The organism is Pseudomonas sp. SJZ074, from assembly GCF_007828215.1.
Taxonomy (GTDB): Bacteria; Pseudomonadota; Gammaproteobacteria; order Pseudomonadales; family Pseudomonadaceae; genus Aquipseudomonas.
The window spans coordinates 430,030-485,800 of record NZ_VIUE01000001.1; the positions used below are offsets into that span (position 1 = coordinate 430,030).

The following is a 55,771-nucleotide window of genomic DNA, read 5'->3' on the forward strand; positions in this document are numbered from 1 at the left end:
TCCCACAAGAATCTGAGGTGGGTACAAGCTTTGTGTTTACTGAAAATCTCTGTGGGAGCGGGCTTGCTCGCGAAGGCGGTGGGTCAGCAATACTTATGGCGACTGGCACGGCCTCTTCGCGAGCAAGCCCGCTCCCACAGTTGGATTGTAGTTACGACCGGGAGACAGGTCGGCTATAAGACCGCCTCGCTTTGGCTTTGGCTTTGGCTTTGGCTTTGGCTTTGGCTTTGGCTTTTGATCTTGAACGCCCCGTTAACCACAAGGGCCGAACGCAGGCGTTGCGTAGTGGGCAACCCGGCATGGATGCCGGGTTAGCCGCGCTGGGCCATGGATGGCCCTTCGCGGCGGGCCCACGGAGCAATGCCGGAGTGAGGGAACACCTCGCCTTGGCGAGGTGCCCAGTGGTGGGGCACAGACCTTTTGGTTACTTTGGGCTGGGCCGGCATTCCGGCGTTTGCCAAAAGTAACCCGCCGTCAGGGCGGAACCGTAAGCAGCCGTTACCGCAGGAATGGATATGTACCTCAAGCCCTACTTCACCACCTTAAGACTAGGCCGCCCACTAGGCCGCGGCGGCTCATCATCCGGTGGCGGCAGATCATCATCCACCTCGTACTCTTCCTCGCCATCCAGTGGCGCTTCCAGCTCAAACACCATGCCCTGGCCATTCTCCCGGGCATAAATCCCCAGGATCGACGCGATAGGCACATACAGCGTATGCGGCACACCGCCGAAGCGGCCTTCGAAGCTCACGGCATCGTTGTCCATGTGCAGATGGCGCACCGCAGCCGGCGAAACATTCAGGACAATTTGCCCGTCATTGGCAAACCCCTGCGGCACCTGTACCGATGGATACTCGGCATTGACCAGCATGTGCGGGGTGCAATCGTTGTCCACAATCCACTCGTAGAGCGCGCGGACCAGATAAGGTCGACTGGAGTTCATAGCGGCTCCCTAAGCCTTAGCGCATGTCGCGTTCGACGCCAGACAGACTCGCCTGGAAAGTCTCACGCGCAAATTGGCGCTCCATATAATCAAGCAGCGGCTTGGCGGGCCGCGGCAGTTCGATACCCAGAATCGGCAAACGCCAGAGTATGGGCAATAGGCAGCAATCCACCAGACTTTGTTCCTCACTGAGGAAAAACGGCTTGTCGGTGAACAGCGGCGACACGCCCGTCAGGCTTTCACGCAACTCCTTGCGCGCCACGACCCGTGCCGGTTCCTTGGTCCGCGGATCCAGGATCAGATCCACCAACCCGCACCAGTCACGCTGGATGCGATGGATCAGCAAGCGGCTGTTGGCACGCGCCACAGGGTATACCGGCAGCAAGGGCGGATGCGGATAACGCTCATCCAGGTATTCCATCACCACCGTCGACTCCCACAATGCCAGGTCACGATCGACCAGCGTGGGCAGGCTGCCGTAGGGGTTCACCTCGATCAGCTTCGGCGGCTGGCGACCAGCCTCGACGTAGATGATCTCGGCGCTGACACCCTTTTCTGCCAGTACGATACGTACCCGGTGGGAATAGTGGTCGGCGGGGTCGGAGTAACAGGCCAACCGATTGGTCACGCCCATGGCGATCCTCCTCGCTTGTTGAAATTTTAGAAAAGAAAAACGAGCGCGCCCAGAGGGCGTCTCCCGTAACACCTGGCTGACCAGGTTCGTTACACCTTCAGAGACGCCCTTGGGCGCGCACGATTAACAACAACGGCTTACAGCTTTATCAATGTACGTCTTTCCAGTATTCACGCTTGAGCAGATAAGCGAATACGAAGAAGAACGCCAGGTACAGCAATACATACGTACCGATGCGCTGATGTTGCAGCTTCACCGGGTTGGCCGAGTAGGCCAGGAAGGTCACCAGATTCTTGACCTTCTCGTCGAACTGCTCAGGGGTCAAGGTGCCGCTGTTCGGTACGATGGTCAACTGATCACAGGCTTCGTGAGTCAACGCGGTACCGGTCAACGGATCGTATTGCTTCTTGCCGTGCTCGACGACCTGCACCTGTTTGCAGCCTACCACCTGACGCCCCTGCAGGCCGACCAGGACGTTCGGCATGCCGACGTTCGGGAAGACCTTGTTGTTCACGCCCCATGGACGCGCAGGATCCTCATAGAACGAACGCAGGTAGCCATAGAGCCAGTCGGTACCGCGCACACGGGCCACCAGGGTCAGGTCGGGCGGCGCAGCGCCGAACCAGGTCTTGGCGTCCGCCGGCTGCATGCCGATGGTCATGTGGTCGCCCAGCTTGGCGCCGGTGAACACCAGTTTCTCGAGCATCAGCTCATGGGGAATACCCAGGTCATCGGCCACGCGCTCGTAACGCTGGAACTTGGCACTGTGGCAACCCATGCAGTAGTTGGCGAACGTACGAGCGCCGTCCTGCATGGCGGCTTTGTCGGAAACGTCAATGTCGACTTTTTCCAACTCCGGACCACCGTGTTCGGCCGCGAAGGACAAGACCGGCATGGCAGCAAGAATCAGTACAGCAAATAGTTTTTTCATCAGCCAGTCACCCTTTCCGGAACCGGTTTTGTCTTCTCGAGCCGGGTATAGAACGGCATCAGAATGAAGTAGGCGAAGTACAGGAAGGTGCACACCTGCGAGAGCAGCGTACGCTCCGGTGTCGGCGCCAATACGCCCAGCACACCGAGGATCATGAACGAGATGCAGAACACCACCAGCCAGATCTTACTCAGCCAGCCCTTGTAGCGCATCGACTTGACGGGACTGCGGTCCAGCCACGGCAGGACGAACAACACGGCGATGGCCGCGCCCATGGCGATAACGCCCATCAACTTGTCCGGGATCGCCCGCAAAATGGCGTAGAACGGCGTGAAGTACCAGACCGGGGCAATGTGCTCAGGCGTCTTGAAGGCGTTCGCCTGTTCGAAGTTCGGCTTCTCGAGGAAGTAGCCGCCCATCTCAGGGAAGAAAAACACGATGGAGCAGAAGATGAACAGGAACACCACCACGCCGACGATATCTTTCACGGTGTAGTACGGATGGAAGGCGATGCCATCCAGCGGTACACCGTTTTCGTCCTTGTGCTTCTTGATGTCCACACCATCGGGGTTGTTCGAACCGACTTCGTGCAGCGCCAGGATGTGCAGCACCACCAGGCCGAGGATCACGATCGGCAGGGCTACCACATGCAGGGCGAAGAAGCGGTTCAGGGTGATGCCCGAGATCAGGTAGTCACCACGGATCCACTGGGTCAGGTCGTTGCCGATGACCGGGATCGCACCGAACAGCGAGATGATCACCTGGGCGCCCCAGTAGGACATCTGGCCCCAAGGCAGCAGGTAACCCATGAAGGCTTCGGCCATCAGCGCCAGGTAGATCAGCATGCCGAATACCCACACCAGCTCACGGGGTTTCTGGTACGAACCGTAGAGCAGGCCACGGAACATGTGCAGGTAGACCACGATGAAGAACGCCGACGCGCCAGTGGAGTGCAGCAGGCGCAGGATCGACCCGTACTCGACGTCGCGCATGATGTATTCGACGGAAGCGAATGCTTCTTCCGCCGACGGGGTGTAGCTCATGGTCAGCCAGACACCGGTGACGATCTGGTTGACCAGAACGAGCAGCGCCAGGGAGCCAAAGAAGTAGAAGAAGTTGAAGTTTTTCGGAGCGTAATATTTGCTGAGATGGTCTTCCCACATCTTGGTCGCGGGGAAGCGCGCATCAACCCAATCCATGAATTTGCTCATCACGCTTTCTCCGTGTCGACGCCAATGATAATAAGCTCATCGGTCTCATAGGAATGCGGGGGAACTGGCAGGTTCAGAGGTGCAGGTTGCGATTTGTAGACGCGACCGGCCAGGTCGTAATGGGAGCCGTGACAAGGGCAGAAGTAGCCACCGACCCAGTCCTTGCCCAGATCGGCAGGGGCCACTTCGGGACGGAACGTGGGCGAGCAACCCAGGTGCGTGCAGATCCCGATCAGCAGCAGGATTTCCGGCTTGATCGAACGCGTTTCTGGATTGACATATTCCGGTTGGACCGAGTTCTTGGAAGAGGGATCGGACAGCTGGCCCTCGATCTTTTTCAGATTCCCCAGGATTTCCTCTGTACGGCGGACGATGAACACCGGCTGGCCGCGCCATTCAGCAATCATCTGCTGGCCTGGCTCGATCTTGCTGATATTCACTTTCACCGGTGCACCTGCAGCTTTCGCCTTGGCACTGGGAAACCATGACCCCACGAACGGGACCGCAGCCCCCACCGCTCCTGCAGCACCCACCACGGATGTGGCTGCTACCAGGAAGCGACGCCGGCCTGCATTCACGCCGTCATTGCTCATTCAGTCCTCTCCCATCAGCTTTGTGGCCTGTTAGATCAGGCGTCTACTAAGTAAAAATCTGAACTTATAAAAATTTTGCCGAATGGTAATGAAAACCCCCAATTCTGACAAGGTAATTACCAAGCGGCTGTACCGCCAAGCCTTGTAGTATAGGGGCTCTACGAATGTGGCAAGTTGTCACAGAGCATTTATTTCGCACATAAAAAAACGCCCAGCTCCGTGAGGAAACTGGGCGCCTTTTGAAAGCGGAAGCGAAATTAACGCTTCGAGTACTGCGGACGCTTACGCGCTTTACGCAGACCGACTTTCTTACGTTCAACTTCGCGAGCGTCGCGAGTCACGAAGCCAGCTTTGCGCAGGGCGCTACGCAGGGTTTCGTCGTAGTCCATCAGGGCGCGAGTGATACCGTGGCGGATTGCGCCAGCCTGGCCACTTACACCACCACCGATAACGGTGACGTAGATGTCGAATTTTTCGACGGTCTCGGTCAGTTCCAGCGGCTGACGAACTACCATGCGGGCAGTTTCGCGGCCGAAGAAGTTATCCAGGGAGCGGTTGTTGATGGAGATGTTACCAGTGCCCGGACGCAGGAAAACGCGTGCGGTTGCAGTCTTGCGACGGCCAGTGCCGTAATTTTGAGTCGCCGACATAATGAACTATTCCGTTAAAACTTCAGTTCTTGGGGCTGCTGAGCAGTATGAGGGTGAGCAGCGCCCGCATAAACCTTCAGCTTACGATACATGTCGCGACCCAGCGGGTTCTTAGGCAGCATGCCTTTAACCGCGGTCTCGATCACGCGCTCAGGGGCCTTGGCGATCAGCTTTTCAAAGTTGATCGACTTGATGCCGCCCGGAAAACCGGAGTGGGAGTAGTACATTTTGTCAGTGGTTTTAGCGCCAGTAACACGTACTTGCTCAGCGTTGATCACGACGATGTAGTCACCGGTGTCAACATGAGGGGTGTACTCAGGCTTGTGCTTGCCACGCAGACGGCTCGCGATTTCGGTGGCCAGACGACCCAGGGTCTGACCAGCAGCGTCGACGACGAACCAGTCGCGCTGTACTGTTTCCGGTTTAGCAGTAAAAGTTTTCATTCTTTATAGCCTCAGGGGCCGCCCTGTAAATTAGACGGCGGATCTTACTGAATAGTGCGTACTTTGACAAGTCAAAGGCAGCCGGATACAGACGCTTTCGGGGGCTCGGGTCGGCGCGTCCGTTCAACGGCAAGATTCTTCGGCGGCGGGGCATCACTTCCACTGCAGAAAGAGGTGCGCAATTATGCAGATTGCGAAAAATATTTCAACCTGCTTTTATGATTGTTTTGCCCAAGGAGCCCCCCGATGGACTATCGCCAGCTAGGCCGTACCGATCTGAACGTGAGCGCCCTGTGCCTCGGAACCATGACCTGGGGCGAGCAGAACAGTGAGGCCGAGGCTTTCGCCCAGATCGAGCGCGCCAAGGGCGCCGGCATCAATTTCCTCGACACCGCCGAGATGTATCCGGTCCCACCCAAGGCCGAGACTTATGCCACCACCGAGCGCTACATCGGCAACTATTTCAAGAGCCGTGGCGACCGTGCCGACTGGATCCTGGCGAGCAAGATCGCTGGCCCCGGCAACACCATCGACTACATCCGCGACAAGCAGCTCAAGCACAACCGCCGGCACATCGTCGAAGCCCTGGACGCCAGCCTCAAGCGCCTGCAGACCGACTGGATCGATCTCTACCAGTTGCACTGGCCGGAACGCAGCACCAATTTCTTCGGGCAACTGGGCTACAAGCACAAGACCGATGAAGCGTTCACCCCACTGGAAGAAACCCTCGAGGCCCTCGACGAACAGGTCCGGGCCGGCAAGATCCGCCATATCGGCCTGTCCAACGAGACGCCGTGGGGCACCATGAAATTCCTCGCCCTGGCCGAGGCCCGGGGCTGGCCGCGAGCGGTGTCGATCCAGAACCCGTACAACCTGCTCAACCGCAGCTTCGAGATCGGCCTGGCGGAAGTCGCCCTTCGCGAACAGTGCGGGCTGCTGGCCTACTCACCGCTGGCGTTCGGCTTCCTGTCGGGTAAATATGAAGACGGCGCACGGCCGGCCAAGGGCCGCCTGACGCTCTATAGCCGCTTCATGCGCTACTTCAATCCACAGTCGGAAGCGGCGTGCAGCCGTTATGTGGCGCTGGCCCGCGAACATGGCCTGGACCCGGCGCAGATGGCCCTGGCGTTCGTCACACAACAACCGTTCGTGACCAGTAACATCATCGGCGCCACGACGCTGGAGCAACTGGACAGCAACATTGCCAGCTTCGACCTGAAGCTGTCGGACGAAGTGCTGGCGGGGATCGAGGCGATTCACAAGGATCATCCGAACCCTGCGCCTTGATCGGCCGGTAAAAAGTCTTCGCGAGCAAGCCCGCTCCCACAGGGAATTTGCGTCTGAACACTCTTTTTGTGATCGACACGGATTCCTGTGGGAGCGGGCTTGCTCACGAAGACGATCTTGAATTCACCCTGGATCAAAGCGACCGCGCAATGATCTCCTTCATGATTTCATTGGTCCCCGCATAGATCCGCTGCACCCGGGCATCCGCCCATGCCCGGGCAATCGGATACTCCCACATGAAGCCGTAGCCGCCATGCAACTGCACGCATTCGTCGAGCACCTTGCATTGCAGGTCCGTGCCCCAGTACTTGGCCATCGCCGCCGTCGGCACGTCGAGCTTGCCTTGCAGGTGGAGCTCCAGGCAGCGGTCGACGAAAACCCGGCCGATCTGGATCTCGGTTGCCATCTCCGCCAGCTTGAAGCGAGTGTTCTGGAAATCCGCGATGGATTTGCCGAACGCCTTGCGGTCGCGGGTGTAGTCCAAGGTCCATTGCAACGCCGCTTCGGCCGAGGCCAGGCCGCCAATCGCGACGGTCAGGCGTTCCTGGGGTAGCTCCTGCATCAGGTAGGCGAAACCCGCCCCAGCCTGCCCAAGCAGATTTCCCTTGGGCACGCGGACATCCTGGAAAAACAACTCCGACGTGTCCTGGGCCTTCATTCCGACTTTTTCCAGGCGCTTGCCCTTTTCAAAACCAGGCGTGCCCGCCTCCACCAGGAACAGGCTGGTGCCCTTGGCGCCGGCTTTCGGATCGGTCTTGGCGACCACGATCACCAGGTCGGCGAGAAAACCATTGGTGATGAAGGTCTTCGAACCGTTGATGACGTATTCATCGCCGTCCAGTACCGCGGTGGTTTTCACCCCTTGCAGGTCAGAACCGGCGCCGGGTTCGGTCATGGCGATGGCCGTGACCATTTCGCCGGAGACCAGTTTCGGCAGGTACTTATGCTTCAACACTTCGCTGCCATAATGCAGGATGTACGGCGCAACGATATCCGAATGCAGTGAGAAGCCGATGCCCGTCAGCCCCAGGCGGCCGATCTCCTCGATTACCACCGTACTGTAGAGGAAATCCGCATCGAGCCCGCCATAGGCTTGCGGCAGATGCGAACACAGCATCCCCGCCTCCCCCGCCTTGTTCCAGAGCCGGCGATCGACATGCCCCTGTTTTTCCCACTGACTGTGGTACGGCACGGCCTCCTTTTCCAGGAACGTTCGCACGCTGTCGCGAAACAATTCGTGCTCGGGACTGAACAGGGTTCTCGGGATCATGGCGCACCTTTGCTTATTGTTGGGCGGGGTCATCCGAGAGCCTAAGCCCGGGAGGTACCATCGGACACTGGACACATCCGACAAAAAATAAGACGATCCAGCCGTCTGGTGACCACTTTCCCCTATAAAAACAAGATGAAATCATGTCTATGCATTCCTCCACGCCCTTGCGGCGCGTCAGCATCCTGGCAGTCGACCGGGTTTTCGCTTTCACCCTCATGCAGGCCAAGGACTTCTTCCACCTGGCCAGCCTGCGCTACGGCAAGCAACTGGGCCAAGGCCTGACACCGGCGTTCGAAATCCGCCTGGTCAGCCCCGACGGCAAACCGGTGAACAGCTTCAGCGAAGTGATCATGCCGGTGGATGGCGGCCTGGAAAATACCGATGTGATTATCCTGCCGGCCTTCTGGGATGACTTCCCCACCCTCTGCCAACGCTATCCCCAGGTCCTGCCCTGGCTGCGGGAACAGCACGCTCGCGGCGCCGTGCTGTGCGGCGAAGCCACGGGCGTGTTCTGGCTGGCCGAAGCCGGGTTGCTCGATGGCAAGGAAGCCACCACCTACTGGCGCTTTTTCAACGCCTTCAGGGAGCGCTTTCCCCAGGTACACCTTAATCAGGACAAGCACCTGACCGACGCCGACAATCTGTTCTGCGCCGGCGGCACGACCTCGGTGTGCGACCTCTACATTTACCTCATCGAACGCTTCTGCGGCGCCAACATCGCCCAGGGCGTGGCACGGGATATCCTGTATGAAGTGCAGCGCAATTATTCGCCGGGCAGGATCGGTTTCGGCGGGCAGAAACTCCATCAGGACGTGATCATCCTGCAGATCCAGCACTGGCTCGAAGAACATTTCGCCGACAAATTCCGTTTCGAAGACGTCGCCCGGGAACACGGCATGAGCATTCGCAATTTCATGCGCCGCTTCCAAACCGCCACCGGTGACAAACCACTGCATTACCTGCAGCGACTGCGCATCGAAACCGCCAAGGGCCTGCTGTCCGGCAGCCGCAAGAGCATCAAGACCATCAGCTACGAAGTGGGCTACGACGATGCGAGCTTCTTTGCACGGCTGTTCCGGCAGCACACCGACCTGTCGCCGAACCAGTATCGGCAGCAATTTCAGCAGGCGGCGTGAAAGGAGCTGAACGCAACCCTCTGTGGGAGCGGGCTTGCTCGCGAAAGCGGTGTATCAGCCACACATGTATTGCCTGACAAACCGCTTTCGCGAGCAAGCCCGCTCCCACAAACATAAAGGCCTGCATATGCAGGCCTTTATGTTTAGAAACGCTTACGGCTTATGCGCCCGCGACAGGAACTCGTGGGACTGCATTTCCAACAGACGACTCAGCGTGCGCTGGAATTCGAACGTCAGGCGACCACCGGTGTAGAGGTCCTTGAGTTCGACTTCGGCCGAGATGATCAGCTTCACGTTACGGTCGTAGAACTCGTCCACCATGTTGATGAAGCGACGGGCGATGTCGTCGGTGGTGACGCTCATTTGCTCAACGCCGCTGAGCAGCACGGCATGAAAAATCTTGCCCAGCTCGATGTAGTCGTTCTGGCTGCGAGGGCCGTCGCACAGCTCACGGAAATCGAACCAGGCCACATCGTCGCAGGTGCGGATGGCGCGAATCTCGCGATTCTCGATCATCAGCACATCGTTTTCGACCGCCTGGGTGCATTCCGGGGTCAGGGCGCGGAAGCTCTTGCGCAGGCTTTCCTCGGCAGCGGCATCCAGAGGGTAATGGAACAGCTCCGCCTGTTCGAGATGGCGCAGACGATAGTCGACGCCGCTGTCGACGTTGACGATTTCGGTGTGTTCCTTGATCAACGCAATGGCCGGCAGGAAGCGCGCCCGTTGCAGGCCATCCTTGTACAAGCCGTCCGGTACGATGTTCGACGTGGCGACCAGGGTCACGCCGTTCTTGAACAGCTCTTCCATCAAGGTGCCAAGGATCATGGCGTCGGTGATGTCGGACACGAAAAATTCATCGAAGCAGATCACCCGCGTTTCATTGGCGAAACGCTTGGCGATGATGGTCAATGGGTTCTTCTCGCCCCCCAGGGTCTTCATCTCTTCGTGCACGCGCTTCATGAAGCGGTGGAAGTGCGTGCGGGTCTTTTCCTTGAACGGCAGCGCCTCGAAGAAGGTATCCACCAGGTAGGTCTTGCCACGGCCGACGCCACCCCAGAAGTACAGGCCCTTGACCGGGGCCAGTTCCTTCTTGCCGAACAGTTTTCCCAACAAGCCCGGCTTGTTGTTCGACGCGGCGATCAGGTCGTCGTACAGGCGCTGCAAATGCCGCACTGCCGTTTCCTGGGCTGCGTCGTGGAAGAACTCCGGGCGTTTCAGATCAGCTTGATATCGTTCTAGGGGGGTCATATTCGTTAGCAAGGCAACAAAAACGGGCCGTCACTGTAGCGACGGCCCGCAGGAATGGCAATCGGCCCTTATCCGAGTCGTGCCGCTGATTTATTCCTGGGCTGGCTTCAGCGCAGTGTGCAGCGCCTCAATAGCAGCGTCCCTTGCCGCACTGTCGGCGAATACCGGGCTTTCACCTATATACTCACCGAGCATCCAGACACGAAAGCCACGTTCTTCACTGTGTACTTCATACACTTCGCCAAGTTGCAGGACTTTGGTCACTCGACCAGCCGTCTTGCCATCTTCAAAACGACTCGACAAGAGCAGTTCTTCTCCATCCGCTGACAATAGCCGGAAGCGGAAACTGCCGTCCTCTTCGCGAAAGCTGACGAAGCGCGCAGCCTTGGCAGCTTTCTTCTTCGTGCTGGCCGCCACCTGGACCTGGCTGACGAACGAACGCAGGCCAACGGCTTCACGCAGTTCGTTGAGGAACGGCGTCGCCACCGCGCGGGCTTTTTTCGCGCCCAACTGCAGGATGTCTTCGAGGTCCGACGGACGCTCGATCAACTGGTGATAACGCTCGCGGGCTTCACCCAGCTCGCTGTCGAGCAACTGGAACAGACGATTCTTCGCTTCGCCCCAACCCAGGCCCTGCAACAGCTCGCTGCGGAATTCGGCTGACTGGGCCGGGGTGGCGAAGGCCTGGAACAGCGTGAACAGGTGCGAGTTATCCGGATCCTTCGCTTCGCCCGGGGCACGGGAGTCGGTGACGATCCGCGAAATCGCGTCCTTCATGTCCTTGGCGCTGCTGAACAACGGAATGGTGTTGTCGTAGCTCTTGGACATCTTGCGGCCATCGAGCCCCGGCAGCGTGGCGACGCTTTCTTCGATCAGCGCTTCGGGCATGGTGAAAAACTCCTTGCCCTGGCCAAACAGGTGGTTGAAGCGCTGGCCGATATCCCGGGCCATTTCCACGTGCTGGATCTGGTCGCGACCGACCGGCACCTTGTGGGCATTGAACATCAGGATGTCAGCGGCCATCAGTACCGGGTAGCTGTACAGGCCCATGGTGATGCCGGCATCCGGGTCTTCGCCGGTCTCGACGTTCTTGTCCACCGACGCCTTGTAGGCATGGGCGCGATTGAGCAGGCCCTTGGCGGCGACGCAGGTCAGCAGCCAGGTCAGTTCCGGGATCTCGGGGATATCGGACTGGCGATAAAAGGTCACGCGGTCCACGTCCAGGCCGCCGGCCAGCCAGGTCGCGGCGATTTCCAGGCGCGAACGCTGGATGCGTAGCGGGTCATCGCATTTGATCAGGGCGTGGTAGTCGGCCAGGAAGTAGAACGAATCGGCATTGCTGTCGCGGCTGGCGAGAATCGCCGGGCGGATGGCGCCGGCGTAGTTGCCCAGGTGCGGTGTGCCAGTGGTGGTGATACCGGTCAGGATACGGGTACGAGTCGTCATGGATTATCGCTTGTCAGACTGCTGTCAATTCGAAAGACGCGGCAGGAGCAGATCCTTGAGATCGGTCAGCTTGCCATGAAAAAAGTGCCCGCATTCTGCCACTTTCAGCAGCTCATGGGGACGTTGGAGCGCATCGGACCAATCGTAGACCAGTTGGGGATCGACGACTTCATCATTTTCCGGTTGGATCACCGTCAATTCGCCACGCATCGCCAAAGGCGACTGATCGTCCAGGCGCATCACCGCCGGGGCCACCATGAACAGGTGCTTGAGCGATTGCTCCTGGGCTTCGAGCCGCCCACCCAGGCTGGCAGCGACGAAACCGCCGAAGGAAAACCCGAAGAGGCTCAAGGGCAGTTGCGGGTGTTTTTCCCGCAGCCACGCTGCGGCAGCCTCGGCGTCGTCTACTTCACCAGTCCCCATGTCATGGCTACCGGCACTCGCGCCTACACCACGATAATTGAAACGCAATGTGACCAGGCCGGCATCCCGGGCTGTGCGTTGCAGGGTCGAGACCACCTTATTGAGCATGGTCCCGCCCTGCACCGGGTTCGGGTGGCAGATCAGCGCCAGGCCACGGGGCGCCTCGCTGTCCAGGTACAAGGCTTCCAGTTGGCCCACCGGGCCTTCGATGACTACAGGGGTTTCGCGCATAAGCAAGGGAAAGAACTCCGTGACCCCGAATAGGGTCGACTCGTCTAGCTAAAAGTCTGTGCCTGGCATGATTGCGATGTTCTTCGCGGTATACAGCGCAGGTCCGAGCCGTTAACGTAAAGCAAAGCCGTTTATAGAGGAAGGACTCGTGGAACACTCGCTCTTAGTTTGGTTGTTGCCGACTCTTGCCCTGGTTGCCGGTGTCGCCATTGGATTCCTGCTTGCCCGACTGCTGCCCAACGCGGTGCCCAACAGCACGCAACGTCAGCTGGACGACATTCAGGAACGTTTCGACAGTTATCAGAATGAGGTGGTCACCCACTTCAACGCCACCGCTTCTCTGGTGAAGAAACTCACCCAGAGCTACCAGGATGTTCAGGATCATTTGTCCGAGGGCGCCAATCGCCTGGCCCTGGACGAACAGACTCGCCAGCGCCTGCTGGCCGCCCTGCACGCCGACTCGGCGCAGGCTCCACGGGAACGCCTGACCCCACCAAGGGACCAGGAGCCACCTCGGGACTACGCGCCCAAGACCCCGAATTCGCCCGGCATGCTCGATGAGCATTACGGTTTGAAAAAGTAAGCTGCAAGCCACACCTGAAGCCCGCCCGATCCTGTGATCGGGCGGGCTTTTTCATGGGCACAGGTTTTCCGTCGGTGAGGCCTGTCCGTTGAGGTCAGAACGCCAATTGAAGGCTCTGCTGACCTTCGAGGCTAAGCAGCAATTGCTTGGCTGCCAGCCCGCCGGCGAAACCGGTGAGGTTGCCGGAAGTACCGATGACGCGGTGGCACGGAGCAATGATCGAAATGGGATTCCGGCCGTTGGCTGCGCCCACCGCCCGAACAGCGGTCGGCTGGCCGATCTGGATGGCAATGTCGCGGTAACTGCGGGTCTCGCCGAAGGGAATGGTCAGCAATGCCTGCCAGACCCGTTTCTGGAAATCAGTGCCGGCGAAGTCCAGTTCCAGCTCGAAACGGCGCCGCTGGCCGGCGAAATATTCCATCAGTTGACGCTCGGTTTCCTGGAGCACCGGATGATGGATGTCTTCCTCCAAGGGCCCCAGGCGCACACGGTTGAGTCGCTCGTTTTCCCACAGGATGGCGGCGAGTCTTGCGTCCCGGGCGACGAGGATCAGTTGGCCGACCGGAGATTGGATGGTTTTGTACCGGGGTAACATCGAGTCCTTCCTTTACGGGCTGGCTTTTGTGGCGGATGGTTCTGCAGCGCTGGACGCTCAGCCCAACAACCCCAGCTCCTTCGCCCTCGCCACGGCCTGGGTGCGACGCTCCACGCCAAGCTTGCTGTTGATATGGCTGGCGTGGGTCTTGACGGTGTGCAGCGAGATGAACAGCTGCTCGCTGATTTCCTGGTTGGAACAGCCCTGAGCAATCAGTTGCAGCACCGCCCGTTCGCGGCTGCTGAGGCTTTCGACAGGTGCCGGGGAGTCGGCCGGTTGCGTCGACGTCGGCAGGCGTTCGAGCAGATTCTGGCACAAGGCGCTGGGGGGTGCGTGCAGCAATTGCTCGCGCAGCCATTCACGATGTTCGTCGCCCAGCAGCCATTCGAACGGTTGCAGCACTCCGCCGTCAGCGGCTTCGAAAGCCTGGGCCAGGGTACTGCGGGCCGCCGGCTCGCGGCCAAGGCTCAGCAACAAGGCGACTTTCTGGTTGAGGGCCATCACGCTGAGCATTTGCCGGCCGGTTTGCTGGCCGTGTTCAAGCAGGGCATTGAGCCGCCCTTCCGCCAGCATCGGTTGGCCCAGGATGGATTCCAGCAGCGCCTGTTGCAACTCGACATGCAGCGGCAGTTGCGGGTGGAACTCCGGCGGAGCAGCGGCCTGTTCGCCGGTGTAGGTTCGCCCCAGCCGCGCCAACCAGGCTTCAGCCAGTTCGGTGCGGCCCTGGGCCAGCCAGAGCTCGCATTTGACCAGGGTGATCATCGCCAGGTAATAGATCGGCGGAACATCCCAGATGTGCATCAGGCGCTCGGCTTCGGCCAGTTCGGCAAAGGCTCGGGCGAACTCGCCATGGCTGCCTTCGATACGGGCGATCACGCAATGCCCCAGCAGCACGCTGATGTCGCGGCAGGCACGTGCTTCGGTAAGGCCGGCCTGCAACCGCGCCAACCCGGCCTGGGGTTGCATGCGCAGGGTCAGCAGGAAACCCTCGTACAGGGTCAAGCGTGCCCGTACCGCATAAAGCCGCTGGGGCGAGAGCCCGTGCAAACGTTGCAAGCCCTGGCGCACTTCATCCAGCGCCCGCAGGATCTCTCCCCGCGCCTGCAGGACCCGGGCGCGATCGTAGTGGGCCAGGGCTTCGAACAAGGGGTTGCCGACCCGCTGCGCCAGTTCCAGGGAGTCGCGGTTCAAGCCACGGGCGCGCCACAGGTCACCGTCGGCAATCGCCAGGTTCGACAGCGTGGACAGGCACATCAAGCGTTGGCCGTAGCGTTTTTGCGGCAGGCTTTCCAGGGCTTCGGTGCAATAACGTACCGTGGCTTCACGGTCCCCACGGCCACGGGCGACGATCCCGCTCAGGGCCAGCCATTGGGCAAGCATGGATTTCTGCGCGGTGGCCGACGGTGCCGGCAGGAAGCGGCTCAGGTGGGCGGCCAGTTCTTCGGCGGCATCCAGCTGACAGGCCAGACCCAGCGCCCAGCTGTAGAGCACGATCAACCTTGGGGTGCTGATGAGCAGGCTGTCGGGCAAGTCCATCTTCCAGCGCAGCAACATGCCGACGTTCTGCTCGGCCAGCAGTTGCTCTTCCGAAAGGGTCTGCACCAGGTTCGCCGCCACATCCAGGTGCCCGGCCCGCAACGCCTGCTCCACGGCTTCATCGATCAGGCCCTGGGCGTTGAACCAGCGGCAGGCGCGCAAGTGCAGGGTCGCGGCCGGCACCATGGCCGGTGCGCTGGGGCGGCTGCGCAACAGATCGGAGAACAAGTGGTGATAGCGATACCAGTGACCGTGTTCGTCCAGGGGCACCAGGAATACCTGATGGGCCGCCAGGTATTGCAGGATTTCGGCGCTGTCATGGGCTTCGCGCACCGCATCGCACAGTTCGCTGCAAAAACGATCCTGTGGCGCGGTGTCGTAGAGAAAGGCCTGCACCTCGGCAGGCAGGCAATCGATGACTTCTTCGAGCAGATAATCGCGGATCAACCCTTCCCCACCGTGCAGCGCCTGGGGCAGCCGGCCCTCGGAACCGGCTTCGGAGGCGGCCAGCAACCAGAAACGCAGCCCGGCGACCCAGCCTTCGCTGCGCTGGATGAGGTTTTCCAGCGCTTCACCACGCAACGAGCTGCTGTGGTGCTCGAGCAGTGTCAGGGCTTCGCCATGGGTCAGGCGCAGGTCCTGTTCATTCAGCTCGAGCAATTGCCGCGACAGGCGCAGGCGCGCCAGATGCCAGTTCGGCCGCTGGCGACTGGTGACCAGCACCAGCAAGCCGTCGGGCAGGTGGTTGAGGAAAAACTGCAGGCAACGATCCAGTACGGGGCCTTGGGCCAGGTGGTAATCGTCGAGCACCAGCAGCAAGGGGTTGCGCAGCGTCAGGTGGCTGGTCAACTCATCCAGCAGGCCGTCGAGCCACTCTTCGAACGCGAAGGGTTGGTGACGCTGACGCATCTTCAGCAGCCCCGCTGCCCGGCCGCCCAACTGTGGAAAGAGCGCCTGGAGCCCTTCGAGCAGCCGCTCCAGGAAACGTCCCGGATCATTGTCCCGGGCGTTGAGTCCCAACCAGAGGTTTTGCCAATGGACCGGCAGGCTCTGGCAGAACTCCACTGCCAGGGAGCTTTTGCCGAACCCCGCCGGCGCACTGACCAACAGCAGTCGACCGCCAAGCCCCGCACTCAAACGCTCGCACAACCGCGGTCGCACGACATGCCCGTCGGGCAGCGGCGGTCGGTAGAAGCGCCCGTCCTGTACTGCGATGGCTGCGCGGGCAGAATCCGGTAGTGAAGACAGATCGGTCATGGCCGGCTCTTGTTTAAATGCAGATGGCGGCGTTGCAGATGTCCGCAGACTAGCTGTAAACGAAGAGGTATTGAAGGGAGTGCTACAAATGGCTACAAAAAGACTACAAATCGACTGAGTCTGCAAACTCCGCTTTGTGGCGAGGGGCAGTGTTCGCAGCACAAAAACAAACGCCCCGAACCAGTCGGGGCGTTTATTCGAGGATGCGGCCTCGGGGTAAAGCGGTTTTAGCGGATACCGTCCTGGCGCAGCGCGTTCGGCGTGAAATCTGCCGTGGTAGCGGTGAAGCCGAAATCGTAGGCCGATTTCTCTTCGTTTTTCATGCCCAGGGCCAGGTAGCGGCCGGACTGCAGGTCGTAGAGGGTTTCCAGGGCGTACCACGGCACTTGCTTGTCGTAGTAGTTCTCGGCATGGGCCTCGGCAACGCGCCACAGCTGGCCACGACCGTCGTAATGGTCGATCACCGCCGCCTGCCAGGTGTCTTCGTCGATGAAGAAATCGCGCTTGGCGTAGATGTGGCGCTGGCCTTCCTTCAGGGTCGCGGTCACATGCCAGACCCGGCGCAACTCATAGCGCGCCAGGTCCTGGTTGATGTGGCCGGCCTTGAGGATGTCGGCGTACTTGAGTTGCGGCGAATCGATCTTGTAGCTGTTGGCGGCAATGTACAGCTCTTTCTTGCCTTCCAGCTTCCAGTCGTAGCGATCCGGCGCACCGTTGTACATGTCCAGGTTGTCGGAGGTACGCAGGCCGTCGGCAGCGGTACCCGGACCGTCATAGGAGACCTGTGGCGCACGACGCACCCGACGCTGGCCGGCGTTGTAGACCCAGGCCGAACGCGGTTCCTTCACCTGGTCGAGGGTTTCGTGCACCAGCAGCACACCACCGGCCAGGCGTGCCGGCGCGGTCACTTGCTGCTTGAAGTAGAACAGGATGTTGCCGGGGTTGGCCGGATCGAAATCCTTCATCTTGTCGCGGAACACGAACTGGTCACGGAAGTACACCAGGCTGTAGGAGCCGTTGGGTTGCGGCGTGGCCTGGGTCACCAGGCGCGTCACGCTGCCGCCACGATAGCGGGTGATGTGGTTCCAGATCACTTCGACGCCGCTCTGGGGGATCGGGAACGGTATGGCCGTCTCGAAATTCTCCAGGCCGTTGCCGCCGGAGACCAGCTTGGTGTTGACCGCGTTCTTCTTGATGGAGGCGAATACCTCGTCCGGCACGGTGGCGCCACGATGGGTCGGATAGACCGGCATCTTGAAGGTTTCCGGGTAGCGCTTGAACATCGCGTACTGGCCCGGCGCGAGCTTGTCCTTGTACTGCTCGACGTTCTGCGCGGTGATGGTGAACAGCGGTTTCTCGCTGGCATAGGGGTCGGCGAGGAATCCCTTGCTGTCCACGCTACCGGCGTTCTTCGCCATGGGCTTCCAGGCGGAAATCGAACCGTCGGCATTACCGGCCATCTCGGCGCCCATCGGCGTCAGGCTCTTGCCCAGTTTGTCGGCCTCGCCCGCAGGCACCGCGGCCATGACGCTGGCCGCCAGCAGGGACAATCCCAGTGCGCCGACCTGCAACAGACTCTTGGTTATTTTCATTGTGTGTCGTCCTGAAATACGGTGCTTAGAAGGTCACGCCGACGCTGAGCGCCAGGAAGTCGCGATCGTCCACGGTGCTGAAGTCGCCACCAAAGAAGTTGGTGTAGGCCAGGCTCGCGTTGTAGGTGTTCTGGTACTCGGCATCCAGCCCGAGGCTGACGGCCTTGCGGCCTTCCTCGAAGTTGCCGCCAGGACCCGGCGAGTAGCCTTTGACGTCATGGGACCAGGCCACGTTGGGCTTGAGGTTCACGCCGGCGAAGACATCCGGGTATTCCCAGATGGCCCGCGCACGGTAGCCCCAGGAGGTGGAGGTGGTGAAGCCGTCGTTGTTGCAGTTGCTGTTGACGTTGCCGGCAGTCTGGCCGCCGCCTGCGGCGGTCGAGGCGTTGAGCGCTTCGCAGGTGCCGTTTGGCAATTGACCCGGCCCGAACACGGGATCACGACCGTAGCGGGCTTCAGATTTGCTTTCCAAGCCGCCGACATGCGTCACACCAATTTCACCCACCAGGGTCAAACGACTGGCGCCCATGACCTGATCGAGGAAATGGGTAAAGGTAGTCTGGAATTGAGTGATCTCTTTGCGACGATAGCCATGCAGATCCTGGCCTGGCACCCCCGTAAGCACCGAGGCGTTAGCCAACGGCCCTCCGATCGGACGGACACCAGCGAAAAGAATGTCAGTGGTGCTCAATTGCACCGGCGCATTCGGGCGATAGCTCAGTTCGCCGCTCCACGCGGTGCCGGTAGGCAGGGTCGTGGAGAAACTCAGGCCGTAAAGGCGGATATCTTCTGGGTACTCAACGAAGTAATTGGAGTTCCCTGCGACGATCAGAGGCCGTAGCGCCGCCAATGGTCCCAGAGGAGTCGTGTAGAACTGTGAAGGCGCTCCTGTGGCACTGAAAATCGGTGCCCGGCTGTGGTAGTTCATGAAGTACGCACCGAACTCGGTATCCAGTGGTTCGAACATATACTTCATGGACGCGCCCCATTGGCCGCTATCACGAGCGTCCCGATCAGGACCACGGCGGACCAGGACGCCCTCTTCGTTGACATCCACGCCGAACGCGCCCAGTGCCGGCAAGGCAGCACCCGGAATCGTGGAGCGCTTGTTCAACACCCGCAGATTATCCGTACACCCATCGGCAATCACATCCGGCTGGGAAAAGAACGTCCCGCAGTTATCGACAACCGTCTGGTCCCACTCCAGCTGATAGAACGCTTCGGCCGACAGGTTATCGGTCAGGCTCTGGGACACATAGAACATGTTGACCGGGATCAGGCCTTCCTTGATCTCGGCACCGGGACGACGGAACGCGGACACGTCGACCGGGTTGATGGAGTTGATGCCGCCCTGGATGAAGGTACTTTCACCCCAGCTGACCACCTGCTTGCCCAAGCGAACGGAGCCCGGCTGATCGGCAATGGCATAGTTGTGGTAGACAAAGGCATCGAGAATCTGCCCGCCGGAGGACTTGGCGCCTTCCTTACGGTTGCTGTCGCTGATGTCCTTGTACAGGCGATTCTCATCCTTGAGTTCGAAGTCGTACCAATACTTGCCCCGCACGAACACACCGGTATCGCCGTACTTCAGTTCAAGGTCATGAATGCCCTTGAAGATCTTCGAGAAGGTTTCCCCGCGCTTGAAATTCAAGTGACCGTCATCGGAGGTCTGGGACAGGCCCCTGCCACCATTGTTGACACCGATCAGGTCCTTGTTGGCATTGGCCGTGGACCAGCTCGCCCCCACCGACAGGGAGGAATCGAACTGGCCCTCGATTTCACCGATGTTGAAACTGACGCCGAATGCAGGCCCGGCGAGCGAAGAGGCGAGGCTGACCGCCAGAGGCAATTTTGCCCGGCGCCAGAACGTGTTTGCAGAGGTCATTCGACGCTACTCCATGTTCTTTATTGTTATGGCAGGGGGTATTTTCAAGGAACGTCTTCGACGGCCAGCGGCAGGGTTGCGGCACTCATTCAAAGTCGCATCGCCCGTTCGTGCAGGTGCCCTATTCCTGAAAATCCTTGAGCGGACTATAGCCAGCAGGTAGTACGGCTTGATCCCTCTAAAGTGTGATTTGCAGCCCCCGACCACTCTGGAACAGTCCCTTGCCAGGCCGACACCTGTCGGCACGGCAAGGATGGCTGAAATTTGCGGTTTGACAAGGCAAGCGCTTGCTCGGTGGGGCTGCCGCGCCCTTTCGGGCACGGCAGGACCACCTCAAAGCGTGGACAGGAAGGCGCTGTTGTTGCTCTGCCATTCGGCGATGTCGACGCGGATGCGTTTCTTGTCGAGCTTGCCGACGCTGGTCTTGGGAATTTCCGTAACAAGGGCGATCTGGCTCGGGATCGCCCACTTGCTCAGGTGTCCCTGTTCGACAAAAGGCTTGAGATGTTCCTTGAGCTCGCGAGCCCCGACCTGATGCCCGTCGTGAATCACCAGCAGGGCAAACGGGCGCTCGCCCCACTGCGGATCGGGAATGCCCACCACTGCTACTTCGCGTACCGCCACGTGACGGCTGATGAGGTCTTCCAGGTCCAGGGACGAGACCCACTCGCCCCCCGTCTTGATCACGTCCTTGATACGGTCGCGGATGTCGATAAAGCCCATGCTGTCCAGCGTGGCGACATCGCCGGTATGCAGCCAGCCGCCGGCCCAGAGCTCGGCACCCTTCTGCGGTTCGTTGAAATAGCCTTCGGTGAGCCAAGGCGCGCGCAGCACCAATTCGCCCTGGGTCTCGCCATCGGCAGGCAGGAACCGGCCTTCGGCATCGACGATAGCCGCCTCCACCAAGGGGCCCGGCACACCGGCCTTGATCCGATAGCTGATGCGTTCGTCCTCGCTACCGGCCATCAATTCCTCGTTGAGGTGAGCGCAGGACACCAACGGGCCGGTTTCCGACATGCCATAGGCGGCGGTGAGCTGGATCCCCCTGGCCTTGGCCGCTTCGTACAGGCTGCGATTCAGGGCGCTGCCGCCGATGACGATTTTCCAGCCGCCGAAATCGGTGTCCTGGGCACCCTTGGCGTTGAGCACCATCTGCAGGATGGTCGGTACGCAATGGGAAAAACTGACCTTCTCCTTGCGCCACAACTGAACCAGAAGCTCGGGGTCGTAGCGGCCCGGATAGACCTGCTTGAGACCGAGCATGGTTGCCACGTACGGCAGGCCCCAGGCATGGACATGAAACATCGGTGTGATCGGCATGTACACATCATTGGTGCCCAGCAAGCGCACGCTGTCGACAGCGCCCATGATGGTCGCCTCTCCAAGGGAGTGCAGCACCAGTTGCCGGTGCGTGAAGTAGACGCCCTTGGGATTGCCCGTGGTACCGGTGGTATAGAAGGTCGTGGCGACGGAGTTCTCGTCGAAGTCCTGGAAGTCGTAGACCGGGCTGGCAGCCGCCAGCAACTGCTCGTATTCGCCCACCAGGTTGGGCAGCTCGGCGGTTTTCTCCGGCAGGTCGGTCAGCAGCAGGGTCTTCTCCACCGTGGTCAGGTGTCCGGCAATGGCCTGGTACAACCCGACGAACTCGCTGTTGACCAGCACGAAGCGGTCCTCGGCGTGATTCATGGTGTAGACAATCTGCTCGGGTGAGAGCCGCACGTTGATGGTGTGGATCACTGCGCCGATCATCGGAATTGCGAACATGCATTCCAGATAGCGATGGCTGTCCCAGTCCATCACCGCCACGGTATCGCCCGCCTTGACCCCGGCCTCGGTCAGCACGTTGGCCAACCGCGCCACCCGTTCTATCAATGTCGGATAGCTGTAGCGCAACTGGTCACGGTAGACGATCTCGCGGGTTTTCTCGTAACGCACACCGGACATCAGCAGCCGCTTGATCAGCAGTGGATATTGATAAGCGCCTTCGGCGGGAGGAATAACGCGAGTCTGCAACATAAGAATCCTTTTCTGACTGCATGGTCGTGACTGGAGGTAAGCACTCTAGAGGGCTTATACACGGTTCAAATCAGCCAAAGGAATGATTTATTCATCGCACCAATAGTAGCCTTGAGCCACTCCAGATGGGATTTATCGCAATGCCATACCAAGCCTTGCCAGGACTGGATCCAAAGGCGAGCATAAGTGTCAGTCCTGTTACAAACAACGGTGGCGGATGAACCTGAAAGGGCCATCTAGATGCTGCCCTTCAGTTGCGAATCCCAATGAATACTGAACCGCCTGCGCAGCAAGCCCCTGAAGCGTCGACACCGCCGCTGGTGTCGATCGTGGCCCCTTGCTACAACGCCGAAAAATACCTGGAAGAAGCGATGCATAGTCTCTTTGCAGGAACAACAGCGAGAGCATGTCCAGGTATATACCTTCGATGACATCCTGCGCTGCCGTGATCGGCGCGCCGACGGCGCTGTATCGGATGAGCGCACTGCGTGAGGCCGGATTCTATGATCCCCGGTTGCGGGTCCAGGATTTCCAGATCACCCTGCGGATCGCCCATCGGGGTTACGAAATCCATGAACTTCCCATCTGTGTTACGTGGTATCGACGTCACCCCAATAACCTGTCGAGAAAGTACCGGTTGATGCTCGAAGCAGACCTGCAAGCCATCGAACCCTATCGAGACTATCCCGCCTACGAGTCGGCCCGCACGGTGCTGGTGCACAAGGCGCTGAAATACGCGGTGATCGAAGACCGGAAGGAGGCCTGGCAATTGCTGCGCAGTATTCCATGGCGCCACCTGAACAAAACCAGCTTCAAGCGATTCAAGAGGCTGCTCCTGCCACGCTTCACGATAAGGTCCCGGCCATGAAACTTCTGCAAAAACTCAAGGAGCGCAAGGTCCGCAAGCACCTCAAGCGTTTGGAAAAGCTGGAACGATCACCCGAAAAGATTCGCCTGCGCTATCCGAAATACCAGATCGGAGTGGGCACCTATGGCATTCCCGAAGTGACCGAGTTCGGTGACGACACGGTGCTCAAGGTCGGCTCCTACACATCGATTGCCCAAGGCGTGAAAATCCTGCTGGGGGGTGGGCATCGCATGGACTGGGTCAGCACGTTCCCGTTCCCGTTGATGATCGACGAGGCCAGGCATATTTCCGGCAGCAACCCGACCAAGGGCGACGTGATGATAGGCAGCGATTGCTGGATCTGCGCCGAGGCGATGATCCTATCCGGCGTGACCATCGGCCACGGGGCCGTGGTCGCCGCCGGAGCGGTAGTCACCCGCGATGTCGAGCCTTACGCCGTTGTCGGCGGCAACCCGTGTCGATTCATTCGCTGGCGCTTCGAAGAACCGGTACGGCGGGCGCTATTGGAATCGGCCTGGTGGGAATGGCCGGTGGAGGAGGTCAAGGCAGTGTCAGCGTTGCTGTGCAGCGATAACATCGAGGCCTTCCTGGACTATGCCCGCCAACGTCCCTGATCGTTACCCTTTCAGGCGTAACGATCAGGATAGAACCGACGGTCAATGCGCTTCGGTAAACGCTAGCTTCACACCGATGGCAACCAGTACCGCGCCCATGGTCCGATCGAACCAGTGCCCCATGCGGGCGAAACCGGCGCGCACTCGCTGCTGGCTGAACAACATGGCCACCAGGCAGAACCAGGCAGCCGTTGCGGCCGCCAGGTACACACCGTAACCGGCCTGAATCGCCAGCGGCGTATGGGGGTTGATCACCACGGTGAACAGCGACAGGAAGAACAGCGTCGCCTTGGGGTTCAGGCCATTGGTGACGAAGCCCGAGGTGAATGCGCCGCGAGCGGTCCGTTCACCGGCTTCCTTGTGCAGCTTTTCTTCGCTCGGCTTGGCCGGTTGCGCACGCAACGCCTTGAAGCCGATATACAGCAGGTACGCGGCGGCGGCCCATTTCAGCGCGTTGAACAACACGATGGACTGCGACACGATCAGCCCAATGCCCAACAGCGAATAGCCTACGTGCAGGAAAATCGCCGTGCCGACGCCCAGCGCTGTCCAGGTCCCGGCGCGGCGGCCATGGGTCACGCTTTCGCGCACCACCACGGCAAAATCCGGCCCGGGGCTGGCAACCGCCAGCAGGTGGATCAGGGCGACAGTGAGGAATTCAGCGAGGTACATGGCGGGCTCCTTCTTATTCAATCTCGAACGTGTGGCGAGGGGATTTATCCCCTCGCCACACGGCTGCAATTCATCTGGTAGGCTCGCCACCTTACGCCTTCGGCTTCTGACACAAAAGGTACAGTTGATGACAAACCACGTCCGCGCCGTTTTTCTCGACCATCCTTCCCTGGACCTCGGCGACCTGGATCTGACCCCGCTGCGCAATGGCTTCGATGAACTGCAACTGTTTGCCCGAACCACCCCGGACCAGGTGATCGAACGACTCAAGGGCGCCACCGTGGCGATCACCAACAAGATCGTGATCGATGCCGCCACTATGGCCGCCAGCCCCGAATTGAAGTTGATCCTGATCAGCGCCACCGGCACCAACAACGTCGACCTTGCGGCCGCTCGCCATCACGGCATCACGGTGTGCAACTGCCAGGGCTACGGTACGCCATCGGTCGCCCAGCATACGATCATGCTGTTGCTGAACCTGGCGACGCGGCTGGCCGATTATCAGAAGGCGGTGAGCGACGGGCGTTGGCAACAGGCTTCACAATTCTGTCTGCTGGACTACCCCATCGTCGAACTGCAAGGCAAGACCCTGGGCCTGCTGGGCCACGGCGAACTGGGCAGTGCCGTCGGGCGGCTGGCGGAAGCCTTCGGCATGCGCGTGCTGTTGGGGCAGATCCCCGGACGTCCTGCTCGCCCTGACCGCTTGCCGCTGGATCAGCTGTTGTCGCAAGTCGATGCCCTGACCCTGCACTGCCCCCTCAATGAGCACACCCGCCACTTCATCGGCATGCGTGAACTGGCGCTGCTCAAGCCCGGCGCTTTCGTGGTCAACACTGCCCGTGGCGGCCTGATCGATGAACAGGCCCTGGCTGATGCCCTGCGCAGCGGTCATCTGGGTGGCGCGGCCACCGACGTGCTGAGCGTGGAGCCGCCGACCCAGGGCAATCCGCTGCTGGACGGCGATATTCCCCGCCTGATCATCACGCCTCACAACGCCTGGGGCAGTCGCGAGGCGCGACAACGGATCGTTGGCCAACTGACGGAAAACGCCCTCGGTTTTTTCAGCGGTACAGCGCGACGGGTCGTCAGTTGATAAACTGCCGCACTTTTTTTCAAGGAGCAGCCCATGGATCCGCGCAGTGAAGTACTGCTTCGTCAGCCCGAACTATTCCAGGGCCCGGTCCTGCTGGCCGGCCTGCCCGCCGACGACCTGCTCGGCCGCTTGCCCGACGCCCATGGCTGGTGCTGGCACGCCGGCGATCAGGCCGCACTGGACGCCCGCTTCCCCGAGCGCAGCCACTTTGGCGTAGACGTCCCCTCCCGTGGGTTCGACAGCGCAGTGGTGTTCCTGCCCAAGGCCAAGGACCTGACGGACTACATCCTCAATGCCGTGGCTTCACGCCTGGCCGGTCGCGAGGTGTATCTGGTAGGGGAAAAGCGCAGCGGCATCGAAGGTGCTTCCAAGCAGCTCAACCCGTTCGGTAAACCGCGCAAACTCGACAGCGCGCGGCATTGCCAACTGTGGCAGGTCACCGTCGCCAACGCGCCAGAGGCCAAGCCCCTGGAAAGCCTGGCCCAGACCTACGAGCTGCCCCTGGAGGAAGGCCTTCTGAAGGTCATCAGCCTGCCAGGAGTGTTCAGCCACGGTCGCCTGGATCGTGGCAGTGCACTGCTGCTGGAACATTTGGACAAACTGCCCAGCGGCCATCTGCTGGACTTCGGTTGCGGTGCCGGTGTACTCGGGGCGGCCGTCAAGCGTCGTTATCCGCACAACACCGTCACCCTGCTGGATGTGGACGCTTTCGCCGCCGCCAGCAGTCGCCTGACCCTGGCCGCCAACGGCCTCGAGGCCGAGGTGCTGACCGGTGACGGTATCGATGCCGCGCCGATGGGCCTGAATGCGATCCTGAGCAATCCTCCGTTCCATGTCGGCGTCCATACCGATTACTACGCGACGGAAAACCTGCTGCGAAAAGCGGCCAAACATCTGAAAAATGGTGGGGAGTTGCGCCTGGTTGCGAACAGTTTCCTCAAATACCAACCGCTGATCGAAGAGCATCTGGGCGCGTGCACCATCAAGGCCGAGGGCCAGGGCTTTCGCATCTACCGGGCCAAGCGCGGTTGAAAGCTTTTTAAGGCGCAGCACTTGCCCAATCGGATTTGCCTAGGCAGAATCCGCAGCGTCCTAGGGGAGTAGTCTCCCGCGAGCGCCCTGCTCGCCCGGCATACGTCAACATACTTGGTCGGCAGACCATGGCGTATGCGGCCCAAGCGTCCGGAACCGGTCGCAGGGTTTGACAAGACCTATGACACGCACACCTTACCCGGGGCGGGGAGGCTGTACGTGTCATAGCCGTGTCGACCCGCCCCTCTAGGAATCACCTGATGCTGGACTCTTTCCTCGTACCCACCACCATCGTTGCGCTGGCCGAAATCGGCGACAAGACCCAATTGCTCGCGCTCGTCCTTGCGGCTCGCTTTCGCAAACCCTGGCCGATCATCGCCGGCATTGTCGCCGCGACCCTGGCCAACCATGCGGCAGCAGGAGCCGTGGGGGCCTGGGTGGGCAGTATTTTCTCGGATGCGGTGTTGCACTGGATCCTGGCAGCGAGCTTCGCCGCCACGGCGCTGTGGACCCTGGTTCCCGACAAGCTGGATGACGAAGAAGCCAGTACCGCGCGCAAGTTCGGCCCCTTCCTGACCACGCTGATCGCATTCTTCCTGGCGGAAATCGGCGACAAGACCCAGATCGCCACTGTGATGCTCGCCGCGCAGTACCCGGAGTTGTGGCTCGTGATCATCGGTACCACCGTAGGCATGCTGATTGCCAACGTGCCAGTGGTATTGGCCGGCAATTTCGCCGCCGACAAGCTGCCCCTGACTCTGATCCGCCGCCTGGCCGCCTCGGCATTCTTCATCCTGGCGATTGTGGCGGTGTACAAGGCGCTTTGCGCCTAGCTGCAAGCTGCAAGCTGCAAGCCTCAAGTAAAAGCAGTTCTGCTTCGCTTGTAGCTTGTAGCTTGTAGCTTGTAGTTGCCAGCCCAGCTGGCTCTACTTCCTGGCTTGCTGGTAAAGCGGCATCACCTTTGGAATCGCCGCCTGCAACGAAGCGATCCGGCTGCTGGACGCAGGGTGAGTGCTCATGAACTCCGGTGGCGCACCTTCCGAGGCCTTGCTCATCTTGTTCCACAAGGTGATGGCGGCGTTCGGGTTGTAGCCGGCGCGGGCAGCCAGTTCGAGGCCGATAAGGTCGGCTTCGTTCTCGTTGGCACGGCTGTTGGGCAAGGTCATGCCATAGTTGGCCACGGTGTCGGCCAGCGCCAGGCTGTCCTGACCCAGGCCGAACAAGGCACCGGCGCCCTGCTTGGCCATCTCGATGCCGTAGGCCTTGGACATCGCTTCACGGCCGTGCTCGCGCAGGGCGTGGGCGATTTCATGACCCATGACCGCGGCGATCTCATCGTCGGTCAGCTTCAGCGAGTCGATCAGCCCGGTGTAGAAAATGATCTTGCCGCCGGGGCCGCAGTTGGCATTGAGCTCGTCACTCTTGATCAGGTTCACTTCCCACTTCCACTGCGCCGAGTCCGGGCGGAACACCGGGGCCTGGGCAATCAATCGGTCGGCAATGGCCTGGACGCGCCTGGCTTCGCTGCTGGTCTTGTCCAGCACACCCTGGGTGCTCGCCTCGCCTACGGTCTTCTGATAGGACTGGGCGTACATCTGGTTGACCTCATCGGTCGACAACATGCTGAACATGTACTGCTTGCGCTCCACGCCCACGGCGCCGCCGCTGGTGGTATTCACCGATTGGCAACCGGCAAGCAACAGGCTCGTGCCGAGGACACTCACCATCAACGTCTTGTGCATATAAAAGCTCCCTGGAAACGTGGTCGTATCCTATGCGGTGATTTGTATCGGCGCCAGATAAACAACGATGGATTACAGGTATTTCGGATAGACCCTACCCCACACCATTAGCGACTCTCACGATTCCAAAACAGTCACCCGACGAACAGCGCCTCATGCAGGGCCCTATGAACGCCGATACAAACTTCAGACGTCATTTCCGCGTCCGGAGCCTTTATGAAATTCAAGTCGATCCAGTTTTCCGTGGCCGCCCTGGCCGGCGCCATCGTGCTCAGCGTGGTCGGGGCCCTGGTCTTGTACGCGCTGTTCGCCGGGGCCCGCACCCAGGACATGGTGCAGCAACGGACCAAGGCGCAGTTCGAACAGCTCATCGAACAGCGCCTCAGCGCCCTGGCCCGCACCCAGGCCAGCCTGATCCAACGGGAACTGGAAGCCCCGCTGCAGCTCGCCAAGGGGCTGGCCACCACGAACGCGCTGATGGGCATGAAGGGCACGGACGGCAGCCCACAGCTGAAGATTGCCCGCGAACAGATGATCAGCCTGCTGCGTGAAACCGTGGTGCGTAATCCGAAGGTCCTTGGCGCCTACATCGCCTGGGAACCGAATGCCATCGACCACGATGACGCCAGCTACGTGAACAGCCCCGTGGTGGGCATGGAAACCAACGGGCGTTTCCTGCCATGGTGGTTCCGCAATCAGGACGGCACCCTGGGCCTGGAAAAACTCGCCGACGTGACGGATCAGAAGTTGCTGTCCACCGGTATCCGCGCCAGCGAGTACTACCTGTGCTCTCAGGACAGCAGAAAAGCCTGCGTCATCGACCCGGCGCCCTACCGCGTCGGCGATACCATGACCATGCTCGCCTCGTTCATCGAGCCGATCCTTATCGACGGCAAGTTTCAGGGCATCGTCGGGGCGGATCTGTCGGTGAACTTCATCCAGGACATGCTCGTGGCCGCCGATGCCAAGCTGTACAACGGCGCCGGGGAGATGGCCCTGCTGTCCAGCAATAACCGGCTGGTGGCCTTCACCAAGGATCCGAGCAAACTCGGGGAGAAGGCCAGCGATCTGCTGGACGCCAGTGAACTGGACAACCTGGCCCGGCTCGGTGTCGGCGAGGTGCGCTACGACATCGATGAAGAGCATGGGCACATCGAGGTGTATATGCCGTTCGGCATCGGTGAGACCAACGCCCGCTGGACGCTGATGCTGCAATTGCCACTGAACGCGGTGATGGCCGACCTGCAAGCACTGCAGAAAGACCTGAACGATCGGCGCCAGTCCGACGTTTTCGGCATGGCGATGGTGGGCCTGGCGATTGCAGGTATCGGTTTGCTGGTGATCTGGCTGGTGGGCCATGGCATTGCCCGGCCACTCAAGCAAATGGTGGCAATGCTCGATGACATCGCCCAGGGTGAAGGCGACCTGACCCGTCGCCTGGTGAGTGACCGCGCCGACGAACTCGGCGCGATTGCCAGAGGCTTCAACACCTTCCTGAGCAAGCTGCAGGGGATGATCACCCAGGTGGTGACCTCGGTGCAGAGCGTCAGCGATTCGTCGGAGCACACCGCTGACATCGCGATCCGCACCAACCAGGGCGTGCACAAGCAAATGTCAGAGATCGATCAGGTCGCCACCGCCGTGCACGAGATGACCGCTACGGCCCAGGACGTGGCCCGCAACGCGACGCAGGCTGCCCAGGCCGCCAGTCACGCCGACCAGGCCGCCAGCCAGGGCATGCAGATCGTACGGGATACGTCCAAGTCCATCGGCGCCCTTGCCGTGGAAATCGGCAAGGCGGTAGGCGTGGTGCAGACCCTGGCCAAGGACAGCGAAAACATCAACGCGATTCTCACCGCCATCCGTGGCATCGCCGAACAGACCAATCTGCTGGCCCTCAACGCCGCCATCGAAGCCGCCCGAGCTGGTGAACAGGGTCGCGGATTCGCCGTGGTGGCTGACGAAGTGCGCAACCTGGCGCAAAAGACGCAGCAGGCCACGGAAGAAATCCAGTCGATGATCCAGCAATTGCAGCAGGGTACCCGGGACGTGGTGAGGGTGATGGAAGACAGCCAGCACCGCACCGATGAAAGCGTGCACCATGCGGCAAAAGCGGCCCAGGCCCTGGAAACCATCACCCAGGCGGTGTCGGTGATCAACGACATGAACACCCAGATCGCCAGCGCCGCCGAGGAACAGAGCGCCGTGGCCGATGACATCAACCGCAACGTCATCAACATCGGACAAGTGGCGAACGAAGTGGCGGGCGGCGCGGATGAGTCCAGCGCGGCCAGCGCCAGTTTGACCAAACTGGCGGAGCAGCAGCGGCGGTTGATCAATCAGTTCAGAGTCTAAACAGAGAAACCTTGTGGGAGCGGGCTTGCTCGCGAAGGCGATGTGTCAGGCAATGTGATTTTGTCTGGTCTATTGCATTCGCGAGCAAGCCCGCTCCCACAGGGGGACTGTGGAGGTTCACAGAGTCGGCATTCACCACCGATCCACTGTATAGCGGCAGTAAAGACACCACAGCCCTCAAGCCGGCGTCAGACACTCCGGCCCATTGAGCTTCGGGTCGTTGACCATATTGGCCAACACCCGCTCACGCAATTGCGCCGGTTCGCTTGCCAGCAACCCTTGCAAGATGTGCAGCGGTGTTTCGGGATCGAGCCACAGGCGTTGGCCCTCTTCGTCCAGGATCAGCGGCCTGCGCTGCCCCGCCGCCGGCTGGGTGATGACCGCCGTGCTCAGCCACACCTGTTCCTGCACGGGATACGCTTCCCAGATCGCGGCAAAGCACAACGACGCCCCCTCTCCCGGCGTCAGCCAGTAGGGCCGCTTGCGAGTGCCGCCGCGCCATTCGTAAAAGCCGTTGGCCGGCAGCAGGCAGCGACGCAGGCGCAGTGCTTCACGGAACATCGGCTGCTCGGCCACGGTTTCGGCGCGGGCATGGGCCGGAGTCCGGGACAGGTCGGTCAGCCACGCAGGCGTCAACCCCCAGCGCGCCCGGGCCAGCTCACGCTGCCCCTCGGCACCGGCCCGCAGCATCAGCACCGAATCGTTAGGCGAAATATTCCATTGGGCCTTCTGGTCGGCAGGAAAGCCGGGCAAGGCCGCGAAAGCGGGGTTCCAGCGAAACAGGGCATAACGTCCACACATGGGGCAACACAACTCTTGATCGAACGGTCGTCAGCCTAACAGACCAGCGTGCCAGGAAAGCCCTCCGGTTCATCCCCCGGCACTGGCATCGCGGCATTGTACGCGGCGATGAGCTCCCGCGCGTATTGCGCCTGGTCATCGTCTACCACCAGCCCCAACAGGCCCTGCATCGGCAGTTCTCCAATGCCGCCCACTAGATCGCGCCCCACCAGATGTGCCGTGATGCCCTCGCTGGCGAGCATGCCTTGCAGCAGTTCGCCCTCCATCAGGTTTTCCAGCTCGTAGATTCGTTGCATGGGCGCCCCCCATCAATCGTTTTCGCTGAAGACCTCGAGATGCCACTCCTCGCCATGCACTTGCAGGTTGAAAGTGATCGGTCGACAGCACACCTGACAGTCCTCGATATAGACCTGATCTCCACCCAACAGATCCACAGTCGTCTCGACCTCTTCCCCACAATACGGACAATCATAAAGAGCGGTTTCCAGCATCGCGGTCTCCCAGGTGACTTGTGCGTATAATCGCCGGTCTATTTGCAGGGCTATTTTCGTCTGGCTATCTTCCAGGCCGTGCCCCGTCGTTTTTTTCGAGCGAACCTTTAACTTACCCTAGCCGTTTCCAACAAGAGAGCATGATGGGCGAATTCGATGCCATCCGACCTTACGACGACAGCGAAGTCCCAGCAGTGCTGGCCCGGCTGCTTGGCGACAAGGCGTTTCTAGATATCCTCACCCACTTCCGCTTCCCGCGCCTGGCCGGCGCCTTCGGCTGGATGCTCAAACCTCTTATAGCGCAAAGATTGCGTCGTGAGTTCGCCGGTGTGACGTCGGTCGCCACTTTGCAGGACAAAGTGGAATTCTACGTCGACCATACCATCGAGCGTGCCACCGACGGCGTGACCTATACCGGGGTGGAGCAGTTCAAGTCCGGCAGTGCGTACCTGTTCATCGCCAACCACCGCGACATCGTGATGGACCCGGCCTTCGTCAACTATGCGGTGTACCACGCCGGCCTGCCGACCCCACGTATCGCCATTGGCGACAATCTGCTGCAAAAACCTTTCGTCAGCGACCTGATGCGCCTGAACAAGAGCTTCATCGTGCACCGCTCCATCACCGGACGACGGGAGAAGATGGCGGCCTATCAGCTGCTGTCAGCGTATATCAACCACTCGATCCGCCACGACTGCGCCTCGATCTGGATCGCCCAGGCCGAAGGACGGGCCAAGGATGGCGATGACCGTACCGAATCGGCCATCCTCAAGATGTTCCACATGAGCCGCAAGGACGAGCCGTTCGGCGAGGTCATCCAGTCGCTGAATCTCACACCCGTGTCGATCAGCTACGAATACGACCCATGCGACCAGGCCAAGGCCCGCGAGCTGTACATCCGCGCCACCACCGGCACCTACACCAAGGCACCGGGCGAGGATGACGTGAGCATCGCCAAGGGCATCACCGGCTACAAGGGCCGGGTGCACGTGAACTTCGCCGCGCCGATCACCGAGCTGTTCGAAGACACCAAGCAATTGGCCCAGGAGATGGATCGGCAGATTCTCGGCGGCTACCGCCTGTTCCCGGTGCATTACCTGGCTTACGCCCAATGGACCGATGCCGATCCGCAGTTGCAGGTTCCGCAGGCGGCCGAGGTATTCGACGCCGATGAACTGGCCAAGGCCCAGGAAGAATGGCAACGCCGGTTGGATGCGTGCCCGGCGGAACACCGGCCGTTCCTGATACTGCAATATGCGACGCCGGTGCGTAATCAGTATCGGGTCAAGGCGGGGTTGGCGTTGTAAGCCAACGCAGGGTCCTGTGGCGAGGGGATTTATCCCCTCGCCACAAAAAGCTTCTTTGTCGCCGGTAATCTCAGCTGATCTGCGTGCTGATCCACGACACCAGCAAGGCCAACGCCAGACAGCCAAAACCGAACCGGTAGAAGAACCGGTTCATGCGCTGGGTCGCCAGGTCCAGCAACGCTTCGAAGCGCTCCTCGCCATTACCGCTGCGCGTTTGCAAACTTGCACGCGCCCGCAGTTCGCGGCGGCGCGTCGCATGCAGCACCCAGCCGCCCGGGCAGGCAAACAATAGCGCGAGCAAGTTGATCAATTTGGCGGGGTGGGTAGCGAACAACGAAAGCAGATGCAGCGACATCACAAACCTCAAGCAAAACAGGCGGGACCTTCGGACAGGGCGCGGATTCTACCGAAAGCCCACCGCCCTGCCCCGTTTTTTCCGACCTGTGGGGCTGAGCTAGGGACTACTTTCCCCGTCACGGTTTCGTCATCTGGATAAGCCACCCTGTCGCCCTCCAAACCTGCACGGACCCCGTCATGCTTCACGCCGAAAACCAGGATCGCCTCTATCTCATCACGCCGAGCGACGAACAACAGAACCTCGTCGGCAGCCTGTCTTTCAACGTACAGGACCCACATTGGCTGGTGTATTGCGCCCTCGGTGGTCATCAACATGCCGACCTGCCGGAGACTGACCTGTTGACGGGCATCAGTGTGCTGGAATTGTATTCACAGGCTGCCTGAAACCAATGTGGGAGCGAGCCTGCTCGCGATGAGAGGGTGTCAGTCGACGTCAATGTCGCTGACCCGCCGCTGTCGCGAGCAGGCTCGCTCCCACAGGGGGGTGACTTCCTGGCAGGAACGAAACCTTACTCGGCCAACACCTGCCCGATGGTCGGATCCTTGAACAGCCGGGTCAGAGCGTCGCTCAACACATCGCTGACCAGCTTGGTGTTGGTGTCCTGGTTGGGCGCCATGCCGAAACGCTGGTCCAGGGAAGCCCCATAACGACCGCTGTAACGACGGTTGGCGTTCTGCACATCGGAACGGAAAGTCGCGCCAATGGTGGCTTCGGTCACGTACATGCCTTCCTTGGGCGATTGGTACTTGAGTTCGGCCAGGGTAACGGTCAGCTGTGGCGCATTCATCGCGTTCGCGGTAGGGGTGAAGCCCAGCAGACGCACTGCGGCTTCAGCCTGGGCCTGCAGCTTCGGCAGGATCTGCGCGCCCTGTACCGTGATGACGCTGGTTTCCGGATACAGACCGCCACGGGTACCGAGCGTCGGTGATGGACGGCCGTCCACCACCCGTACCACCACCGGCTGGCCATGACCCACAGGCGCCAGCTGGGCGTTGAGCTTGGGTTCCGGGTTAAGTTGTTGCGGGCTGTGGGCGCAGCCGACAAGGGTCAGACTGGTCACAGCGATCAAACCGAACAACAGGCGTTGCAACATGCTCATCTCTCCAGAATCGGGCACTGACAGACCAGCAGTATAGCGGTGCGCCAACGCGGCGAACCAGCCGAATGAATACTGAAATTTCTGACATGTACCGCCAATGCCGGTTCCTGTCACGCCACTGTCACGGTCCTTACACCGGCATGTCATGGCTCGCTGTCAGGCTACTCACAAGTCCCTCGACACGGAAATCCGCCCATGCGCCTTCTCATCTCTCTGTTCATCCCACGTCCACAGCATCGCAGCTTTGCCCTACTGGATCGCAACGGCCACTGCCAGGCGTTCAAGCAATGCAGCTTGCAACCGATGGGCGAAGGCTGGGTGGAAATTGAAGAAATCCGTCTGAGCTGGCTGCACCGACCGCTACCCGCCAGCGCCCGTGTACAACCGCTTCGCAGTCGCGCGCGCAGCCGCCAGTTGTTGGCCATCTGACCGAATGGCTAATAAAAGTCATTAAACACGACCATTTTCCTGCGTTTCTTCGTTACAATCTCCCCCCGATTATAAGGACGTCTCCTGATCGGGCCTCGCAACACCGCCGATGCGCTTGTATTGGCACCCCGCATCGCCCACAGAGAGCCGCCCACACAGATCGAGTGAAGCTGGCGCGCCTGCTGTTTCCGGGCCAATCACCACTTTTCGCGAATCTGCAGAGCTGTCATTACGCCCGGTTACGGAGCTGTCCGACCGTTTTGCCTGTCATGTACTGCATGGGCCAAACAATCGGGACACGGTACCTGGCTGGGACAGCCCTTTTTTGAGGTTCACGTCTTCAAAAGAGCGTGAAAAAACGGGTTTTCACAACTTCACAAGAGTGTGGCGAGCAAATGAAGAGTTTTGCGTCTGAACAAGCACCATTGGCGTCTGAAACAGCCCAACGACACAGGACCGGATATCGTTCAAGAACCGGCGTCTGAAGCCTGTCCGCTACGGATTTGGTTGCACGAACGGATGTCTCGGCCATAAGTCGAATTGCCCGCCCGGCGCTTAAATGAGTTCATGTGACTCTTGAGGCCAGGCTGCATGCATTCGTAGCAGTTGCAAAAAATTGCGAAGATTCGGACATGGCGATCCTGGCCATGGGTACCTGGGGCGCAACCGACCTGCCCCGCCACTCTGGCCGCTATGCCGACAATTTGGTGCTGCAGATTTTGGAGACGCGTTAAATGGCGCATAACGAAGCAGTCGATGTAGTTCTGGTAGGGGCCGGCATCATGAGCGCCACCCTGGCCGTGCTGCTCAAGGAGCTCGACCCCGCGATTTCGCTGGAAGTCGTCGAGCTGATGGATTCCGGTGCCGCGGAGAGTTCCAACCCCTGGAACAATGCCGGCACCGGCCACGCCGGTCTGTGTGAGCTGAACTACACGCCGCAAGCGGCCGATGGCAGTGTCGACATCAAGAAAGCCGTGCACATCAACACCCAGTTCGAGGTGTCGAAGCAATTCTGGACATACCTGACCCAGAAAAGCACATTCGGCTCCTCCAGGTCCTTTATCGCCCCGGTGCCGCACCTGAGCTTCGTGCAGGGCGAAAAAGGCGTGTCGTTCCTGAAGAAGCGCTTCGAACTGCTGAGCCAGCATCACGCCTTCGCCGACATGGAATACACCGAAGACAAAGGCAAGATGGCTGAGTGGATGCCGCTGATGATGCCGGGGCGTCCGGCCGATGAAGTCATCGCCGCCACTCGGGTCATGAACGGCACCGACGTCAACTTCGGCGCCCTGACCAATCAACTGCTCAAGCACCTGACCAGCGCCCCCGACACCCAGGTCAAGTACTGCAAGCGCGTCACCGGCCTCAAGCGCAACGGCAGCGGCTGGACCGTGAGCATCAAGGACGTCAACTCCGGCAGCAGCCGCGACGTCGATGCCAAGTTCGTCTTCCTGGGTGCCGGCGGCGCCGCATTGCCACTGCTGCAAGCCTCGGGCATCGAGGAAAGCAAAGGCTTCGGCGGCTTCCCGGTCAGCGGCCAATGGCTGCGTTGCGACAACCCGGAAGTGGTCAAGCACCACCAGGCCAAGGTCTACAGCCAGGCTGCGGTGGGCTCGCCACCGATGTCGGTGCCGCACCTGGATACCCGCGTGGTCGATGGCAAGAAATCCCTGTTGTTCGGACCCTATGCCGGTTTCACCACCAAGTTCCTCAAGCACGGCTCTATCATGGACCTGCCGCTGTCGGTACGCGCCGGCAACATCGGCCCTATGCTGGCGGTAGCCCGGGACAACATGGACCTGACCAAGTACCTGATCAGCGAAGTGATGCAATCCATGGAGCAGCGCCTGGAATCCCTGCGCCGCTTCTATCCCGAGGCGAGAGCCGAGGACTGGCGCCTGGAAGTGGCCGGCCAACGGGTGCAGATCATCAAGAAAGATCCGAAGAAAGGTGGCGTCCTGCAGTTCGGTACCGAGCTGGTGGCAGCCAAGGACGGTACCCTCGCCGCCCTGCTTGGCGCATCGCCAGGCGCTTCGGTGACCGTTTCGATCATGCTGGACCTGATCGAGCGTTGCTTCCCGGACAAGGCCAAGGGAGAGTGGGCCGCCAAGCTCGCGGAAATCTTCCCGGCCCGGGAAAAAGTGCTTGAAACCGACGCGGCGCTGTATCGCAAGATCAATGCGCAGAACAACATCGCGCTGGGACTGGTTGAAGACAGCAAGGCTAAAAGTTACGCCTGATCCTCTGTCGTTATAAATAAAAGCCTCCAAATTATGGAGGCTTTTTATTTTCGGCGTTTATTTCATGCTGAACTTGATGCGTGTTCCGCCATGACGAACGTAATCGTCGTCATCATCGATCTCAAACAACTCTGCGACACAGTAATCCTTGGGTTGTGCATCGACCCAACGACGATAAGGCATTGTCTGCTCATCACTCACCGGGGCTTTGGCGATGTGCCCGAAACTGAAATGGCACTTGCGACTGCCTTGGATGTAGGTAAAGGACTCGCGCTCGGCGCGCGACTGGGGCAGGTAATAGGTCAGTTCCTGACTCGCACCGGGGTTTACCGAAAAGCCATGGCCTGCATTGGCCGGGTCCTGGGTCCAGGTGAAGTCGCTGCCTGGGACAATCGTTGCCGACGTTGCATTGAATATTTCCACATTGACGATCTCATCGAACGCATTGGAAGCCGAACTTGCCAGACAACCGAGCAAGGCCAACAGCGCCCCGGCGATACATTTGCTTTTATCTTCCATGATAAATACTGCTCCATTAAAACCATTGAATTGAAACCATCCGGCCTCAATGCAAAAGTAATGGAAATCAAACTAAAACAGAACAGTCCGAATGGTGACATAACCTTTCGGACACTTCTTAAACGACTATCAGGAAAACTAAAGAAAAACGATCAAACGCCTCGAAAGGCGTTAATCCGTTCTAACTCGCTCAGCCACGGGCTTTGTTGAACAACTCGATGTATTCCTCGGCATTGCGCTGATCCTGGATCAATGCAATGAAGTCATTACCGTGCTCATCCTTGCCATTGAGGTCATAGCCGGCTTCGACGAAAAAGGTCAGGAAACGCTCGAAATCATCGACCCGCAGGCCGCGGTAACCCTTGATCAGTTTATGCAACGACGGCGAGGTGGCATCGGCGGGTTCGAAATTGAGGAACAGCTTGATCTGTTCATCGCCAATCTCGTCACCAATCACTTGTTTCTTGTCTTTACGCATAGCCGACTCCAACTCGCACAGTTCACGGGGCGGGCAGTTTACCCCCGGCAAGCCCCGGGGCTCAACGCGAGCGTACCGCTCCGGTGTGCAGGTCGGCCCAGACGTGGCCGTTGGCGTAGCTGAGGAACTGCACATACACCGTATCGTTGCGCAGCAGATCGATGACCGCCCGATAATGCGCCTGTGGATAAGACAGGGTCAGGGTCTTGCTCGCCTCGTCGAAGGCCGGCTTCTTCAGGCTCTTGCTTTCGCCATCGAAGTTGAGGATCACCTGATTGATGGTGGCGCCCTTGTTCAGGGGCTTGCCCTTGAGGCGCACCAGCAACGACGAGGTCACCGGTATCGGTTGCTGGTTGGACTGACGTTGATTGCCCAGCACCACCGAGTATTCGGTGACTTGCAGCAGTTGCTGCTGTTCGGGCTGCTCCTGGCGCACCGTCAGGTCATCAGGCGGCAGGAACTGGCTGTGCATCGGCGCGGCAACAGCCACCAGCGGCAGGCTGGAAATCAGAAGCAAGGCGGCACGGCGGCGGATCGATACAGTCATGACAGGCTCCGGGATCTTGGCCCGGCACTCTAGCATGAGCATGGTCGGTAAAAATAAACGATACGGATCAATACTGCCGCACACCGCAGGAGGCATACTCAAAGGGCCATCATCCTGAAATCAATGGCGATGCCTTTGTGGCGAGGGAGCTTGCTCCCGCTCGATTGCGCAGCAATCGCAAAAACAGCCAGGGGCTGCTACGCAGCCCAGCGGGAGCAAGCTCCCTCGCCACAGGGATTGGTGTCCGGCAGGTCCGGTGTCTTTGCCCATTCATTTTGAGGAGTACCCATGTCCTTCTCCGCTCCACCGCTATTCGCCGCCTGGCGCCAAAGCTGGCGGGCCGGTTATACCCTTGAAAGCCTGCGGGGCGACCTGGTGGCCGGGCTGACGGTCGGGATCATCGCCATTCCCCTGGCGATGGCCCTGGCAATCGCGGTGGGCGTACCGCCGCAACACGGCTTGTACACGGTGCTGGTGGCCGCACCGCTGATCGCCCTGACCGGTGGCTCGCGTTTCAACGTGAGCGGGCCGACGGCGGCATTCGTGGTGATCCTGCTGCCCATCACCCAGCAGTACGGGCTAGGCGGCCTGCTGCTGTGCACGATGCTGGCCGGGCTGATTCTGGTCGCTTTAGGATTGATGCGCGCCGGGCGGTTGATCCAGTACATCCCCTATCCGGTCATCCTCGGTTTCACCGCCGGCATCGGCGTGGTCATCGCCACCCTGCAACTGAAGGATCTGTTGGGCCTGACGACCACCGGCCAGGCCCGACACTACATTGAACAACTGGGCGAGCTGATCGTAGCACTGCCGGGGGCCCACTTCGGTGACAGTCTCATCGGTGCCGCGTGCCTGGCGGTCTTGATCGTCTGGCCACGCTGGGTTCCGCGGGTGCCGGGCCACCTCGTCGCCCTGCTGGTCGGTGCATTGCTGGGGCTGGCACTGGAGCGCGGCGGGTGGTCAGTGGCGACACTGGGGGAACGCTTCAGTTATGTCGTCAACGGCATCAACCATCCCGGGATTCCACCGTTCCTACCGAGCTTCGACTGGCCCTGGAATCTTCCTGACGGCCAGGGGCGACCGTTGGTGCTGTCCTACGACCTGATCCGACAGTTGCTGTCACCCGCCTTCGCCATTGCCATGCTCGGCGCCATCGAGTCGCTGTTATGCGCAGTGGTGGCGGACGGCATGACCGGCAGCAAGCACGATCCCAACGCAGAGCTGATGGGCCAAGGCCTGGGCAACCTGGTGGCGCCGCTGTTCGGCGGCATCACCGCCACCGCCGCGATTGCCCGCAGCGCCACCAACGTGCGCAGCGGCGCGTCTTCGCCCTTGGCGTCGATCATCCACAGTCTCGTGGTGCTGGCGGCGATCGTGCTGTTGGCGCCGCTGTTCAGCTACCTGCCCATGGCCGCGCTGGCGGCGCTGCTGGTGATGGTCGCCTGGAACATGAGCGAAGCCGGGCACGTGCTGCACACCCTGCGCATCGCCCCGCGTAGCGATGTACTGGTGCTGCTGACCTGCCTGGGCCTGACGGTGCTGTTCGACATGGTCCTGGCGGTTTCCGTCGGCCTGCTGCTGGCGGCCGGGCTGTTTATCAAGCGCATGAGCGAGCTGACCGACAGCACCGAACTGCCGCGGCACTTTCATCAAGCCTTGCAGGACATGCCTGAGCATGTGCGTTGCTACGAGATTCGCGGCCCACTGTTCTTCGGCGCGGCAGAAAAGGCCCTGGACGTGCTGCGTCGGTTCGATCCGGGGGTCCGCGTCGTGGTGGTGGAAATGAGCGCCGTGCCGATGCTGGACATGACTGCATTGGCGGCGTTTGAAAATATCCTGAAGGACTATCGCAAGCAGAACATCGGCCTGATCCTGGTCGCCACCGCGCCGCGGGTGCGCCTGAAACTGCGCCGCGCCGGCATTCATCGCGAGCAGCGCAAACTGGCGTACGTGCAGACCCTGGAGCAGGCGCGGATCAAAAGCCAGCAGTGGTTGGCAGCTTGAGAGCAAAGCTGTGGGAGCAACGCTTGCTCCCACAGGATGAACCGCACCTTAATCGAACTGAGCACGCATCCATGCCTGGTACTCGGCCACGCCCGCCTCGCCCTCGCGGGGCGCCCAGTGGGCCAGCTCGCCGTCACCCACGGGCCGGTAAGGACCGGCCTTGCACTCGAACATCAGACTGTCGGCTTCCAGTACCACCAGGCCGTGATATACACCCGCCGGCAGGTCGACCCCGAGGCAATCGCCTCCGGCCTGAAGGATGCGCTTGTCCGTCACCGCACCGGCGCCGTCGAAGATCAACACACCCAGACGGCCCCTGAGCACCAGCAGGGTTTCCGCCTTGTCGGCACTGAGGTGACGATGGGGCGGGATGTAGGTGGAAGGCTGCAACCCCACCGCCATGCGATGGCAGGGTTCGTCCATCCGATGGAAGTTGTGGTGCTGCCGCCCGCGAGGGCTGGTCGCGGCTTTCTCGGCCAGCTCAGCGAACAGTGTCTGATCCAGGAACCCCGGCCGAGACATCGATCACATGCCCTTGACGGCGAAAATACCGTTGGCGTTGCGCCAGTAACCTTTGTAGTCCATGCCATAACCGAAGATGTAGCGGTCGACGCAGGGCAGTCCGACGAAATCGGCCTTCAGGTCGGGACGGGCCTTGCGGTCGTGGTCCTTGTCGATCAACACGGCGGTGTGCACGGCGCGGGCGCCGGCATGCCTGCAGAAGTCGATGATCGCGCCCAGGGTATGCCCCTCGTCGAGGATGTCGTCGATGATCAACACGTCACGGTCGATGAACGAGACTTCCGGCTTGGCTTTCCAGAACAGGTCGCCGCCGCTGGTTTCGTTGCGATAACGGGTGGCATGCAGGTACGACGCCTCCAACGGGAAGTTCAGGTAGGTCAGCAACTTGCCGGAGAAAATCAGCCCGCCGTTCATGACACAGAACACCACCGGATTGGAATCGGCCAGTTGGTCGTTGATCTGCGCACCGACCCGGGCAATGGCTGCTTCGACTTCGGCTTCGGTGTACAGGCAATCAGCCTCCGCCATAATTTGACGGATATGCTCGAGATCAGCGGACATGGTGCTCTCCAGAGGGGCAGGTTCGGAAAAACGGGCAAAGGTACGCATCCCGCCCGGCCAGATCAAGGGTTTGTGGACTAACGTTCTGTATTGTCTATAGGACAAGCCATCGGGATAGATTAATCTAGCCCGGTTTTTTTGCCCGCCGCCGGAGCCTTCCCATGCCTATCCTCGAGATCCGCCATCCGCTGATCAGACATAAACTCGGCCTGATGCGTCGCGCCGATATCAGCACGAAGAACTTCCGCGAGCTCGCCCAGGAAGTCGGTGCGCTGCTCACCTACGAAGCCACCAAGGACCTGCCACTGGAATCCTACGAGATCGACGGCTGGGCCGGTGCGGTCCAGGTGGAGAAAATCGCCGGCAAGAAGATCACCGTGGTGCCGATCCTGCGCGCCGGCATCGGCATGCTCGAAGGTGTGCTGAGCCTGATCCCGGGTGCCAAGGTCAGCGCCGTGGGCGTGGCTCGCAACGAAGAAACGCTGCAGGCCCACACCTACCTGGAAAAACTGGTGCCGGAAATCGACGAGCGCCTGGCGATGATCATCGATCCGATGCTCGCCACCGGCGGTTCCATGGTCGCCACCATCGACCTGCTGAAAAAAGCCGGTTGCCGCGACATCCGTGCCATGGTCCTGGTTGCCGCCCCCGAAGGCATCAAGGTGGTCCAGGACGCTCATCCGGACGTGACCATCTATACCGCCTCCATCGACCAGAAACTCAACGAGCACGGCTACATCATCCCGGGCCTGGGCGATGCCGGCGACAAGATCTTCGGCACCAAGCAGAAGGACGCTTGATCATGCAGGACGAGTTCAACGATCCGCTCTGGCGCCAGGTGTTGTCCGGCGCACAGATGCTGTTCGTCGCCTTCGGCGCCTTGGTGCTGATGCCGCTGATCACCGGGCTGGACCCGAACGTCGCGCTGTTCACAGCAGGCCTGGGGACGATCCTGTTCCAGGTCGTCACCGGGCGGCAGGTGCCGGTGTTCCTGGCGTCGAGCTTTGCCTTCATCACCCCGATCATTCTCGCCAAGGGCCAGTTCGGCCTCGCGGCGACCATGGGCGGCGTGATGGCGGCCGGTTTCGTCTACACCTTCCTGGGCCTGGCCGTGAAGATCAAGGGCACCGGTTTCATCGACCGACTGCTGCCGCCAGTGGTCATCGGCCCGGTGATCATTTCCATTGGCCTGGCGATGGCGCCGATTGCCGCGAACATGGCGATGGGCAAGGCCGGCGACGGTACCGAGCTGATTCATTACCAGACCGCCATGATGATTTCGATGCCGGCCCTGCTCACCACGCTGATTGTCGCGGTGTTCGGCAAAGGTATTTTCCGTCTGGTGCCGATCATCTCCGGCGTGCTGGTGGGCTTCGCCATGGCGTTTTTCTTCGGCGTGGTGGACACTGCCAAGATCGCCGCCGCACCGTGGTTCTCCCTGCCGGCCTTCACCGCCCCCGCGTTCAACTGGCAGGCAATTCTGTTCATCGTGCCGGTGGCCCTGGCGCCGGCCATCGAACACATCGGCGGGGTGATTGCGGTAGGCAGCGTAACCGGTCGCGACTACCTGAAAAAGCCCGGCTTGCATCGGACCCTGCTCGGTGACGGCATTGCCACCACCGCGGCCGGTCTGTTTGGCGGTCCGCCTAATACCACCTACGCCGAAGTCACCGGCGCCGTGATGCTGACCAAGAACTACAACCCGAAAATCATGACCTGGGCGGCGATCTTTGCCATCGCCCTGGCCTTCATCGGCAAGTTCGGTGCGCTGCTGCAAAGTATCCCGGTACCGGTCATGGGCGGGATCCTGTGCCTGTTGTTCGGTTCGATTGCGGCGGTGGGCATGAACACCCTCATCCGCCACAAGATCGACCTGGGCGAAGCACGCAATCTGGTGATCGTTTCGGTGACACTGGTGTTCGGCATCGGCGGCGTATTGGTGGGGACCGGCACCGGCCCGGATGACTTCGGCCTCAAAGGCATCGCGCTGTGCGCGGTGGTGGCGATCGGGCTGAACCTGCTGCTGCCGGGTAATGACGGTTGGAAGCAGAAGAAGGCGGATGAACCGCTGCTCTGATAGGTGTGTTGTCTGATAGGGCCTCTTCGCGAGCAAGCCCGCTCCCACAGTGGAACTTCGCGGGTCACAAAACTTGTGTACATCGCAGATCCCATGTGGGAGCGGGCTTGCTCGCGAAAGGGCCCTTGAATATTACAAAGCGATCGGCGCCCGTTCGCACAACGTGCTCAACGCCTCGGCCCATTGCGGCTGGTCGTTGAGACACGGCACCAGTACCAATTCCTCCCCCCCGGCCTCGCGGAACTGCTCGCGCCCGCGATCACCGATTTCCTCCAGGGTCTCGATGCAGTCGGCCACGAACGCCGGACACATCACCAGCACCTTCTTGACCCCGCTTTTGGCCAATTCTTCCAGGCGCGTTTCGGTGTAGGGCTCGATCCACTTGGCGCGGCCGAGTCGGGACTGGAACGACACCGACCATTGGCCTTCCTTGAGGCCCATCTGCCGGGCGAACAGTTCGGCCGTGCGAATGCACTGGGCGCGGTAGCAGGTCGCGATAACCTCCGGCGGCGCGTTCTTGCAGCAGTCGGCATCCTTGAAGCAATGAAACCCCGTCGGGTCGAGCTTGGTCAGGTGCCGCTCCGGCAAGCCATGGAAACTCAACAGCAGGTGATCGTAATCCTGCGCCAGATAAGGCCTGGCACTGGCAACCAGAGCGTCGAGGTATTCCGGCTGATCGTAGAACGGCTGGAGAATCGAGAACTGCACGTCGAGCTTCCTGTCCCGCACGACCCGCTTGGCTTCTTCGACCACAGTGGTGACGGTGCTGTCAGCAAACTGCGGGTACAACGGTGCCAGCGTGATCTTCTTGTGCCCCTGGCTCGCCAGGCGTACCAGTGCCGACTCAATGGACGGTTCGCCGTAACGCATCGCCAATTCCACCGGACCTTGGGTCCACTGGGCGGCCATCGCCTGTTGCAGCCGGCGGCTGAGCACCACCAGCGGCGAACCTTCCTCCCACCAGATCGAGGCGTAGGCGTGGGCAGATTGCTCGGGGCGCTTGATCAGGATCAGCGACACCAGCAAACGCCGCACCACCCATGGCAGGTCGATGACATACGGGTCCATCAGGAATTGATTGAGGTAGCGGCGTACATCGGCCACCGAAGTGGAGGCAGGCGAACCCAGATTCACCAGAAGCAACGCGTGATCGGTCATGCAACGTCCTATTTCAAAAGCGGCCGGACAAATCGTCCAGAGCCGCAGGCAAATCCGTGAACCGGAAAGTGAAACCCGCCGCCTGCAACCGGGCCGGCGTGGCGCGCTGGCCGCCCAGCAACAGCGATGACAATTCCCCCAGTGCGACTTTCAATACCAGCTCCGGCATCGGCATCACGGCGGGCCGATTCAACACGTGTCCCAGGGCCTTGGCGAAATCGCGGTTACGCACCGGGTTCGGCGCGCAGGCATTATAAGGACCGCTGGCGTCATCGCGGTGCAGAAGAAAATCAATCAGGGCGATTTGATCGTCGATGTGGACCCATGGCATCCATTGCCGACCATTGCCGATACGCCCACCCAACGCCAGTTTGAAGGGCAATAACAGCCGCGACAAAAAGCCGCCCTCGGCGGACAGGACCAGGCCGGTACGGACCAGTACCACGCGTATGCCCATGGCCTCGGCCCGTTGCGCGGTTTCTTCCCAGGCGATGCACAATTGGCTGGCGAAATCCTCGCTGACCGGCCCCGACTCCTCGGTCAATTCCCGTTCGCCGCCGTCGCCGTACCAGCCCACTGCGGAACCTGAAATCAACACGGTGGGCTTCTGCTCGCAGCGCTCCAGCCACGCCAGCAAAACCTCGGTCAAGGTCACGCGACTGCTCCATAACAACATCTTGCGCTTATGGGTCCAGGGCCGATCGGCAATCGGCGCTCCGGCGAGGTTGACCACCGCGTCCACCGGCTCGTCGATCTCATCGAGCCTGGCGACGCCCCGCACCTGCGTCCCACAGATTTTCGCCATCTCTGCGGGTCGGCGACTCCATACCGTCAGCCGATGTCCTTGCTCCAACCAGAGGCGGCAAAGCTGACGTCCGATCAAACCAGTACCGCCGGTCAGCAATATGTGCATGAGATGTTCCTCGTAGCGCGTTTTACCCGGCCCACTAGTCTATTTTTATAAGCAGGGATTTTTCGTATCGGGCAGGGTCTGTGTTTAACAATAGGTCAACCTGTCCAAACGCGAACGGTAAAACTTATACCAAAAACCCAAATTGTACAGGTTTAAACGACGGCGTAGTCTGTACAGAAAGGTAAACGAGGCCCTCATGACTGTACCCATCGCAATCATCGGCACCGGCATCGCCGGACTCTCAGCCGCCCAGGCCCTGACGGAGGCCGGGCATGTCGTTCAACTCTTCGATAAAAGCCACGGTAGCGGCGGACGCATGTCCAGCAAACGCAGCGACGCTGGCACACTGGACATGGGCGCACAATATTTCACCGCCCGTGATCGCCGCTTCGTCACCGAAGTCCAGCGTTGGCAGGCCAACGGCTGGGCTGCGGAGTGGAACCCGCAACTCTACAACTTCCAGGACGGGCAACTGACCCCCTCCCCGGACGAACAGACCCGCTGGGTCGGCACCCCGCGTATGAGTGCCATTACCCGCGCCTTGCTCGGCAAGTTGCATGTACAGTTCTCCTGCCGGATCACCGAGGTCTACCGCGGCCAGGAACACTGGCATTTACAGGACGCGGAAGGCTTCACCCACGGCCCCTTCGGCCAGGTTGTCATTGCCACGCCCGCGCCCCAGGCCACCGCGTTGCTGGCGGCCGTGCCGAAACTCGCCGGGGTGGCGGCCGGCGTGAAGATGGACCCCACCTGGGCCGTGGCCCTGGCCTTCGAACAGGCGCTGGATACGCCCATGGAAGGCTGCTTCGTGCAGGACAGCCCCCTCGACTGGCTGGCCCGTAACCGCAGCAAGCCGGGACGCGACAGCACGCTCGACACCTGGGTATTGCACGCTACCAGCGACTGGAGCCGGCAGCACATTGACCTGCCCAAGGAAGCAGTGATCGAACACCTGCACGGAGCCTTCGCCGAACTGCTGCACAGCGCCATGCCCGCGCCGAGCTTCAGCGTGGCCCACCGCTGGCTCTATGCGCGCCCTGCCGGCAGTCATGAGTGGGGCGCCTTGGCCGATGCCGACCTGGGCCTGTATGTCTGTGGCGACTGGTGCCTGTCCGGCCGGGTCGAAGGCGCCTGGCTCAGCGGTCAGGAAGCCGCGCGGCGCTTGCACGCCAGCCTCCAGTAGAGCGCGTCACCCTGCGCCACCCGCTGCTGTCGAACGAGACGGCAGCCTACCCGCGAGTAACGCCAGCGGTTCTCCCACCCGGCAAACCAGGTTGACTTGTACAGCCATGGATCTATGATGAGTAAAATTGTACAAAAATCACATTTTGTACAAGTTTATACGCCAGAGGTCTTCATGCCCGACTCAGCCGCCATCCGCCCGAAAATCGCCGTCAGCGCTTGTCTGATGGGAGCAGAAGTTCGCTTCAACGGCGGGCACAAGCAATCGCAGCTGTGCAGTCGTCTCCTCGCGGAGCACTTTGATTTCGTGCCGGTCTGCCCGGAAGTCGCCATCGGCCTGGGCATTCCGAGAGAACCGATCCGGTTGGTGGGCAATCCCGAACGCCCCGAGGTGCTCGGCACGGTGACACAGGGCCTCAACGTGACTCGCCCGTTGGTTGATTACGCTCGGCAGATGGCTGCGGAACTGGACGACATCTGCGGCTACATTTTCATGCAGAAATCGCCGTCATGCGGTCTGGAGCGGGTCAAGGTCTATGACCATAACGGTGCGTCGCAGCCAGGTGGCGGACGTGGCATCTATGCACAGGCATTCTGCGCGCGCCATCCGGACCTGCCGGTGGAGGAAGATGGCCGCCTCAACGATCCGGTACTGCGGGAGAATTTCCTGACCCGGGTGTTCGCCTACGCCGCCTGGCAATCACTGCGTCGCAAAGGCCTGACCCGGCGCGACCTGATTGCGTTCCACTCGCGCTACAAGTACCTGCTGATGGCTCATAACCCTGTGCAATACAAAGTCCTGGGCAACCTGTTGGGCAACATGGGCAAGACCGACCCCAACGAGTTGGGTCCGCGATATTTCAGCGCACTGATGGCCGCCCTGAAAAAATGCGCTACCCGCCGCACCCATACCAATGTGTTGCAGCACCTGAGCGGTTATCTCAAACGTGCCATCGACGCCGAGGACAAACAGGAAGTCCAGCATCTCATCGCCCAGTACCGTCTCGGCATCGTACCGCTGGTCGTGCCGCTGACCTTGCTCAAGCATCACCTTCGCCTGCATCCCGATCCCTATCTGGCGCAGCAGGTCTACCTGCAACCGCACCCGGAAAATCTCAGTTTGCGGAACGCCATCTGATGAAAGGCGATACCGACTCCAGTGCTCGCGAAGACCTTGGCAGCGATTTCGCCCAGGCCCTGGCAGACGGCTGGCTACCCATACGCGAAGTGGCGCGGCGAACCGGTGTCAACGCCGTGACGTTGCGCGCCTGGGAGCGCCGTTATGGCCTGATCGTGCCGTTACGCACGCCCAAGGGACACCGGTTGTTCAACGCCGAACATGTGCAGCGAATCCAGAGCATCCTCACCTGGATCGACCGGGGCGTGACGGTCAGCAAGATCAAGCCCTTGCTCGACACGCCGCAACCGCCCACCGAACCTCAGGACAACGACTGGCTGCGCCAGCGTCATGCCCTCGCCCTGGCAGTGACGCAACTGGCCGAGCGCCAGGTCGATGACCTGGTCAACCAGGCCATGGGCTTGTACCCACCCTGGACCGTGTGCGAGCAGTTGCTGTTGCCCTTGCTCGAGGAGCTGCAATTGCGTTGGCAAGGCCAGTTCGGCGCACAGCTGGAGCGGGTGTTCCTTTACTCCTGGCTGCGCAGCAAATGCGGCAGCCGGATCTACCACAACAACCGTCAGCTACGCGGCGCGCCGTTGCTATTGGTCAACCAGTCGGACGTTCCCCTGGAACCGGGTGTGTGGCTCACCGCCTGGCTGGCGAGCAGTGCCGGTTGTCCAGTGGAGGTCTTCGACGGGCCGATACCGGCGGGCGAACTGGCCTTGGCGGTCGAACGCCTCAAGGCCCGCGGTGTACTGCTGTATTCCAGCCACGCCATGAACCTGTCCCAACTGCCCAGGCTGCTGAATGGAATCGACTGCCCGATCATCGTGGCCGGCACCGCCGCTTCGATCCATCACGCCAAATTGTCCACCGGCATCTCGACGAAGGACATCGCCTGGGCCGAAGACCCGTTAGCGGCTTACCGCGAGCTGGGTCGCAGAGCACTTCTTTGAAATGGAAAACCCCATGCAATTGATCTGGCTGCGCAGCGACCTGCGCCTGAACGACAATACCGCCCTGGCGGCGGCCGCGGCCCGGGGGCCTTGCGTGGCGGTGTACCTGACCAGCCCAGCACAGTGGCGTGCCCATGACGATGCGCCGTGCAAGATCGATTTCTGGCTACGCAACCTGGCCTCGCTGAGCACAGCCTTGGCCGAACTGAACATTCCCTTGCTGATCCGCCATGCACCGCACTGGGATCAGGCTCCGTCGGTACTGCTCACGCTGTGCCGCGAACTGAACATCGAAGCGGTTCATGCCAACGAAGAATACGGAGTGAATGAGGCCCGGCGCGATGCCGAAGCAGCCCGTTGCCTGAAAGCCCAGGGCATCGATTTCCACAGTTATCTCGACCAACTGCTGTTCAAGCCCGGCAGCGTGCTGACCCGGACCGGCAGCTACTTCCAGGTGTTCAGCCAATTTCGCAAAGCCTGCTACAGCCGCCTGCACCTTTCACTGCCGAAGCTGATCCGTGCACCGGCCCGGCAGGCACCGACCGGTATCCACAGCGACCTGGTGCCCACAGAGGTCGAAGGATTTGCTCTCCCCAGCGACTCCCTGCGCACCCTCTGGCCCGCCGGTGAAAACGAAGCCCGGCGGCGCCTCGACACGTTCGTCGATCAACACCTGGACTTTTACCAAAGCGAACGGGACTTCCCGGCCAAGCCCGGTACCAGCCAGCTTTCGGCTTATCTGGTGACAGGCGTGGTCTCGCCGCGCCAGTGTCTGCATGCCGCATTGCAAGCCAACCAGGGCGAATTCGAGAGTGGAAGTGCCGGAACCGTGACCTGGATCAATGAATTGCTCTGGCGTGAGTTTTATAAACACATTTTGGTGGGCTTTCCCCGTGTGTCCCGCCATCGTGCGTTTCGCCCGGAAACCGAAGCCCTGGCCTGGCGCAATGCGCCCGAGGAGCTGGCAGCCTGGAAGCAGGCACGCACCGGACTGCCGATCATCGATGCCGCCATGCGTCAACTATTGGAAACAGGATGGATGCACAACCGTTTGCGGATGGTCGTCGCGATGTTTCTTACCAAGAACCTGCTGATCGACTGGCGCGAAGGCGAGCGCTTTTTCATGCAGCACCTGATCGACGGAGACCTGGCCGCCAATAACGGTGGCTGGCAATGGAGCGCTTCCACCGGAACGGATTCGGCGCCCTGGTTCCGCCTCTTCAATCCGTTGAGTCAATCGGAAAAATTCGATCGTGACGGCCTGTTTATCAAACGCTGGTTACCTGAGCTGAACGATCTCGATAAGCAACAGGTCCATAACCCATTGGGCGGGTTATTCGATAGGCCGGACTACCCGGCTCCGATCGTCAATCTCAGCCAATCCCGGGAACGTGCGTTGGAGGCTTTCAGGAATTTGCCGACGCGGCAACATGCCATGACTGGAAAAACGGGCGATCAACGAACGTGAAATTATCGACATCCAGAGTGCGGGCCAGCCAGGCGATATATAGTCAAGCTACCCCAAGACTCGTCATGGGTGTCCCTTACCCGAAGCGGCGGGCCGCCCCGATCAAGAGGAGTATGGAATGGGTCAGAGACCACCGCGACGATATTGGCTGACGGGTGCCGGCAACGGAGTCGGCGCTTCGTTGGCCCAGGCAATTCTTGAGACCGGGGCGAACCTGGCGATCAGCTCACGCTCGGCTCAATCCTGCGAAGCCCTTTCGGCACACTATCCAGGTCAGATACTGACGATGCCTGGCGACTTGACCGACAGCCAGACGGTACGCGACATCACCGATCAGATCGCTCAGCAGTGGGATGCCCTGGACACGCTGATCCTGAACGCCGGCACCACCGAGTACGTCGACAGTCAGTTTACCGACGCTTCTCTCATCGAACACATCGTGCGCAGCAACCTGTTGGTCGCAAGCCTTTGCATCGAAACAGCCTCGCCATTGCTGCGTGCCGGCACCGCACCCCTGCTGGTGGGAGTCATCAGCCCGGCAACTTACCTGCCACCGTCCCACACCGAGGGCAGCAACGGAGCAATGCGTTATCTGTTCGAATCGGTCCGTGCCTGCGAAAACATCGACGTAACGCTCGTTCGCCCGGACTTCGACTGCGCCCTTGGGAGCCTGGCGGAGTTTCCGGCCACACCAGGGTCGACAGACGAAATGGCTGCCTACATCCTGAGCCAGTTGGTCGAACGTCCCCATGAAGTGCTTCTCCCTGTCACGGCCGTGGCCGCGCTGTGGCCGTTACCGCCTTCGGGCCAGATCACACAAGCGGACATCGATCCCTGCCAGGCAAGCGTCTGGTCACCGATCAAGGGTCGACCCTGAGCGACCCGCATGCCTTACACTGCGCGCCATGGAAATCATCCCTCTCGCTGACCTCACTGCATCGACCGTTACGTGCTCAACGTGCGCGGCGTGCTGCTGCCAACTGGAAGTGCTGTTGATCACTGACACCGGTGTCCCGCAACGCTTCATCGCCACGGACGATTGGGGCGGGGAAGTGATGCTGCGTCTCGATGACGGCTGGTGCGCGGCGCTGGATCGCGACAGCATGAAGTGCACCATCTACGAAAAACGCCCGCTGATCTGCCGGGAGTTCGAAATGGGAGCATTGGAATGCATTGAAGAACGCCGCGGGATTACCACGGCGTATCGGTAGAACATCACCGCCGCTATCGCGAGCAGGCTCGCTCACAGGATCAGCGGGGGATATCAGACTCGCGGCTACCCGCGAAACAGTATGGGAGCGAGTCTGCTCGCGATAGCGGTAGCACAGTCGACCTCAAAGCCAACTGCACCAGCCACGTTACAAGCAACTGCTCCCCACAGGGTCAGGTATTACAGCGGCATCGTGTAATGCAGGGCGTAGCTTTCCACGCCATCGTTATCCGACTTGATACCCGCATTGGAATAATGAGTAGCGCGAATGCCCACTTCATGCCCACCGTTGAAGCGCAAGCCGAAGCCGATGCGGTCTTCGAACTGGAACGAGCTACCGAGCTTGTTATCTTCCAGCTCGGTCTTGTCGAACAGCGCAACACCCACGCCCGCCTCGATATAAGGCTTCACGTTCTCACCGGAAAATTCATACACGAAGACTGGCGAGAACGACAGGCTGTGGTTACTGGACGTCTTATCCCCTTCCCAGTAAGTGTAGGCACCGCTCCAGTAGCCAGTCAGGCGGCCAACGTCGCTTTGCCACCAACTCTTGTCCCAGTCGAATTGCATCCCCAGGCGATAGGTCATGGTCGAGTCGCCGGTCTGGCCGACCGCGAACTCAACACCCGCTGCCTGTGCGGTGTAAGTGTGCCCCAGCAATGCAGCCGCAAATGCGGCAAAGCAGAGTAAGCGCTTCATTAGAAACATCCTTTTCCGAACGTACATCGTTAGTTATTTGTTACAAACAGACGAAGGTATAGAAATCCGCGCTGGAACAGAAGTTCAGCAGCATTTACGGAATTTTCACATTTTGCTTACAGATTGAAGCCTTGCACAAGGCCAGACGAATGCCACAGCATCGGTAGGATATTTCTTAAATGTGTCGGATCAGCGCTGCTCCAGAACTGCGTTTCGCTGGCCGGTCCCTCGGCCAACAATCCACGCTCAGCCAACAGGCGCTGGAGTTGTCGGGCCACGGCTGCGCCGGTGTCGATCAGCCTGATGTGATCCGGGATCATCTGCTTGAGCATTGGCCTGAGGAAGGGGTAGTGCGTGCAGCCCAGGATCAGCGTATCGCAGCCGGCGGCGAGTAACGGGTCAACGTAATGCTGCAGCAACTGATGCAAGGCCGGACTGTGCAAGTCACCCGTCTCGATCAGCTCCACCAGGCCCGGGCACGGCTGGGTGATAACTCGCACATCGGTGGCGAAACGGTCGAGCAAGGCGGCGAACTTGGCGCTCTGCAAGGTGCCGGTGGTGGCCAGCACGCCGACAATGCCGCTGCGGGTAGCAGCGGCGGCCGGCTTGACCGCCGGCTCCATGCCGACGATAGGCCAGTGGGGGAAATCGCGACGCAAATCAGCCGCCGCAGCGACCGTCGCGGTATTGCAAGCCACCACCAGCGCCTTGGCACCCTGGCTGAGGAGAAAATCGGCAATGATCGCGCAGCGCTGTCGGATGTATTCCGGCGTTTTCTCGCCGTAGGGAATGTGCCCGCAGTCAGCCACGTACAACAGCGACTCGTTGGGCAGCAGCCGATGGATTTCGCCCAGCACCGACAGCCCGCCGACACCCGAGTCGAGCACACCGACCGGCGCTTCACGCATGGGGGTCACCACAGACGCTGCAAGCCGGGTCACGCTTGACCCGCAATTCGCGGAACCGCGTACCCAAGGCATCGATCAATAGCAGGCGTCCCACCAAGGGCTCACCAAAGCCGGCCAGCAATTTCAAGGCCTCAAGGGCTTGCAGACTGCCCACCAAGCCTACCAACGGCCCAAGCACCCCCGCTTCGCTGCAGGTCAACTCGGACTCGCTGCCATGCCCGTAGAGGCAGTGATAGCAAGGGCTTTCGGGACGGCGTGGGTCGAACACCGAAAGCTGGCCCTCCAGACGGATCGCCGCCCCGCTGACCAGCGGCTTGGCAGCCGCGACACATGCCGCATTGACCGCCGTGCGTGTCGAGAAATTATCGGAACAGTCCAGCACCAGATCCACTGCCGCGACAGCCACGGCCAGGCTGTCCTCGTCCATGGCCATTGGATGCGGCACCAGTCGAACCTCGGGATTGATCGCCGCGAGACGACGCAAGGCCGAATCGACCTTGCTCAGGCCGACGCTGTCGGTGTCATGGATGATCTGGCGTTGCAGGTTGGTCAGGTCGACCGTATCGAAGTCCGCCAGGTGCAGTTCGCCGACGCCGGCGGCGGCCAGGTACAGCGCCACCGGCGCACCGAGGCCACCAAGGCCGACGATCAATGCACGACTCTGCTTGAGGCGCAGTTGGCCGTCGATGTCCACATGCTGCAGCAGGATCTGCCGGCTGTAGCGCAACAACTCCTGATCGTTCAGCACGGCAGGCACCCCAGGCTTATGCGTTCATGGCCGCCGAGGTCCTTGCGACTATGGACCTCGGAGAAACCCTGGTTCTGCAATAGATCCCGCACCGCCCCGGCCTGATCGTAACCATGCTCGAGCGCCAACCAGCCGCCCGGTGCGAGGTGAGCCGGTGCCTGGGCAATAATCTCGCGCAGGTCATCGAGCCCATCCTGGCCCGCGACCAATGCACTGGCAGGTTCGAAACGCACGTCACCTTCGGCCAGGTGCGGATCGGTGGCGGCAATATAAGGCGGGTTGCTGATGATCAACTCGAAACACTCGCCTTCCAAGGCACTGAACCAGTGACTGCTCAACACCGTGACATTGCCCAGCTCCAGGCGCTGGCGATTGCGTTCGGCCAGGGCCACGGCCTCCAGCACCCGGTCGACCGCCGTGACCGTCCAGGCCCGACGCTCGCTGGCCAGCGCCAGGGCAATCGCGCCGCTGCCGGTGCCCAGGTCCAACACCCTGGCCGCTGTGGCCGGCAACAAGGCCAGCGCGGTTTCCACCAGCAACTCGGTATCAGGACGCGGGATCAGGGTATGGGGCGCGACTTCCAGGTCGAGTTTCCAGAAGCCCTGCTGCCCCAGGATGTAGGCCACCGGCTCGCCGGAACGACGCCGACGCAGGTACTCGGAAAACAGCAGCGCGGCCTCGCTTGGCACGATTCGCTCGGGCCAGGTGTGCAGGAAGCTGCGGGACTTGCCCAGCGCAGCCGCCAGCAGCAACTCGGTATCCAGTTTTGGTGTGGGTGAATCCGGCAATTCGGCGGCACGTAGCAGACTGGCGATGATGGTCATGTGTTTACCTTTTATTCGCCAATCGCGGCCAACTGGTCGGCCTGGTATTCGGCCAGCAGCGGTTCGATCACCGCCTCGACACCGCCGGCCAGGATTTCATCCAGGGAATACAAGGTCAGGTTGACCCGATGATCGGTGACCCGGCCCTGGGCAAAGTTGTAGGTTCGGATGCGCTCGGAGCGATCCCCCGACCCCACCAGCAACTTGCGCTCGCTGGCGATGGCGCTGGCGGCGGCACTGGTCTGCTGGTCGTTGAGCTTGGCCGACAGCCAGGCCATGGCCCGAGCCCGGTTCTTGTGCTGGGAACGCTCTTCCTGGCATTCGACCACGATGCCCGAAGGCAAGTGGGTGATGCGGATCGCCGAATCGGTCTTGTTGACGTGCTGACCGCCCGCGCCGGAAGAGCGGTAGGTGTCGATCCGCAGGTCCGCCGGGTTGATTTCGATGGCTTCCTGTTCGTCCGGCTCGGGCAATACTGCCACCGTGCAAGCCGAAGTGTGAATGCGCCCCTGAGACTCGGTGGCCGGCACACGCTGTACGCGGTGGGCACCGGACTCGAACTTCAACTTGCCGTAGACGTTGTCGCCCTCGACCCGGGCGATGACTTCCTTATACCCACCATGCTCGCCTTCGTTCTCCGAGAGGATCTCCACCCGCCAACCGCGACGCTCGGCATAACGCGAATACATGCGAAACAGGTCGCCGGAAAAGATCGCTGCCTCATCGCCACCGGTACCGGCACGGATCTCCAGGAACACGTTGCGTCCGTCGTTCGGATCCCTGGGCAGCAGCATGCGCTGCAGATTGCTCTCCAGTTCGATCAACTGTTCCTTGGCCTCGCGGACTTCCTCCACCGCCATTTC

At 60.7% G+C, this 55,771-nt stretch carries 56 protein-coding genes, 2 pseudogenes and 1 riboswitch (1 of these 59 cut by a window edge); of the genes and pseudogenes, 23 read left to right on the forward strand and 35 right to left on the reverse strand.

The window, feature by feature from the left end:
• Positions 1-529: 529 nt before the first annotated feature.
• From FBX99_RS01930 to rplM, 7 genes are all read right to left on the reverse strand, one after another.
• Positions 530-943, reverse strand: coding sequence for a ClpXP protease specificity-enhancing factor (locus tag FBX99_RS01930; protein ID WP_041020582.1), 414 nt, complete (start codon positions 941-943; stop codon positions 530-532).
• A 16-nt stretch (positions 944-959) separates the two neighbouring features.
• Positions 960-1,577 (reverse strand): glutathione S-transferase N-terminal domain-containing protein, encoded by a 618-nt coding sequence (locus tag FBX99_RS01935; protein WP_144927671.1) that lies wholly within the window; start codon positions 1,575-1,577, stop codon positions 960-962.
• Between the two features lie 148 nt (positions 1,578-1,725).
• Positions 1,726-2,508, reverse strand: a complete 783-nt coding sequence (locus FBX99_RS01940; RefSeq protein WP_041020584.1) for a cytochrome c1 — start codon at positions 2,506-2,508, stop codon at positions 1,726-1,728.
• Positions 2,508-3,719, reverse strand: coding sequence for a cytochrome bc complex cytochrome b subunit (locus FBX99_RS01945; protein WP_047701362.1), 1,212 nt, complete (start codon positions 3,717-3,719; stop codon positions 2,508-2,510). The genes FBX99_RS01940 and FBX99_RS01945 overlap by 1 nt, the downstream gene beginning before the upstream one ends.
• Positions 3,719-4,312, reverse strand: coding sequence for a ubiquinol-cytochrome c reductase iron-sulfur subunit (gene petA / locus FBX99_RS01950; protein ID WP_144927668.1), 594 nt, complete (start codon positions 4,310-4,312; stop codon positions 3,719-3,721). The genes FBX99_RS01945 and petA overlap by 1 nt, the downstream gene beginning before the upstream one ends.
• Positions 4,313-4,569: 257 nt before the next feature.
• Complete coding sequence (gene rpsI, locus FBX99_RS01955; RefSeq protein WP_003228056.1) at positions 4,570-4,962, reverse strand: 30S ribosomal protein S9; 393 nt, start codon at positions 4,960-4,962, stop codon at positions 4,570-4,572.
• 14 nt (positions 4,963-4,976) lie between these two features.
• Positions 4,977-5,405: a 50S ribosomal protein L13 gene (rplM, locus tag FBX99_RS01960; protein ID WP_024781110.1), complete on the reverse strand. Its 429-nt coding sequence runs from the start codon at positions 5,403-5,405 to the stop codon at positions 4,977-4,979.
• Positions 5,406-5,651: 246 nt separating this feature from the next.
• Between rplM and FBX99_RS01965 the strand changes: the two genes are divergently transcribed.
• Complete coding sequence (locus tag FBX99_RS01965) at positions 5,652-6,692, forward strand: NADP(H)-dependent aldo-keto reductase (RefSeq protein ID WP_144927665.1); 1,041 nt, start codon at positions 5,652-5,654, stop codon at positions 6,690-6,692.
• Between the two features lie 133 nt (positions 6,693-6,825).
• Here FBX99_RS01965 and FBX99_RS01970 read toward each other — a convergent pair whose 3' ends face one another.
• The gene (locus FBX99_RS01970) at positions 6,826-7,962 is read right to left on the reverse strand and encodes an acyl-CoA dehydrogenase family protein (protein WP_144927663.1); all 1,137 of its coding nucleotides are present in this window, start codon (positions 7,960-7,962) and stop codon (positions 6,826-6,828) included.
• Between the two features lie 242 nt (positions 7,963-8,204).
• Between FBX99_RS01970 and FBX99_RS01975 the strand changes: the two genes are divergently transcribed.
• Complete coding sequence (locus tag FBX99_RS01975) at positions 8,205-9,101, forward strand: GlxA family transcriptional regulator (protein WP_178111836.1); 897 nt, start codon at positions 8,205-8,207, stop codon at positions 9,099-9,101.
• A 153-nt stretch (positions 9,102-9,254) separates the two neighbouring features.
• Here FBX99_RS01975 and zapE read toward each other — a convergent pair whose 3' ends face one another.
• From zapE to FBX99_RS01990, 3 genes are all read right to left on the reverse strand, one after another.
• Positions 9,255-10,349 carry a cell division protein ZapE gene (zapE, locus tag FBX99_RS01980; protein ID WP_144927659.1) on the reverse strand — a complete coding sequence of 365 codons (1,095 nt, stop codon included), beginning with the start codon at positions 10,347-10,349 and terminating at the stop codon, positions 9,255-9,257.
• 90 nt (positions 10,350-10,439) lie between these two features.
• Entirely contained in the window at positions 10,440-11,795 is a 1,356-nt protein-coding gene (locus FBX99_RS01985) for a tryptophan--tRNA ligase (RefSeq protein WP_144927657.1), read from the reverse strand.
• Between the two features lie 24 nt (positions 11,796-11,819).
• Positions 11,820-12,449, reverse strand: coding sequence for an alpha/beta hydrolase (locus FBX99_RS01990; protein WP_144927839.1), 630 nt, complete (start codon positions 12,447-12,449; stop codon positions 11,820-11,822).
• A 148-nt stretch (positions 12,450-12,597) separates the two neighbouring features.
• Here FBX99_RS01990 and FBX99_RS01995 point away from each other — a divergent pair, with 148 nt between their 5' ends.
• Positions 12,598-13,032 (forward strand): YhcB family protein, encoded by a 435-nt coding sequence (locus FBX99_RS01995; protein WP_144927655.1) that lies wholly within the window; start codon positions 12,598-12,600, stop codon positions 13,030-13,032.
• Between the two features lie 94 nt (positions 13,033-13,126).
• Here FBX99_RS01995 and FBX99_RS02000 read toward each other — a convergent pair whose 3' ends face one another.
• From FBX99_RS02000 to FBX99_RS02020, 5 genes are all read right to left on the reverse strand, one after another.
• Positions 13,127-13,627, reverse strand: a complete 501-nt coding sequence (locus FBX99_RS02000; protein WP_145130474.1) for a methylated-DNA--[protein]-cysteine S-methyltransferase — start codon at positions 13,625-13,627, stop codon at positions 13,127-13,129.
• Positions 13,628-13,684: 57 nt separating this feature from the next.
• Entirely contained in the window at positions 13,685-16,420 is a 2,736-nt protein-coding gene (locus tag FBX99_RS02005; RefSeq protein WP_144927650.1) for a LuxR C-terminal-related transcriptional regulator, read from the reverse strand.
• Positions 16,421-16,647: 227 nt separating this feature from the next.
• A complete protein-coding gene (locus tag FBX99_RS02010) occupies positions 16,648-18,012 on the reverse strand; it encodes a DUF1329 domain-containing protein (RefSeq protein WP_047701372.1) in 1,365 nt (454 codons plus the stop codon).
• Between the two features lie 25 nt (positions 18,013-18,037).
• On the reverse strand, positions 18,038-19,897 hold the full coding sequence (locus FBX99_RS02015) for a DUF1302 domain-containing protein (RefSeq protein WP_145130476.1): 1,860 nt from the start codon (positions 19,895-19,897) through the stop codon (positions 18,038-18,040).
• Between the two features lie 333 nt (positions 19,898-20,230).
• The gene (locus FBX99_RS02020; RefSeq protein ID WP_145130477.1) at positions 20,231-21,913 is read right to left on the reverse strand and encodes a fatty acid--CoA ligase; all 1,683 of its coding nucleotides are present in this window, start codon (positions 21,911-21,913) and stop codon (positions 20,231-20,233) included.
• 384 nt (positions 21,914-22,297) lie between these two features.
• Here FBX99_RS02020 and FBX99_RS02025 point away from each other — a divergent pair.
• Positions 22,298-22,781 (forward strand): annotated as a pseudogene (locus tag FBX99_RS02025) (glycosyltransferase family 2 protein); the annotation flags it as partial.
• Entirely contained in the window at positions 22,778-23,395 is a 618-nt protein-coding gene (locus FBX99_RS02030; protein WP_145130478.1) for a CatB-related O-acetyltransferase, read from the forward strand. The pseudogene FBX99_RS02025 and the gene FBX99_RS02030, both read left to right, overlap by 4 nt.
• 42 nt (positions 23,396-23,437) lie before the next feature.
• On the opposite strand, the gene FBX99_RS02035 is transcribed toward FBX99_RS02030, so the two are convergent.
• Positions 23,438-24,067 carry a LysE family translocator gene (locus FBX99_RS02035; protein WP_144927639.1) on the reverse strand — a complete coding sequence of 210 codons (630 nt, stop codon included), beginning with the start codon at positions 24,065-24,067 and terminating at the stop codon, positions 23,438-23,440.
• Between the two features lie 127 nt (positions 24,068-24,194).
• On the opposite strand from FBX99_RS02035, the gene FBX99_RS02040 reads away from it, so the two are divergent.
• From FBX99_RS02040 to FBX99_RS02050, 3 genes are all read left to right on the forward strand, one after another.
• Positions 24,195-25,160 carry a 2-hydroxyacid dehydrogenase gene (locus FBX99_RS02040; RefSeq protein WP_145130479.1) on the forward strand — a complete coding sequence of 322 codons (966 nt, stop codon included), beginning with the start codon at positions 24,195-24,197 and terminating at the stop codon, positions 25,158-25,160.
• A gap of 33 nt (positions 25,161-25,193) precedes the next feature.
• Positions 25,194-26,192 carry a class I SAM-dependent methyltransferase gene (locus FBX99_RS02045; protein ID WP_144927633.1) on the forward strand — a complete coding sequence of 333 codons (999 nt, stop codon included), beginning with the start codon at positions 25,194-25,196 and terminating at the stop codon, positions 26,190-26,192.
• Positions 26,193-26,243: 51 nt separating this feature from the next.
• Positions 26,244-26,362, forward strand: a riboswitch (yybP-ykoY riboswitch).
• Between the two features lie 93 nt (positions 26,363-26,455).
• Positions 26,456-27,025: a TMEM165/GDT1 family protein gene (locus FBX99_RS02050; protein ID WP_178111837.1), complete on the forward strand. Its 570-nt coding sequence runs from the start codon at positions 26,456-26,458 to the stop codon at positions 27,023-27,025.
• Between the two features lie 93 nt (positions 27,026-27,118).
• On the opposite strand, the gene FBX99_RS02055 is transcribed toward FBX99_RS02050, so the two are convergent.
• The gene (locus tag FBX99_RS02055) at positions 27,119-27,934 is read right to left on the reverse strand and encodes a M48 family metallopeptidase (RefSeq protein ID WP_144927627.1); all 816 of its coding nucleotides are present in this window, start codon (positions 27,932-27,934) and stop codon (positions 27,119-27,121) included.
• A gap of 1,302 nt (positions 27,935-29,236) precedes the next feature.
• Here FBX99_RS02055 and FBX99_RS29430 point away from each other — a divergent pair.
• Both FBX99_RS29430 and FBX99_RS29435 read left to right on the forward strand, forming a co-directional pair.
• Positions 29,237-29,431: pseudogene (locus tag FBX99_RS29430) on the forward strand (HAMP domain-containing protein); the annotation flags it as partial.
• Positions 29,432-29,545: 114 nt separating this feature from the next.
• Positions 29,546-30,289, forward strand: coding sequence for a methyl-accepting chemotaxis protein (locus FBX99_RS29435; protein WP_371923837.1), 744 nt, complete (start codon positions 29,546-29,548; stop codon positions 30,287-30,289).
• A gap of 177 nt (positions 30,290-30,466) precedes the next feature.
• Here the strand turns inward: FBX99_RS29435 and FBX99_RS02065 are convergent, their stop codons facing one another.
• Genes FBX99_RS02065 through FBX99_RS02075 form a run of 3 tightly spaced genes read right to left on the reverse strand, consistent with a single transcriptional unit; the run spans position 30,467 to position 31,581 of the window.
• Positions 30,467-31,090, reverse strand: a complete 624-nt coding sequence (locus FBX99_RS02065) for an SOS response-associated peptidase (RefSeq protein ID WP_144927621.1) — start codon at positions 31,088-31,090, stop codon at positions 30,467-30,469.
• A 35-nt stretch (positions 31,091-31,125) separates the two neighbouring features.
• Positions 31,126-31,386 (reverse strand): putative signal transducing protein, encoded by a 261-nt coding sequence (locus FBX99_RS02070; RefSeq protein WP_144927618.1) that lies wholly within the window; start codon positions 31,384-31,386, stop codon positions 31,126-31,128.
• A gap of 12 nt (positions 31,387-31,398) precedes the next feature.
• On the reverse strand, positions 31,399-31,581 hold the full coding sequence (locus FBX99_RS02075) for a CPXCG motif-containing cysteine-rich protein (RefSeq protein ID WP_144927615.1): 183 nt from the start codon (positions 31,579-31,581) through the stop codon (positions 31,399-31,401).
• Between the two features lie 140 nt (positions 31,582-31,721).
• On the opposite strand from FBX99_RS02075, the gene FBX99_RS02080 reads away from it, so the two are divergent.
• Complete coding sequence (locus FBX99_RS02080; RefSeq protein ID WP_144927612.1) at positions 31,722-32,888, forward strand: 1-acyl-sn-glycerol-3-phosphate acyltransferase; 1,167 nt, start codon at positions 31,722-31,724, stop codon at positions 32,886-32,888.
• A gap of 70 nt (positions 32,889-32,958) precedes the next feature.
• Here FBX99_RS02080 and FBX99_RS02085 read toward each other — a convergent pair whose 3' ends face one another.
• A complete protein-coding gene (locus FBX99_RS02085) occupies positions 32,959-33,243 on the reverse strand; it encodes a hypothetical protein (protein WP_144927608.1) in 285 nt (94 codons plus the stop codon).
• 179 nt (positions 33,244-33,422) lie between these two features.
• On the opposite strand from FBX99_RS02085, the gene FBX99_RS02090 reads away from it, so the two are divergent.
• Complete coding sequence (locus tag FBX99_RS02090) at positions 33,423-33,629, forward strand: hypothetical protein (protein ID WP_041020607.1); 207 nt, start codon at positions 33,423-33,425, stop codon at positions 33,627-33,629.
• A gap of 125 nt (positions 33,630-33,754) precedes the next feature.
• On the opposite strand, the gene FBX99_RS02095 is transcribed toward FBX99_RS02090, so the two are convergent.
• Positions 33,755-34,339: a YajG family lipoprotein gene (locus tag FBX99_RS02095; protein ID WP_047701387.1), complete on the reverse strand. Its 585-nt coding sequence runs from the start codon at positions 34,337-34,339 to the stop codon at positions 33,755-33,757.
• Between the two features lie 201 nt (positions 34,340-34,540).
• Here FBX99_RS02095 and FBX99_RS02100 point away from each other — a divergent pair, with 201 nt between their 5' ends.
• Both FBX99_RS02100 and mqo read left to right on the forward strand, forming a co-directional pair.
• A complete protein-coding gene (locus FBX99_RS02100; protein WP_144927605.1) occupies positions 34,541-34,774 on the forward strand; it encodes a hypothetical protein in 234 nt (77 codons plus the stop codon).
• Between the two features lie 734 nt (positions 34,775-35,508).
• Positions 35,509-37,014 carry a malate dehydrogenase (quinone) gene (gene mqo, locus FBX99_RS02105; protein WP_144927602.1) on the forward strand — a complete coding sequence of 502 codons (1,506 nt, stop codon included), beginning with the start codon at positions 35,509-35,511 and terminating at the stop codon, positions 37,012-37,014.
• 57 nt (positions 37,015-37,071) lie between these two features.
• On the opposite strand, the gene FBX99_RS02110 is transcribed toward mqo, so the two are convergent.
• The 3 genes from FBX99_RS02110 to FBX99_RS02120 form a co-directional block, all read right to left on the reverse strand.
• A complete protein-coding gene (locus tag FBX99_RS02110) occupies positions 37,072-37,533 on the reverse strand; it encodes a hypothetical protein (RefSeq protein ID WP_144927599.1) in 462 nt (153 codons plus the stop codon).
• A 190-nt stretch (positions 37,534-37,723) separates the two neighbouring features.
• The gene (locus FBX99_RS02115) at positions 37,724-38,011 is read right to left on the reverse strand and encodes a PA4642 family protein (RefSeq protein WP_144927596.1); all 288 of its coding nucleotides are present in this window, start codon (positions 38,009-38,011) and stop codon (positions 37,724-37,726) included.
• A gap of 61 nt (positions 38,012-38,072) precedes the next feature.
• Positions 38,073-38,558, reverse strand: a complete 486-nt coding sequence (locus tag FBX99_RS02120) for a hypothetical protein (protein WP_144927593.1) — start codon at positions 38,556-38,558, stop codon at positions 38,073-38,075.
• 288 nt (positions 38,559-38,846) lie between these two features.
• On the opposite strand from FBX99_RS02120, the gene dauA reads away from it, so the two are divergent.
• Positions 38,847-40,562, forward strand: a complete 1,716-nt coding sequence (dauA, locus tag FBX99_RS02125) for a C4-dicarboxylic acid transporter DauA (RefSeq protein ID WP_145130481.1) — start codon at positions 38,847-38,849, stop codon at positions 40,560-40,562.
• A gap of 48 nt (positions 40,563-40,610) precedes the next feature.
• On the opposite strand, the gene FBX99_RS02130 is transcribed toward dauA, so the two are convergent.
• Both FBX99_RS02130 and FBX99_RS02135 read right to left on the reverse strand, forming a co-directional pair.
• The gene (locus FBX99_RS02130) at positions 40,611-41,084 is read right to left on the reverse strand and encodes a WbuC family cupin fold metalloprotein (protein ID WP_145130482.1); all 474 of its coding nucleotides are present in this window, start codon (positions 41,082-41,084) and stop codon (positions 40,611-40,613) included.
• Positions 41,085-41,087: 3 nt separating this feature from the next.
• Positions 41,088-41,645, reverse strand: a complete 558-nt coding sequence (locus tag FBX99_RS02135) for a hypoxanthine-guanine phosphoribosyltransferase (protein WP_145130483.1) — start codon at positions 41,643-41,645, stop codon at positions 41,088-41,090.
• Positions 41,646-41,806: 161 nt separating this feature from the next.
• Between FBX99_RS02135 and upp the strand changes: the two genes are divergently transcribed.
• Together upp and FBX99_RS02145 are read left to right on the forward strand one after the other, a co-directional pair.
• Positions 41,807-42,445 carry a uracil phosphoribosyltransferase gene (gene upp, locus FBX99_RS02140; RefSeq protein WP_024778135.1) on the forward strand — a complete coding sequence of 213 codons (639 nt, stop codon included), beginning with the start codon at positions 41,807-41,809 and terminating at the stop codon, positions 42,443-42,445.
• Between the two features lie 2 nt (positions 42,446-42,447).
• A complete protein-coding gene (locus FBX99_RS02145; protein WP_144927584.1) occupies positions 42,448-43,722 on the forward strand; it encodes a uracil-xanthine permease family protein in 1,275 nt (424 codons plus the stop codon).
• Between the two features lie 132 nt (positions 43,723-43,854).
• Here FBX99_RS02145 and hemH read toward each other — a convergent pair whose 3' ends face one another.
• On the reverse strand, positions 43,855-44,880 hold the full coding sequence (hemH, locus tag FBX99_RS02150; protein WP_144927581.1) for a ferrochelatase: 1,026 nt from the start codon (positions 44,878-44,880) through the stop codon (positions 43,855-43,857).
• Between the two features lie 13 nt (positions 44,881-44,893).
• Positions 44,894-45,793, reverse strand: a complete 900-nt coding sequence (locus FBX99_RS02155) for a TIGR01777 family oxidoreductase (protein WP_145130484.1) — start codon at positions 45,791-45,793, stop codon at positions 44,894-44,896.
• A gap of 196 nt (positions 45,794-45,989) precedes the next feature.
• Between FBX99_RS02155 and FBX99_RS02160 the strand changes: the two genes are divergently transcribed.
• The 6 genes from FBX99_RS02160 (at position 45,990) to FBX99_RS02185 (ending at position 51,730) form a co-directional block, all read left to right on the forward strand.
• The gene (locus FBX99_RS02160; RefSeq protein ID WP_144927575.1) at positions 45,990-46,976 is read left to right on the forward strand and encodes an NAD(P)/FAD-dependent oxidoreductase; all 987 of its coding nucleotides are present in this window, start codon (positions 45,990-45,992) and stop codon (positions 46,974-46,976) included.
• A gap of 174 nt (positions 46,977-47,150) precedes the next feature.
• The gene (locus tag FBX99_RS02165) at positions 47,151-48,113 is read left to right on the forward strand and encodes a DUF523 and DUF1722 domain-containing protein (protein ID WP_145130485.1); all 963 of its coding nucleotides are present in this window, start codon (positions 47,151-47,153) and stop codon (positions 48,111-48,113) included.
• On the forward strand, positions 48,113-49,051 hold the full coding sequence (locus FBX99_RS02170) for a MerR family transcriptional regulator (RefSeq protein ID WP_145130486.1): 939 nt from the start codon (positions 48,113-48,115) through the stop codon (positions 49,049-49,051). Before FBX99_RS02165 ends, FBX99_RS02170 begins: the two co-directional genes overlap by 1 nt.
• Positions 49,052-49,064: 13 nt before the next feature.
• On the forward strand, positions 49,065-50,519 hold the full coding sequence (phrB, locus tag FBX99_RS02175; RefSeq protein WP_145130487.1) for a deoxyribodipyrimidine photo-lyase: 1,455 nt from the start codon (positions 49,065-49,067) through the stop codon (positions 50,517-50,519).
• Positions 50,520-50,637: 118 nt separating this feature from the next.
• Positions 50,638-51,396 (forward strand): SDR family oxidoreductase, encoded by a 759-nt coding sequence (locus tag FBX99_RS02180; protein ID WP_144927563.1) that lies wholly within the window; start codon positions 50,638-50,640, stop codon positions 51,394-51,396.
• 28 nt (positions 51,397-51,424) lie between these two features.
• On the forward strand, positions 51,425-51,730 hold the full coding sequence (locus FBX99_RS02185) for a YkgJ family cysteine cluster protein (RefSeq protein WP_144927560.1): 306 nt from the start codon (positions 51,425-51,427) through the stop codon (positions 51,728-51,730).
• 179 nt (positions 51,731-51,909) lie between these two features.
• Here FBX99_RS02185 and FBX99_RS02190 read toward each other — a convergent pair whose 3' ends face one another.
• The 5 genes from FBX99_RS02190 to prfA form a co-directional block, all read right to left on the reverse strand.
• Positions 51,910-52,428, reverse strand: coding sequence for an acyloxyacyl hydrolase (locus tag FBX99_RS02190; protein ID WP_144927557.1), 519 nt, complete (start codon positions 52,426-52,428; stop codon positions 51,910-51,912).
• Between the two features lie 116 nt (positions 52,429-52,544).
• Positions 52,545-53,336 carry a glutamate racemase gene (gene murI, locus FBX99_RS02195; RefSeq protein ID WP_144927554.1) on the reverse strand — a complete coding sequence of 264 codons (792 nt, stop codon included), beginning with the start codon at positions 53,334-53,336 and terminating at the stop codon, positions 52,545-52,547.
• Positions 53,329-54,084 carry a molybdopterin-synthase adenylyltransferase MoeB gene (locus tag FBX99_RS02200; protein ID WP_144927551.1) on the reverse strand — a complete coding sequence of 252 codons (756 nt, stop codon included), beginning with the start codon at positions 54,082-54,084 and terminating at the stop codon, positions 53,329-53,331. Before FBX99_RS02200 ends, murI begins: the two co-directional genes overlap by 8 nt.
• Complete coding sequence (gene prmC / locus FBX99_RS02205) at positions 54,078-54,908, reverse strand: peptide chain release factor N(5)-glutamine methyltransferase (protein WP_144927548.1); 831 nt, start codon at positions 54,906-54,908, stop codon at positions 54,078-54,080. The genes FBX99_RS02200 and prmC overlap by 7 nt, the downstream gene beginning before the upstream one ends.
• Positions 54,909-54,919: 11 nt before the next feature.
• On the reverse strand, positions 54,920-55,771 hold the 3' portion of the coding sequence (gene prfA / locus FBX99_RS02210) for a peptide chain release factor 1 (RefSeq protein WP_144927546.1). It continues 231 nt past the right edge of the window; the window shows 852 of its 1,083 coding nt (coding positions 232-1,083); its start codon lies off the right edge, out of view; its stop codon occupies positions 54,920-54,922.

Coding starts and splice junctions, on each gene's coding strand:
- FBX99_RS01930 (WP_041020582.1), bottom strand. CDS start 943: ATGAACTCCAGTCGACCTTATCTGGTCCGCGCGCTCTACGAGTGGATT.
- FBX99_RS01935 (WP_144927671.1), bottom strand. CDS start 1,577: ATGGGCGTGACCAATCGGTTGGCCTGTTACTCCGACCCCGCCGACCAC.
- FBX99_RS01940 (WP_041020584.1), bottom strand. CDS start 2,508: ATGAAAAAACTATTTGCTGTACTGATTCTTGCTGCCATGCCGGTCTTG.
- FBX99_RS01945 (WP_047701362.1), bottom strand. CDS start 3,719: ATGAGCAAATTCATGGATTGGGTTGATGCGCGCTTCCCCGCGACCAAG.
- petA (WP_144927668.1), bottom strand. CDS start 4,312: ATGAGCAATGACGGCGTGAATGCAGGCCGGCGTCGCTTCCTGGTAGCA.
- rpsI (WP_003228056.1), bottom strand. CDS start 4,962: ATGTCGGCGACTCAAAATTACGGCACTGGCCGTCGCAAGACTGCAACC.
- rplM (WP_024781110.1), bottom strand. CDS start 5,405: ATGAAAACTTTTACTGCTAAACCGGAAACAGTACAGCGCGACTGGTTC.
- FBX99_RS01965 (WP_144927665.1), top strand. CDS start 5,652: ATGGACTATCGCCAGCTAGGCCGTACCGATCTGAACGTGAGCGCCCTG.
- FBX99_RS01970 (WP_144927663.1), bottom strand. CDS start 7,962: ATGATCCCGAGAACCCTGTTCAGTCCCGAGCACGAATTGTTTCGCGAC.
- zapE (WP_144927659.1), bottom strand. CDS start 10,349: ATGACCCCCCTAGAACGATATCAAGCTGATCTGAAACGCCCGGAGTTC.
- FBX99_RS01985 (WP_144927657.1), bottom strand. CDS start 11,795: ATGACGACTCGTACCCGTATCCTGACCGGTATCACCACCACTGGCACA.
- FBX99_RS01990 (WP_144927839.1), bottom strand. CDS start 12,449: ATGCGCGAAACCCCTGTAGTCATCGAAGGCCCGGTGGGCCAACTGGAA.
- FBX99_RS02000 (WP_145130474.1), bottom strand. CDS start 13,627: ATGTTACCCCGGTACAAAACCATCCAATCTCCGGTCGGCCAACTGATC.
- FBX99_RS02005 (WP_144927650.1), bottom strand. CDS start 16,420: ATGACCGATCTGTCTTCACTACCGGATTCTGCCCGCGCAGCCATCGCA.
- FBX99_RS02010 (WP_047701372.1), bottom strand. CDS start 18,012: ATGAAAATAACCAAGAGTCTGTTGCAGGTCGGCGCACTGGGATTGTCC.
- FBX99_RS02015 (WP_145130476.1), bottom strand. CDS start 19,897: ATGACCTCTGCAAACACGTTCTGGCGCCGGGCAAAATTGCCTCTGGCG.
- FBX99_RS02020 (WP_145130477.1), bottom strand. CDS start 21,913: ATGTTGCAGACTCGCGTTATTCCTCCCGCCGAAGGCGCTTATCAATAT.
- FBX99_RS02030 (WP_145130478.1), top strand. CDS start 22,778: ATGAAACTTCTGCAAAAACTCAAGGAGCGCAAGGTCCGCAAGCACCTC.
- FBX99_RS02035 (WP_144927639.1), bottom strand. CDS start 24,067: ATGTACCTCGCTGAATTCCTCACTGTCGCCCTGATCCACCTGCTGGCG.
- FBX99_RS02040 (WP_145130479.1), top strand. CDS start 24,195: ATGACAAACCACGTCCGCGCCGTTTTTCTCGACCATCCTTCCCTGGAC.
- FBX99_RS02045 (WP_144927633.1), top strand. CDS start 25,194: ATGGATCCGCGCAGTGAAGTACTGCTTCGTCAGCCCGAACTATTCCAG.
- FBX99_RS02055 (WP_144927627.1), bottom strand. CDS start 27,934: ATGCACAAGACGTTGATGGTGAGTGTCCTCGGCACGAGCCTGTTGCTT.
- FBX99_RS29435 (WP_371923837.1), top strand. CDS start 29,546: ATGTCAGAGATCGATCAGGTCGCCACCGCCGTGCACGAGATGACCGCT.
- FBX99_RS02065 (WP_144927621.1), bottom strand. CDS start 31,090: ATGTGTGGACGTTATGCCCTGTTTCGCTGGAACCCCGCTTTCGCGGCC.
- FBX99_RS02070 (WP_144927618.1), bottom strand. CDS start 31,386: ATGCAACGAATCTACGAGCTGGAAAACCTGATGGAGGGCGAACTGCTG.
- FBX99_RS02075 (WP_144927615.1), bottom strand. CDS start 31,581: ATGCTGGAAACCGCTCTTTATGATTGTCCGTATTGTGGGGAAGAGGTC.
- FBX99_RS02080 (WP_144927612.1), top strand. CDS start 31,722: ATGATGGGCGAATTCGATGCCATCCGACCTTACGACGACAGCGAAGTC.
- FBX99_RS02085 (WP_144927608.1), bottom strand. CDS start 33,243: ATGTCGCTGCATCTGCTTTCGTTGTTCGCTACCCACCCCGCCAAATTG.
- FBX99_RS02090 (WP_041020607.1), top strand. CDS start 33,423: ATGCTTCACGCCGAAAACCAGGATCGCCTCTATCTCATCACGCCGAGC.
- FBX99_RS02095 (WP_047701387.1), bottom strand. CDS start 34,339: ATGTTGCAACGCCTGTTGTTCGGTTTGATCGCTGTGACCAGTCTGACC.
- FBX99_RS02100 (WP_144927605.1), top strand. CDS start 34,541: ATGCGCCTTCTCATCTCTCTGTTCATCCCACGTCCACAGCATCGCAGC.
- mqo (WP_144927602.1), top strand. CDS start 35,509: ATGGCGCATAACGAAGCAGTCGATGTAGTTCTGGTAGGGGCCGGCATC.
- FBX99_RS02110 (WP_144927599.1), bottom strand. CDS start 37,533: ATGGAAGATAAAAGCAAATGTATCGCCGGGGCGCTGTTGGCCTTGCTC.
- FBX99_RS02115 (WP_144927596.1), bottom strand. CDS start 38,011: ATGCGTAAAGACAAGAAACAAGTGATTGGTGACGAGATTGGCGATGAA.
- FBX99_RS02120 (WP_144927593.1), bottom strand. CDS start 38,558: ATGACTGTATCGATCCGCCGCCGTGCCGCCTTGCTTCTGATTTCCAGC.
- dauA (WP_145130481.1), top strand. CDS start 38,847: ATGTCCTTCTCCGCTCCACCGCTATTCGCCGCCTGGCGCCAAAGCTGG.
- FBX99_RS02130 (WP_145130482.1), bottom strand. CDS start 41,084: ATGTCTCGGCCGGGGTTCCTGGATCAGACACTGTTCGCTGAGCTGGCC.
- FBX99_RS02135 (WP_145130483.1), bottom strand. CDS start 41,645: ATGTCCGCTGATCTCGAGCATATCCGTCAAATTATGGCGGAGGCTGAT.
- upp (WP_024778135.1), top strand. CDS start 41,807: ATGCCTATCCTCGAGATCCGCCATCCGCTGATCAGACATAAACTCGGC.
- FBX99_RS02145 (WP_144927584.1), top strand. CDS start 42,448: ATGCAGGACGAGTTCAACGATCCGCTCTGGCGCCAGGTGTTGTCCGGC.
- hemH (WP_144927581.1), bottom strand. CDS start 44,880: ATGACCGATCACGCGTTGCTTCTGGTGAATCTGGGTTCGCCTGCCTCC.
- FBX99_RS02155 (WP_145130484.1), bottom strand. CDS start 45,793: ATGCACATATTGCTGACCGGCGGTACTGGTTTGATCGGACGTCAGCTT.
- FBX99_RS02160 (WP_144927575.1), top strand. CDS start 45,990: ATGACTGTACCCATCGCAATCATCGGCACCGGCATCGCCGGACTCTCA.
- FBX99_RS02165 (WP_145130485.1), top strand. CDS start 47,151: ATGCCCGACTCAGCCGCCATCCGCCCGAAAATCGCCGTCAGCGCTTGT.
- FBX99_RS02170 (WP_145130486.1), top strand. CDS start 48,113: ATGAAAGGCGATACCGACTCCAGTGCTCGCGAAGACCTTGGCAGCGAT.
- phrB (WP_145130487.1), top strand. CDS start 49,065: ATGCAATTGATCTGGCTGCGCAGCGACCTGCGCCTGAACGACAATACC.
- FBX99_RS02180 (WP_144927563.1), top strand. CDS start 50,638: ATGGGTCAGAGACCACCGCGACGATATTGGCTGACGGGTGCCGGCAAC.
- FBX99_RS02185 (WP_144927560.1), top strand. CDS start 51,425: ATGGAAATCATCCCTCTCGCTGACCTCACTGCATCGACCGTTACGTGC.
- FBX99_RS02190 (WP_144927557.1), bottom strand. CDS start 52,428: ATGAAGCGCTTACTCTGCTTTGCCGCATTTGCGGCTGCATTGCTGGGG.
- murI (WP_144927554.1), bottom strand. CDS start 53,336: ATGCGTGAAGCGCCGGTCGGTGTGCTCGACTCGGGTGTCGGCGGGCTG.
- prmC (WP_144927548.1), bottom strand. CDS start 54,908: ATGACCATCATCGCCAGTCTGCTACGTGCCGCCGAATTGCCGGATTCA.